The sequence below is a fragment of the Streptomyces sp. NPDC058307 genome, assembly GCF_042880295.1.
Taxonomy (GTDB): Bacteria; Actinomycetota; Actinomycetes; order Streptomycetales; family Streptomycetaceae; genus Streptomyces.
Map to the genome: position 1 here is coordinate 1 of NZ_JBHVYZ010000048.1, position 57671 is coordinate 57671.

At 69.7% G+C, this 57671-nt stretch carries 49 protein-coding genes and 3 pseudogenes (1 of these 52 running past the window's edge); 26 read left to right on the forward strand and 26 right to left on the reverse strand.

The genetic code is table 11. The features are described 5' to 3' along the window. Positions 1-107 precede the first annotated feature (107 nt). The 7 genes from ACFVYN_RS29080 to ACFVYN_RS29110 all read left to right on the forward strand — a co-directional run bounded on the left by ACFVYN_RS29080 (position 108) and on the right by ACFVYN_RS29110 (position 8622). Entirely contained in the window at positions 108-1058 is a 951-nt protein-coding gene (locus ACFVYN_RS29080; protein ID WP_390003586.1) for an alpha/beta hydrolase, read from the forward strand. 253 nt (positions 1059-1311) lie between these two features. Then, complete coding sequence (locus tag ACFVYN_RS29085; protein ID WP_390003588.1) at positions 1312-1812, forward strand: cupin domain-containing protein; 501 nt, start codon at positions 1312-1314, stop codon at positions 1810-1812. 345 nt (positions 1813-2157) lie between these two features. Beyond that, the gene (locus ACFVYN_RS29090) at positions 2158-3036 is read left to right on the forward strand and encodes an LLM class flavin-dependent oxidoreductase (RefSeq protein WP_390003591.1); all 879 of its coding nucleotides are present in this window, start codon (positions 2158-2160) and stop codon (positions 3034-3036) included. A 312-nt stretch (positions 3037-3348) separates the two neighbouring features. After that, a complete protein-coding gene (locus ACFVYN_RS29095) occupies positions 3349-4248 on the forward strand; it encodes an alpha/beta fold hydrolase (RefSeq protein WP_390003593.1) in 900 nt (299 codons plus the stop codon). Between the two features lie 551 nt (positions 4249-4799). Further along, positions 4800-5441: a (2Fe-2S)-binding protein gene (locus ACFVYN_RS29100; RefSeq protein ID WP_390003595.1), complete on the forward strand. Its 642-nt coding sequence runs from the start codon at positions 4800-4802 to the stop codon at positions 5439-5441. An 8-nt stretch (positions 5442-5449) separates the two neighbouring features. After that, a complete protein-coding gene (locus ACFVYN_RS29105; RefSeq protein WP_390003598.1) occupies positions 5450-6433 on the forward strand; it encodes an FAD binding domain-containing protein in 984 nt (327 codons plus the stop codon). Then, on the forward strand, positions 6430-8622 hold the full coding sequence (locus ACFVYN_RS29110) for a xanthine dehydrogenase family protein molybdopterin-binding subunit (RefSeq protein WP_390003600.1): 2193 nt from the start codon (positions 6430-6432) through the stop codon (positions 8620-8622). Before ACFVYN_RS29105 ends, ACFVYN_RS29110 begins: the two co-directional genes overlap by 4 nt. A 233-nt stretch (positions 8623-8855) precedes the next feature. Here the strand turns inward: ACFVYN_RS29110 and ACFVYN_RS29115 are convergent, their stop codons facing one another. Further along, entirely contained in the window at positions 8856-9464 is a 609-nt protein-coding gene (locus ACFVYN_RS29115) for a TetR/AcrR family transcriptional regulator (RefSeq protein ID WP_390003603.1), read from the reverse strand. Positions 9465-9643: 179 nt separating this feature from the next. Here ACFVYN_RS29115 and ACFVYN_RS29120 point away from each other — a divergent pair, with 179 nt between their 5' ends. Beyond that, the gene (locus tag ACFVYN_RS29120; protein WP_390003606.1) at positions 9644-10597 is read left to right on the forward strand and encodes an alpha/beta hydrolase family protein; all 954 of its coding nucleotides are present in this window, start codon (positions 9644-9646) and stop codon (positions 10595-10597) included. Here ACFVYN_RS29120 and ACFVYN_RS29125 read toward each other — a convergent pair. The 5 genes and pseudogenes from ACFVYN_RS29125 to ACFVYN_RS29145 all read right to left on the reverse strand — a co-directional run bounded on the left by ACFVYN_RS29125 (position 10485) and on the right by ACFVYN_RS29145 (position 13224). Continuing rightward, positions 10485-11213, reverse strand: coding sequence for a DUF5131 family protein (locus tag ACFVYN_RS29125; protein ID WP_390003712.1), 729 nt, complete (start codon positions 11211-11213; stop codon positions 10485-10487). The genes ACFVYN_RS29120 and ACFVYN_RS29125 overlap by 113 nt on opposite strands. Continuing rightward, a pseudogene (locus ACFVYN_RS29130) lies at positions 11171-11338 on the reverse strand (DUF5131 family protein); the annotation flags it as partial. The gene ACFVYN_RS29125 and the pseudogene ACFVYN_RS29130, both read right to left, overlap by 43 nt. A gap of 16 nt (positions 11339-11354) precedes the next feature. Then, positions 11355-12053 (reverse strand): SDR family oxidoreductase, encoded by a 699-nt coding sequence (locus ACFVYN_RS29135; RefSeq protein ID WP_390003609.1) that lies wholly within the window; start codon positions 12051-12053, stop codon positions 11355-11357. Between the two features lie 117 nt (positions 12054-12170). Further along, positions 12171-12374, reverse strand: coding sequence for a transposase (locus ACFVYN_RS29140; protein WP_390003612.1), 204 nt, complete (start codon positions 12372-12374; stop codon positions 12171-12173). A 340-nt stretch (positions 12375-12714) separates the two neighbouring features. Further along, a complete protein-coding gene (locus tag ACFVYN_RS29145; protein ID WP_390003714.1) occupies positions 12715-13224 on the reverse strand; it encodes an RHS repeat-associated core domain-containing protein in 510 nt (169 codons plus the stop codon). 662 nt (positions 13225-13886) lie between these two features. Between ACFVYN_RS29145 and ACFVYN_RS29150 the strand changes: the two genes are divergently transcribed. From ACFVYN_RS29150 to ACFVYN_RS29160, 3 genes are all read left to right on the forward strand, one after another. Continuing rightward, positions 13887-15563, forward strand: coding sequence for a hypothetical protein (locus tag ACFVYN_RS29150; RefSeq protein ID WP_390003614.1), 1677 nt, complete (start codon positions 13887-13889; stop codon positions 15561-15563). A gap of 736 nt (positions 15564-16299) precedes the next feature. After that, positions 16300-17028 (forward strand): DUF4232 domain-containing protein, encoded by a 729-nt coding sequence (locus tag ACFVYN_RS29155; protein ID WP_390003616.1) that lies wholly within the window; start codon positions 16300-16302, stop codon positions 17026-17028. A gap of 341 nt (positions 17029-17369) precedes the next feature. Beyond that, positions 17370-18479 (forward strand): DUF4037 domain-containing protein, encoded by a 1110-nt coding sequence (locus ACFVYN_RS29160; RefSeq protein WP_390003717.1) that lies wholly within the window; start codon positions 17370-17372, stop codon positions 18477-18479. 241 nt (positions 18480-18720) lie between these two features. Here ACFVYN_RS29160 and ACFVYN_RS29165 read toward each other — a convergent pair whose 3' ends face one another. From ACFVYN_RS29165 to ACFVYN_RS29185, 5 genes and pseudogenes are all read right to left on the reverse strand, one after another. Next, on the reverse strand, positions 18721-18855 hold the full coding sequence (locus tag ACFVYN_RS29165) for a hypothetical protein (RefSeq protein ID WP_390003618.1): 135 nt from the start codon (positions 18853-18855) through the stop codon (positions 18721-18723). A 197-nt stretch (positions 18856-19052) separates the two neighbouring features. Further along, positions 19053-19724 carry a class I SAM-dependent methyltransferase gene (locus tag ACFVYN_RS29170; protein ID WP_390003620.1) on the reverse strand — a complete coding sequence of 224 codons (672 nt, stop codon included), beginning with the start codon at positions 19722-19724 and terminating at the stop codon, positions 19053-19055. Between the two features lie 149 nt (positions 19725-19873). Beyond that, positions 19874-20424 (reverse strand): annotated as a pseudogene (locus ACFVYN_RS29175) (hypothetical protein); the annotation flags it as partial. A gap of 56 nt (positions 20425-20480) precedes the next feature. Beyond that, a complete protein-coding gene (locus ACFVYN_RS29180) occupies positions 20481-20639 on the reverse strand; it encodes a hypothetical protein (protein WP_390003622.1) in 159 nt (52 codons plus the stop codon). A gap of 374 nt (positions 20640-21013) precedes the next feature. After that, entirely contained in the window at positions 21014-21571 is a 558-nt protein-coding gene (locus tag ACFVYN_RS29185) for a TetR/AcrR family transcriptional regulator (protein WP_390003624.1), read from the reverse strand. 804 nt (positions 21572-22375) lie between these two features. Here ACFVYN_RS29185 and ACFVYN_RS29190 point away from each other — a divergent pair. From ACFVYN_RS29190 to ACFVYN_RS29205, 4 genes are all read left to right on the forward strand, one after another. Continuing rightward, positions 22376-23242: an alpha/beta fold hydrolase gene (locus ACFVYN_RS29190; protein ID WP_390003627.1), complete on the forward strand. Its 867-nt coding sequence runs from the start codon at positions 22376-22378 to the stop codon at positions 23240-23242. A gap of 46 nt (positions 23243-23288) precedes the next feature. After that, entirely contained in the window at positions 23289-24095 is an 807-nt protein-coding gene (locus ACFVYN_RS29195; RefSeq protein ID WP_390003630.1) for a strictosidine synthase, read from the forward strand. Between the two features lie 116 nt (positions 24096-24211). Continuing rightward, on the forward strand, positions 24212-25042 hold the full coding sequence (locus ACFVYN_RS29200) for an enoyl-CoA hydratase/isomerase family protein (protein WP_390003633.1): 831 nt from the start codon (positions 24212-24214) through the stop codon (positions 25040-25042). Between the two features lie 167 nt (positions 25043-25209). Next, on the forward strand, positions 25210-25734 hold the full coding sequence (locus ACFVYN_RS29205; RefSeq protein WP_390003635.1) for a hypothetical protein: 525 nt from the start codon (positions 25210-25212) through the stop codon (positions 25732-25734). Positions 25735-25861: 127 nt separating this feature from the next. Here ACFVYN_RS29205 and ACFVYN_RS29210 read toward each other — a convergent pair whose 3' ends face one another. After that, positions 25862-26575 (reverse strand): SDR family oxidoreductase, encoded by a 714-nt coding sequence (locus tag ACFVYN_RS29210; protein WP_390003639.1) that lies wholly within the window; start codon positions 26573-26575, stop codon positions 25862-25864. 174 nt (positions 26576-26749) lie between these two features. On the opposite strand from ACFVYN_RS29210, the gene ACFVYN_RS29215 reads away from it, so the two are divergent. The 5 genes from ACFVYN_RS29215 (at position 26750) to ACFVYN_RS29235 (ending at position 31372) form a co-directional block, all read left to right on the forward strand. Further along, complete coding sequence (locus tag ACFVYN_RS29215) at positions 26750-27352, forward strand: TetR/AcrR family transcriptional regulator (RefSeq protein ID WP_390003642.1); 603 nt, start codon at positions 26750-26752, stop codon at positions 27350-27352. 754 nt (positions 27353-28106) lie between these two features. After that, entirely contained in the window at positions 28107-28391 is a 285-nt protein-coding gene (locus tag ACFVYN_RS29220; protein WP_390003645.1) for a polyprenyl synthetase, read from the forward strand. Continuing rightward, the gene (locus ACFVYN_RS29225; protein ID WP_390003647.1) at positions 28381-29436 is read left to right on the forward strand and encodes a polyprenyl synthetase family protein; all 1056 of its coding nucleotides are present in this window, start codon (positions 28381-28383) and stop codon (positions 29434-29436) included. The genes ACFVYN_RS29220 and ACFVYN_RS29225 overlap by 11 nt, the downstream gene beginning before the upstream one ends. A gap of 94 nt (positions 29437-29530) precedes the next feature. Further along, positions 29531-30688 (forward strand): oxygenase MpaB family protein, encoded by a 1158-nt coding sequence (locus ACFVYN_RS29230; RefSeq protein ID WP_390003649.1) that lies wholly within the window; start codon positions 29531-29533, stop codon positions 30686-30688. Positions 30689-30943: 255 nt separating this feature from the next. Continuing rightward, on the forward strand, positions 30944-31372 hold the full coding sequence (locus tag ACFVYN_RS29235) for a hypothetical protein (RefSeq protein ID WP_390003651.1): 429 nt from the start codon (positions 30944-30946) through the stop codon (positions 31370-31372). A 133-nt stretch (positions 31373-31505) separates the two neighbouring features. On the opposite strand, the gene ACFVYN_RS29240 is transcribed toward ACFVYN_RS29235, so the two are convergent. Both ACFVYN_RS29240 and ACFVYN_RS29245 read right to left on the reverse strand, forming a co-directional pair. Then, entirely contained in the window at positions 31506-32636 is a 1131-nt protein-coding gene (locus ACFVYN_RS29240) for a methyltransferase (protein ID WP_390003653.1), read from the reverse strand. 539 nt (positions 32637-33175) lie between these two features. Further along, complete coding sequence (locus tag ACFVYN_RS29245) at positions 33176-33868, reverse strand: TetR/AcrR family transcriptional regulator (protein ID WP_390003656.1); 693 nt, start codon at positions 33866-33868, stop codon at positions 33176-33178. A 53-nt stretch (positions 33869-33921) separates the two neighbouring features. Between ACFVYN_RS29245 and ACFVYN_RS29250 the strand changes: the two genes are divergently transcribed. The 4 genes and pseudogenes from ACFVYN_RS29250 to ACFVYN_RS29265 all read left to right on the forward strand — a co-directional run bounded on the left by ACFVYN_RS29250 (position 33922) and on the right by ACFVYN_RS29265 (position 38009). Then, on the forward strand, positions 33922-35043 hold the full coding sequence (locus ACFVYN_RS29250) for an FAD-dependent oxidoreductase (protein WP_390003659.1): 1122 nt from the start codon (positions 33922-33924) through the stop codon (positions 35041-35043). Positions 35044-35412: 369 nt separating this feature from the next. Further along, positions 35413-36218 (forward strand): annotated as a pseudogene (locus tag ACFVYN_RS29255) (alpha/beta hydrolase fold domain-containing protein). Next, positions 36205-36744 (forward strand): ArsR/SmtB family transcription factor, encoded by a 540-nt coding sequence (locus tag ACFVYN_RS29260; RefSeq protein ID WP_390003661.1) that lies wholly within the window; start codon positions 36205-36207, stop codon positions 36742-36744. The pseudogene ACFVYN_RS29255 and the gene ACFVYN_RS29260 overlap by 14 nt, the downstream one beginning before the upstream one ends. After that, entirely contained in the window at positions 36741-38009 is a 1269-nt protein-coding gene (locus ACFVYN_RS29265) for an MFS transporter (RefSeq protein WP_390003663.1), read from the forward strand. Before ACFVYN_RS29260 ends, ACFVYN_RS29265 begins: the two co-directional genes overlap by 4 nt. Positions 38010-38102: 93 nt before the next feature. On the opposite strand, the gene ACFVYN_RS29270 is transcribed toward ACFVYN_RS29265, so the two are convergent. Genes ACFVYN_RS29270 through ACFVYN_RS29290 form a run of 5 tightly spaced genes read right to left on the reverse strand, consistent with a single transcriptional unit; the run spans position 38103 to position 45663 of the window. Further along, on the reverse strand, positions 38103-40760 hold the full coding sequence (locus tag ACFVYN_RS29270) for a discoidin domain-containing protein (protein WP_390003666.1): 2658 nt from the start codon (positions 40758-40760) through the stop codon (positions 38103-38105). After that, the gene (locus tag ACFVYN_RS29275) at positions 40757-42541 is read right to left on the reverse strand and encodes a DUF2264 domain-containing protein (RefSeq protein WP_390003668.1); all 1785 of its coding nucleotides are present in this window, start codon (positions 42539-42541) and stop codon (positions 40757-40759) included. Before ACFVYN_RS29275 ends, ACFVYN_RS29270 begins: the two co-directional genes overlap by 4 nt. Beyond that, complete coding sequence (locus ACFVYN_RS29280; RefSeq protein WP_390003671.1) at positions 42541-43407, reverse strand: carbohydrate ABC transporter permease; 867 nt, start codon at positions 43405-43407, stop codon at positions 42541-42543. The genes ACFVYN_RS29275 and ACFVYN_RS29280 overlap by 1 nt, the downstream gene beginning before the upstream one ends. Before the next feature lie 7 nt (positions 43408-43414). After that, positions 43415-44359 carry a carbohydrate ABC transporter permease gene (locus ACFVYN_RS29285; RefSeq protein WP_390003673.1) on the reverse strand — a complete coding sequence of 315 codons (945 nt, stop codon included), beginning with the start codon at positions 44357-44359 and terminating at the stop codon, positions 43415-43417. Continuing rightward, positions 44356-45663 carry an ABC transporter substrate-binding protein gene (locus ACFVYN_RS29290; protein ID WP_390003675.1) on the reverse strand — a complete coding sequence of 436 codons (1308 nt, stop codon included), beginning with the start codon at positions 45661-45663 and terminating at the stop codon, positions 44356-44358. The genes ACFVYN_RS29285 and ACFVYN_RS29290 overlap by 4 nt, the downstream gene beginning before the upstream one ends. Positions 45664-45763: 100 nt before the next feature. Here ACFVYN_RS29290 and ACFVYN_RS29295 point away from each other — a divergent pair, with 100 nt between their 5' ends. Continuing rightward, on the forward strand, positions 45764-46813 hold the full coding sequence (locus ACFVYN_RS29295; RefSeq protein WP_390003677.1) for a LacI family DNA-binding transcriptional regulator: 1050 nt from the start codon (positions 45764-45766) through the stop codon (positions 46811-46813). 546 nt (positions 46814-47359) lie between these two features. Here ACFVYN_RS29295 and ACFVYN_RS29300 read toward each other — a convergent pair. Genes ACFVYN_RS29300 through ACFVYN_RS29315 form a run of 4 tightly spaced genes read right to left on the reverse strand, consistent with a single transcriptional unit; the run spans position 47360 to position 52068 of the window. Continuing rightward, on the reverse strand, positions 47360-48736 hold the full coding sequence (locus ACFVYN_RS29300) for an acyl-CoA reductase (RefSeq protein WP_390003679.1): 1377 nt from the start codon (positions 48734-48736) through the stop codon (positions 47360-47362). After that, on the reverse strand, positions 48736-50076 hold the full coding sequence (locus tag ACFVYN_RS29305; protein WP_390003681.1) for a hypothetical protein: 1341 nt from the start codon (positions 50074-50076) through the stop codon (positions 48736-48738). The genes ACFVYN_RS29300 and ACFVYN_RS29305 overlap by 1 nt, the downstream gene beginning before the upstream one ends. A 10-nt stretch (positions 50077-50086) precedes the next feature. Continuing rightward, the gene (locus ACFVYN_RS29310) at positions 50087-50812 is read right to left on the reverse strand and encodes an ABC transporter ATP-binding protein (RefSeq protein ID WP_390003683.1); all 726 of its coding nucleotides are present in this window, start codon (positions 50810-50812) and stop codon (positions 50087-50089) included. A gap of 11 nt (positions 50813-50823) precedes the next feature. Beyond that, positions 50824-52068, reverse strand: a complete 1245-nt coding sequence (locus tag ACFVYN_RS29315; protein WP_390003686.1) for an ABC transporter substrate-binding protein — start codon at positions 52066-52068, stop codon at positions 50824-50826. 129 nt (positions 52069-52197) lie between these two features. Between ACFVYN_RS29315 and ACFVYN_RS29320 the strand changes: the two genes are divergently transcribed. Beyond that, a complete protein-coding gene (locus ACFVYN_RS29320) occupies positions 52198-54894 on the forward strand; it encodes an ATP-binding cassette domain-containing protein (RefSeq protein WP_390003689.1) in 2697 nt (898 codons plus the stop codon). 69 nt (positions 54895-54963) lie between these two features. Here ACFVYN_RS29320 and ACFVYN_RS29325 read toward each other — a convergent pair whose 3' ends face one another. The 3 genes in view from ACFVYN_RS29325 to ACFVYN_RS29335 are tightly spaced (at most 15 nt apart) and all read right to left on the reverse strand, a layout consistent with a single transcriptional unit that may run on beyond the window. Continuing rightward, the gene (locus ACFVYN_RS29325; RefSeq protein WP_390003692.1) at positions 54964-55758 is read right to left on the reverse strand and encodes an SDR family NAD(P)-dependent oxidoreductase; all 795 of its coding nucleotides are present in this window, start codon (positions 55756-55758) and stop codon (positions 54964-54966) included. Positions 55759-55773: 15 nt separating this feature from the next. Then, the gene (locus tag ACFVYN_RS29330; protein WP_390003694.1) at positions 55774-56994 is read right to left on the reverse strand and encodes an acetyl-CoA acetyltransferase; all 1221 of its coding nucleotides are present in this window, start codon (positions 56992-56994) and stop codon (positions 55774-55776) included. Beyond that, positions 56994-57671 carry the 3' end of an OB-fold domain-containing protein gene (locus ACFVYN_RS29335; RefSeq protein ID WP_390003695.1) on the reverse strand. It continues 759 nt past the right edge of the window, so the window shows 678 of its 1437 coding nt (coding positions 760-1437); its start codon lies beyond the right edge, outside the window; the stop codon is at positions 56994-56996. Before ACFVYN_RS29335 ends, ACFVYN_RS29330 begins: the two co-directional genes overlap by 1 nt.

Sequence of the window (57671 nt, forward strand, 5' to 3'; positions counted from 1 at the left end):
GCTCCACGCCCGGGCCACCGAAGGCACCGTGCACGGCAAGGTCATCGTCATCCCCGCCGCCTGACGTCTGACGCCTGACGCCGTTCCTCCACCCAAAGGAAAAGACCATGGCACTCAGCCTTGACCCCGAAATCGCCCAGGCACTGGCCCCGATGGCCGGCGCGATGGCGGACGCCACACCACCGGCCGTGGGCGACATCGCGGCGCGGCGCGCCATGTGGGAGCCGATCATCGGCGCCGCGGGAACGGCCCAGCCGGCCCCGGACGACGTGAAGACCAGCGAGCACCACGCGACCGCCGACGACGGCGCGCAGATCACCATGCGCTGGTACACCAAGGACGGCGCGGCGCCGGGTCCGGCCGTGCTGTTCTTCCACGGCGGCGGATACATCTTCGGCCACATCGACCTGTTCGACGGCCCGGTCTCCCGCTACGTCTCCGCCAGCGGCGTGCCGATGCTGTCGGTCGAGTACCGCCGCGCTCCCGAGCACCCCTTCCCGACCCCGCTCGAGGACGCCTACACCGCACTGCGCTGGCTGCACGCACACGCCGCCGAACTCGACGTCGACCCCGACCGGATCGGTGTGATGGGAGACAGCGCAGGCGGCGGCATGGCCGCCGCCCTGGCGATCCTCGCCCGCGAACGCGGCGGCCCGAAGATCGCCCGCCAGATCCTCATCATGCCCATGCTCGACGACCGCACCACCACCCCCGACGCGCACATCGCGCCCTACCTGCTGTGGTCCTACGACGACAGCCTCACCGCGTGGCCGGCCCTGCTCGGCGAGGCCGCCGGCGGGTCCGACGTCCCGGCCACGGCGGCCCCGGCCAGGCTCGAGGATGCCACCGGCCTGCCGCCGGCCTACATCGAGGTCGGACAGCTCGACGTCTTCCGCGACGAGGACACCGCCTACGCCACCAAACTCAGCCGCGCCGGCGTGCCGGTCGAATTCCATCTGCACCCCGGCGCCCCGCACGAGTTCGACTCCATCGCCTTCACCTCCGACGTCGCCCGCCGCGCCATCGCCGACCGCATCCGAGTCCTCAAATCCATCTGAGCCGCCACCGAGCGTGCCCACCCCGTGCCGCAGGAGGGGTATGCAGGCGCTCCACACAGCTGACCCCCCGCCCCGTTGCCCGCCGCGACGGAGCCCCTCTGACACCGGCACGAACACACTGAAGCACCGCGTGGCCGGGCCGGACTCCCACCTCGCGCAGCATGCGCATCGACGGCCGCGAGACTGCCGGACTCCATGAGACCTGCCCGGCACCCGATCCCCACCTGACCGACCTTTGAAGGAGACAACTGCGATGATCCCCGACGACGACCTGTCCCGCTCGCTGACCGTGGCGGACCCCGACGATCCCGGCACGACGTACATCTCTTTGGTGGGCAACACGTACGCCATGCTGGTCACCGGCGAGCAGACCGACGGCCGGTACTGCCTGATCGACATGCGCGTCCCCGACGGCGGCGGGCCGCCGCCGCACCGGCACGACTTCGAGGAGATGTTCACGATCCTCGAGGGCGAGATCGAGTTCACCTTCCGCGGTGAGAAGCACACCGTACGGGCCGGGTCCACGGTCAACATCCCGGCCAACGCCCCGCACAACTTCCGCAACGCCTCCGGTGCGCCGGCCCGCATGCTGTGCATGTGCACCCCCGCCGGCCAGGACGAGTACTTCACACGCATCGGCGATGTCGTCGCCGGCAAGGACGCACCGCCGCCCGAGCTGTCGCAGGACGAACTCATGGAACGCCGCCACCGCGCGGCCGAGCTGGCCTCGACCTACCGGAGCGAATTCCTGTGAGCGGCAGGGCCCGGCAAGCCCGGCACCCGTCGGCAGGGTGACGTTCCCCGCTGAGCCGACCAGCCAGGACCAGATCGCTCGGGTGCACCGCCTGCGGCAAACTCCTCCGCGCTCAACCGGATCGAGGCCCAGTTCACCGCCGAGCGCTACCTCGCACTCGACGGCACCGTCGCCTTGGCCGTGAACCGCTCACGGACCCGAGCGCCCCTGCCCGAACAGCCGCCGAACCTGGCTTCTGGCCGGTCTGGAAGGCGCTGCCTGCGAGGCGACGGCAGACCAGTTCCCTTTCCCGCTCCCGAGACGGCGGCCGACGTCGAGCACGCGCCGGTCGCTCAGGAGACTTCCATGCCCCTCCCTGTCCTGTTCGGCGCAAACGTAGAGCCACATGCCCTCCCCGTCGGCCGCTCCAGCGAGCAGGCACTACTCATCGACAGTCTCGGCCTTGACCTTCTCACCATCCAGGACCACCCGTACCAAGCGGCGTTCGACGACACCTGGACACTGCTCACCTTCCTGGCCGCGCGGACGCGCAATGTCACGCTCGTCCCGACGGTCAGCTCCCTGCCGTTGCGTCCGCCGGCCGTGCTGGCGAAGGCTGTGGCGACGTTGGACAGACTGACCGGGTCCCGGGTCCAGCTCGGACTGGGTGCCGGCGCCTTCTGGGAAGCCATCGAGGCCATGGGCGGCTCCCGTCGCACGCCGAGAGAGGCCGTCGACGCACTTGAAGAGGCGATCACCGTCGTCCGGGCCATGTGGAGTGGCGAGCGCAGTGTGCGGACGCACGGCGCGCACTACGAGCTCACCGGCGTCCACCCTGGCCCGGCGCCGAGCCCCGGTCTGGGACTGTGGCTGGGCTCGTACGGGCCCCGCATGCTGGCTCTGACCGGTGCGAAGGCGGACGGCTGGCTTCCCTCCCATGCCTACCTCGGACTCGACGCACTGCCCATGGCTGTCCGCCGCATCGAGGACGCAGCTCTGGCGGCGGGCCGCGATCCGGACACGATCCGCCGGGTCTACAACATCGCCGGTGTCATCCAACCGGAGTCGGCCGGCCCGTTCCAAGGGCCCGCCTCCCAGTGGGCCGAGCACCTGGTCGCGCTCGTGCGCACCGTCGGGATGAACGGTTTCGTCATCTGGCCCGAACGAGACCACACCCGACAGATCAGCGCGTTCGCCGCCGAAGTCGTACCCGCGGTCCGCGAAGCCCTGGCACGGAAGAGCTGACCACTCCGTGCCCGCCGTGCCCTCGGGCCGGTCAGCACCCCTGGCCCAACGGCACCGGCTGCTACCCGTCGGGTCCTCCTTGCCCAGAGCTGTGTCGTGCTTCTCACTGGCGACAAGGGCGGCACGCTGAACTGCCCCTGTCCACCCCGCGTTCAACAACGCCGACCATCCAACTCTGCCCCCGTCCGCCGCGTCGTCGAGCGCAGGCGGAGCCCGCGTCACCTCCACCGGCCAGGTACAGGTACAGGTACTGGCCGAGCTCGCCGCCCACTCCGCCGGCCCTCACTCTTCGACCCAGCCCCAGGTGATCCCATGAGCGACGAAACACACCTCCCCGACGGATTCGAGAGCATCACCGTCACGGCGAACGGAACCCGGCTGCATGCCGTGGTCGGCGGGTCCGGCGCACCCCTACTCCTGCTGCACGGCTGGCCCCAGACCTGGCGGGCCTGGCGGCACCTCATGCCGGCCCTCGCCGCACACGGGTACCGCGTCATCGCTCCCGACCTGCGCGGCACGGGTGCCTCCGACCGTCCCCCGAGCGGATACGACAAGGACACACAGGCAGAGGACATGCGCGAACTCCTCGCCCAGCTCGGCATCCACGGCGGCGTAAGCGTCGTCGGGCACGACATCGGTGGCATGGTCGCCTTCGCCTACGCCCGTCGCCACCCCGCGGAGGTCGACCACCTCGTCCTCGTCGAACTCGCCCTGCCCGGCTTCGGCCTGGAGCAGGCGATGGACGTGGCCTCCGGCGGTCTGTTCCACTTCGGCCTCTTCATGACCGAAGAACTGCCCGAGCTGCTCCTCGAAGGCCGGGAGACCGACTTCCTCACCTGGTGGTTCGACTGGTTGTCCGCGGTACCCGGAACCTTCCCGGCGGAAGAGGTCGCCACCGTCGCCTCCTCCTACCGCGGATACGAGGCCCTGCACGCCGGCTTCGCGCACTACCGCACCCTCCTCGAGGACGGCCACGTCAACCGGGCCTGGCGCGAAAGCGGAGCAACCCTTCCCATGCCCGTACTGGCTGTCGGCGGCGAGCACAGCTCAGGCGCCCGACTCGCCGACAGCCTCGACACGGCCGCGCCGCACCTGACCGGCGCGGTGATTGCGGGCAGTGGCCACTTCGTACCCGAGGAACGACCCGATACCTTCGCCCACGAGCTGCTCGCCTTCCTGACTGCCCCGCTCCAGCCCGCCGGGCGCATCTGACAGGTCTGGAAAACCGCGACCCGGTGAACCGCATACGGGCTCACATCGCGGCGCGATGAGCCTGCTGCGGTAAGCGGTGTTGAGTGTGAGGGGAACTGAGACAGGCCGACGGCAGCACGAGCCGATGCGCTGGTGTCCGGGAACCGGAGCGAGCCATGTTCGACGGGACGCAGTCGGCAGCCGCAGACGCTTCCCTTGTTGCGTGTTTGTACAACCGAGAGGCATCTGCACATCCACGTCGCTGCGGCGTGCGTGCAATCCGGCGATGCTTGATCGGTCGAGCACAGGACGTACGGCGAAACAGCCCTCCTCCCGCCGACGCGTGTCCAGTTGGCCGAGAACGGCGGCGCTTTCGGTGTGGGCAGTGCTGAGCACGAGTGAACACCGCAGGACGCAAAGACCGGGCAGTGGTGCAAGGCAGGGTGGGAGCCAGGCGGACGGCCGTCCACGGACCCCGATGGACCAGCCATGACCATCCTGCAGCCCCTCGAACCGAGGAACAGGTACGCCGCCCGCCGAACCCACAGCCCTCACCCTGAAGGAGTGTGAGCGTGTCCGTCGAAAATCCCGATCCCGATAGATCTCTCTCTGCCGAGGCCGCTCCGCCGCCGTCTCGGCGCACGTTCATCACCACAGCCACGGCCGTCTCGGGGACCGTCCTCGCCGGCGGACTGGTAACGGCGCCGACTGCCCTCGGCGGCCGGGAGGCGGTGGCCGCCGAAGGACCTCCTGGCGGCACTGTCCATCTGACGATCAACAGCGTCCAGCACACCGTCACCGTCGACAACCGCACCTCTCTGCTCGACCTGCTGCGCGAACACCTCGACCTGACCGGTGCAAAGAAGGGCTGCAATGCCGGAGCCTGTGGCGCCTGCACCGTCCTGGTCGACGGCCACCGCGTCAACTCGTGTCTGACCCTGGCCGTCCGGCTGGACGGCGTCGAGGTCACCACCATCGAGGGGCTGGCCGACGGCGACCAACTGCATCCGCTGCAGCAGGCGTTCATAGATCAGGACGCCTATCAGTGCGGCTTCTGCACCTCGGGCCAGATCGTGTCCGGTGTCGGCTGCATCAAGGAAGGCCACATCGGATCGGGTGACGAGATCCGGGAGTGGATGAGCGGGAACCTCTGCCGCTGTGGCTGTTACATCAAGATCGTTCGCGCGGTCGAGCAGGCCGCGGGCCAGAACTGAGGTGGACGATGCACCCCTTCACCATCACCAAAGCGTCCGACACCGAGGAAGCCCTCGAGGCCGGTGGGCGCGGCGGCCGGTACATAGCCGGCGGCACCACCCTCGTCGACTTGATGCGCGAAACCGTGGAGCGCCCTGATGTCCTGGTCGACATCACCGCTCTGCCGCTGCACGATGTGACCCGTACCGAGGACGGCGGCTTACGCATCGGTGCCCTGGTCCGCATGGCGGAAGCAGCAGCTCACCCCGCCGTACGTGACAGCTACCCGGTCATCTCCCAGGCGCTGGAGCTGAGCGCCTCCGCCCAGCTGCGCAACATGGCCACCATCGGCGGAAACGTGATGCAGCGCACCCGCTGCACGTACTTCCGGGACGTGACCGCCGACTGCAACAAACGCGAGCCGGGTTCCGGCTGCGCCGCACTGAACGGCTTCAACCGCAGCCATGCGATCCTCGGCACCTCCGACCAATGCGTGGCCACACATCCGTCCGATCTGGCTGTCGCGCTCACCGCATTGGAGGCGAGCGTCCACCTGACGGCTCCGGACAAGGGCAGGCGCACCCTCCCCATCGCGGACTTCCTGCTTCAGCCCGGCAGCACGCCAGAGCGCGAACAGGCGCTCCGGCCAGGTGAGTTGATCACCTCGGTGGAGATTCCCGCGCTACCACGCCCGCTGAAGTCCGGGTATCTGAAGGTCCGCGACCGCCAGTCCTACGAGTTCGCGCTGACCTCGGCCGCGGTGGCCCTCCACATCCGCGGCGGACTGATCCTCGATGCGAAGGTCGCCGCCGGCGGTGTGGGCACAGTGCCCTGGAAGCTCCCGGCCGTCGAACAAGCCCTCATCGGCGAGCGTCCCTCCGCCCGGCTGTGGCACAGGGCCGCCGACCACGCGGCCGAGGGCGCGCACCCCCTCAGGCACAACGGCTTCAAGGTCGAGCTGCTCAAACGTACCGTCGAGCAGCAACTGCGCACCGTCGGAGGCACCTCATGAGCCAGCCACAAGCCGCCGTCGGCGCGTCCGTGGCCCGGGTGGACGCACGCCTGCGGGTCACCGGGAAAGCGAAGTACGCCGGCGACAACAACCCCGACGGCGTCGTTCACGCGGTCATCGTCGACAGCAGCGTCGGCCGCGGCCGTATCACCGCCATCGAAACAGGTCATGCCCTGGCCCAGCCCGGTGTCCTCACCGTCATCAGCCACCTCAACGCGCCCAGGCTCCCGCCCGTCGAAAGCAACGGCTACCCACCAGGCAAGCCGCTGAGGGCCTTCCAGGACGACAAAGTGCGCTTCTTCGGACAGCCCGTCGCGGTCGTGGTGGCCACGACGCTCGAGGTCGCCCAGCACGCCGCGGGCCTGGTACAGGTCAGCTACGACGCCGAGCGTCCCTCGACGGACCTGAGCGCGGCGCCTCCCGCCGACGACCCCGAGACCTATGCACGGGGCGATGCGGACCAGGCACTGAAATCCGCCGACGTCCAGCTCGACCTCGCGTACCGGATGGCCCGCCAGCACCACAACGCGATGGAACCGGCCGGCATCGTCGCCCGCTGGGACGGGGACAGGCTCACCCTCTGGGAGAAGACCCAGGCGGTCCAGTTCGCCGCGTTCAACATGGCAGCCGAATTCGGGATACCGCCCGAGAACATTCATGTCATCTCGCCCGTACTCGGCGGTGCCTTCGGCAACGCCTTCCGTACCTGGGTGCACTCCGTCATCGCGGTCATGGCCGCCCGCCAGGTGGACCGTCCCGTCAAACTCGTCCTCACACGCAAGCAGTTGTACTTCGGGATCGGCTACCGGCCCGCGTACTCGTACAGGCTCCGGATCGGCAGCGACCGGCGGGGCCGTCTGACCGCTGCCGTGCACGACGCCGACTCCGAGACATCCAGCTATGAAACGCACCTGGAGGACACCCTCGTCCCCGGGCGGATGCTCTACAGCACGCCGAACGTCAAGCAGATCCACCGGTCCGTCCCCCTCGACGTCAACACACCGACGTGGATGCGCGGCCCGGGATACTCCAGCGGCGCCTACCCCCTGGAGTCGGCGATGGACGAACTCGCCCATGAACTGGGCATCGACCCGATCGACCTGCGACTGCGCAACGAGCCCGTGGACGACCAGTCCAACGGTCTGCAGTTCTCCACCCGCCGCCTGCGCGAGTGCTACACCAGCGGCGCCCGCGCATTCGGCTGGAAACGGCGGAGCGTGAAACCCGGCTCCACGCGCGACGGCGACTGGCGCCTCGGCATGGGCATGGCCGCCGGCGTATACGACACCCAGCGCGCCGCGGCCCAGGCTTCCGTGCGGCTGAATGCCGACGGCACCGCCCTCGTCCAGTCCGCGACCAGCGACATGGGGCCCGGCACCGCCACCTCCATGACACAGGTCGCCGCCGACGCCCTGGGCCTGACCATGCGCAGGGTGACCTTTCGGCTCGGCGACTCGACCCTGCCACCGGCCCCGGGACACTTCGGATCGCAGACCATGGCGAGCGTCGGATCCGCCGTACAGGACGGTTGCGACAAGCTGCGGAAAAATGCCATCGCGCTCGCCGTCACAGACGAAGGCTCTCCGCTGCACGGGGCCGACCCCGCCGAGGTCGAGGTGCGCGCCGGCCGGCTGTACGTAAAAGACGCCCCGGGGCGAGGGGAGACGTACCAGCGCCTGCTGGCCCGCAACAACTCCACCCACCTCGAAGTACTCGGCTCGTGGGCTCCGCCGGAAGGACCCGCACGGCACTCCCTGTACGCCTACGCGGCCACCTTCGCGGAGGTCGCCGTGCACTCCCGGCTCGGTCTGGTACGGGTCCGGCGCATGCTGGGCGTCTACGACGCCGGCCGTATCATCAGTCCCGCGCTCGCCGACAGCCAGGCACTCGGCGCCATGATCGGCGGACTGGGTGCGGCCCTGCTCGAACACACGATCACCGACCATCGCGACGGCCGAATCGTCAACGCAAATCTCGCCGACTACCTCGTTCCGTCGCATGCCGACATCCCCGACATCAAGGCGATCTACCTCGCGGACGGTGAGGACCGCATAGCCGACCCGATCGGCGTGAAGGGACTCGCCGAGATCGTCAGCATCGGTGTCACGCCGGCCATCTCCAACGCCGTCTTCAACGCCACGGGCCGGCGCATCCGCGAGTTGCCCATCACCCCCGAGCAACTGCTCTGACCCCTCTTGGAGTTGCGGCCGGCCGGCTCCACGAACCAGCTCTTGAACAGCCGGCCAGTCCATGGACCGGTGCATCAACCGCCTCGAACAAGGCCGCTCTGCACCTCGCCACCATCCTCATCCGGACACGAGGCCGACCAAGGAGACAGAACCTGGTGCCGCAACAACCAACGACTGCCCTGTCGGTGTGGCGGCCGAGCAATGGTGTCTGGTGGACCGGCCCGAGTAGGCACTCAGGTGGTCAGGGCGGCCGGTCGAGGTTGCCGCAGCCCCTGGAGGAGTAGTTCGATCAGGCGGCGGGGGTCGTAGCGAGGGTCGTCGTCGCGCCCGATGCAGAGGTTGCCGATGCCACGCATCAGTTCGTAGGGCTGGATGCCGGGCCGGATGTCGCCGGCCTCGACCGCGGCGTCGAGGAGTTGGGCGCTCACGGGCTCCAGGCGGTCGATGAGGTAGGCGTGCAGCGTGGCGAAGCGGTCGCTGTCGGACTGCAGGGCGTCGGCGAGTCCGTGCTTGGTGGCCAGAAAGTCGACGAAGAGGTCGATCCACTGACGCAGTGCGTCGAACGGGGATTCCGAAGTGGCAAGCAGTTCCGGGCCGGCCTCGACACATGCCTCGATCTGATGGCGGTAGACGGCGGTGACGAGGTCCGCCCGGGTCGGGAAGTGGCGGTAGATCGTGGCCATCCCGACGCCTGCCCGTGCGGCGATCTGACGAATCGGCGCGTCGACCCCGGAGGTGACGAACACCTCGGCGGCGGCGGTGAGCACGGTCTGCTGGTTGCGCAGGGCGTCGGTCCGCTTGCTCCGGGTCGGCATCTTCCTCGCGGGGCTCTCGCTGGGCATCACGCTCTTCCTTCCGGCATCGCTTGACAAAGCGGAGCGTTGTTCCGGATATTAAGTGGTGCGGCGCTCCACTTCAGGTTAGCCGAAAACGGCGGGTGCCCGCCCCTACCTCCCTTGTCCTGCCGCCTCCGAAACGGACCGGTGGCCGACAAGGCCCGCAGACAAGGAAACCGCGCATCATGAGCACATCCACCACCACCGCCGACACCCTGGGCTCGTCGGCTCCGGTCCTGTCCTACAGCCCGGTGGTGCTGTCCATCCCCGGACGTCCCGTGGACCTCCAGGTGCGGGTCACCGCGCCCGAGACGGGCAAGGACCTTCCCGTCATCCTTCTCTCCCACGGCCAGGGACCCTCGAACAACCTGTCCTCGCTCAACGGCTACGCACCGCTCGCCAACTTCTGGGCGGCCCACGGCTTCGTCGTCATCCAGCCCACCCACCTCACCTCCAGGACACTGAGCGACCATGTCGCCGACGCCCCCGGAGCCCCCTTCTTCTGGCGCTCGCGCTCCGAGGACATGAGCCACATCCTCGACCGGCTCGACGAGATCGAGAAGGCCGTACCGCTGCTCGCCGGACGGATCGACCACACCAAGATCGCCGTCGCCGGACACTCCTTCGGCGGCTTCACCTCCAGTCTCCTGCTCGGCGCCCGCGTCACGGACGACGGCGAGGAAGTGAGCCTGCTCGAACCCCGGATCAAGGCGGGCGTGCTGCTCGCCGCGCCCGGCAGGGGCGACGTCCTCAACGGGCCCATGGCCGACGCGCTGCCGGTCTTCCGGACCATCGACTTCTCCACGATGACCACACCCGCGCTGGTCGTCGCCGGCGACGAGGACGACTCCCGGCACTTCACGGACATGGGACCCGACTGGCACGCCGACCCCTACGTCCTCGCCCCGGGCCCCAAGGTCCTGATCACCCTGTTCGGCGCGGGGCACGCACTCGGCGGAATCCCCGGATATGACGTCGCCGAGACCACGGACGAGAGCCCCGAACGGGTCGCTGCCGTCGGCCGCCTCACCTCCGCCTACCTCCGCAGCCAGCTCCACCCCGGCGACAACGCCTGGCAGACCGCACGCGAGGCCCTGTCGTCCGGCCCCGACCCGGTCGGACGAGTCGAAGCCAAGTAGGCCGTCCGCGAGCCTCAGGGTCATGGTCACTCCCGCCGACCTGCATGATGCCGTGGGGCACGCGGACTGTCAGCGTTCCCGTACTCCGAGAGCCCCACGCACCCACCACGTCCGCCGTGGCGAAATACTCATCCCAGGTCCGCCCATCGAGCAGGCGGCCTGCAGCCTTCGGGGTCGGCCCGCCGACCTGCTTGAAGAACAGAGCCGCCTGAAGACCGACACACCGATCGCGAATGTCACGGACCCGGGCCAAGTCCAGCGGCCGGTGAGGCGGGCCACTCTCACCACCGACAAGCCGGTCCAGACATCGGGAAGCAGCCGGAAACTCAAGGCGCTCCAGTTGGCCCCACGCTTGCGCACGTCCTCGCGCACGGGCCTGGCCAGTGGAACAGCATCGTCCTCTGAGACTCCTTCCATCTCGGTCCAGACCGCGTCCACGAACTTCTGCGATGCCAGCAGACGACGCAGACGCGGGGCCTCTTGGTGAGTACCTGGAACTGGTGCTGCGGCGCCAGCGCCACCGTCGCGAAGGTCCTGGCAACAGACGCCGTGGGGACTCGGGTAATGACCGATGTCGCTCATGGAGTTCACGAACACTTTCCGCGGCCGACGCCACCGCAGCGGCTCGACCAAGGCGTTCTCGTGCACCGTGGCCCCACAACCGGGTCCGCTGGTCCGCGGATCACCGTCACACTGGTACTTCGCCTGCCCCATTGCCTTGAGCCGCTTCGCCAAAGTCAACCCTTGGGAGCTCTACTCAGCCAACCTGCCCCGTCGGCCGTACCGTGATGTGGTTGATGTCCACGCCCGCGGGCTGGTTGACGGCGAACACAATGGTGTTGGCGATCTGCTCGGCGGTCATCGTGGCGGCTGCCTCGGGGGCGCCACCGCGGGCGTGCCAGAAGGGGGTGTCCACGACGCCGGGGGCGACAACGGTGACGCCGACCCCGTCCTGGCCGACCAGGAGGCGGGTGTTCTCGGCGAGGGCGTGGGCGGCCCACTTGGTGACGGAGTAGAGGTTGCCGGGGGTGTGGCGGACGCCGGCGACCGAGCCGATGATCACGATTCGGCCCTTGGAGGTCCTCAGGTGCGGCAGGGTCTCCTGGATCAGCAGGGCGGGGCCCAGGACGTTGGTGAGGATCATGGCGCGCATGTCCTCAGGAGCGTGTGTCTCCAGGTTGCCGGGCAGGGAGAAACCAGCGTTGGCTATGACGTTGTCCAGCCGGCCCCAGATGTCCAGCACATGGCGGACGGCGGCGCCGACGTCATCCGCTTCGCCGGCGTCGCCGGTGATCGTCAGCAGCCGCTCGCCCGCCCCCGCGGTGGTGGCGAAGGCGGCCAGCTTGCCCGCGTCGCGTCCGGTGACGGCCACGCGGTGGCCCTGCTCGATCAGGGCGCGGGCGGTGGCGGCGCCGATTCCGGTCGAGCCACCGGTGATCAGCGTGACGGGTTCCATGGACGGCCTCCTCGGCAACGGGGTCATCGGGGCAAAACGCCTGCACTATACCCAGCGATCTTCAACGCTCACTCCCTGCTTTCCCCGACGGCACCGCTCCTGACTGTGGATCAGGAGTTACTGATCTCGCCGGATTGTTGTCGGGTGGTGGGTGAGGGTGAGTCCGGTGCCGGCGAGACAGCCGTCGAGGAGGTCGGGCCGGAGCTGAATATGGCGCAGGCCCCGGCGCAGGGTGCGTTCGCGATGCTCGTCGTCGGTGAAGGCGGTGTTGGCCGGCGGTCCGCGCCGTAACAGCGACCAAATGCCTTCCACGGGGTTCACGTCCGGTGCGCAGGAGGAGTCCCCGGCTGTGGAAGCCGCAGCAAACCGGGTTGACAGGGCAGGTTGACAGGGCAGAGGGGGCGGAGGCTAACGAGCCCCGGCCTTGCCTCTCGGCCTTCTCTCGTCGTGTCAGGATCGAGATTTCCTGTGTCCCAGGAAGGCGCAGACTGCGAGAATCACTCCGCTGACTGCGGCGATCGCTCCGAGCATGAGCGGCACAGCATCACCTGTAGCGGTTCCTGCAATGCACGCACATATCCCTCCTATCATCAGAACCGCAGAAAAGGTTCGCACTCCCCTTACTGCCTCGTCCATTGATGAGTCCTTCCGGCGCGTTCCATCACCGCCTACTGCGTATGTGCAGGAGAACCGCGGGCCTGGAAGAGCCCCGGCCCACGTGTCCGCCCCGTAGTGTCCTTCGGCGCCTCCAAGCACACAGCTGCCGACTATGGCGGCACCACCACCTATGACACTGCCGACTCCGGCGCCGACCAGGCCGTCGGCCGTGGCCGCCTATGTGATGACTCCGGTCTGAACTGACCGTTGGGTCACTGTCGTTGACGAAGTCACCGCCCGCGTACAGGTACGGGTTCTTCTCCTGCGCCGAGGGGTCGGGCTGGGTGAAGCGGCCGAGCTGGGGGTCGCAGTAGCGGGCGCCCATCTTGTACAGGCCCGTCGGGTCGAGGTAGGTGCCGGCGTAGCGGTACGGCTGCGGGACGGCCTCGGTGGTCGTGCCGCGGGGCAGGCCGGTGAGACCGTAGGCGTAGCGTGGGTGCGCTTGCCCACGTCGTCGACCAGGCCGAGGACGTTGCCGGTGGCGTCGGTGAGGCAGTAGTAGAACTTCCCCCAGTCGTCATGGAGTTCAACGTTCCCGGCGGTTCGCGGAAGAATGCGGCGTCCACGTCGGTGGTGGTCGTGGACCCGAGTCCCAGCGCGGTGTGATCCGTCGCCACCGCCGCCGGGCTCACACCCACCGACGAATCGCACGGACGAATCGCACGAAGGCGAGATCCGATGACACCGGAGCATTGGGCGATAACCCCACCGATCCACCCCTACAGAACACATTCCGTGGGCTTCGGCTGTACCCCATGGAGCCTCACCGGCCCACTCCATATCGGCCGCCGAATCGCCCAGGGTGTCTACGGCGAGTAGGCCGACAGCGAGACGAGCGACATCCTGATCGAGAGCGTGAGTTCGGGCGCTCGGCCGGGACGCCCTGCTGAGCGCCGGTCGAGCGCGCAAGATAAAAGTGCTTCGCGGGCCCGCGCCTCCGGATCCTCAAGAGCCGTCAGCCGTCAGCCGTCAGCCGTCAGCCGTCAGCCGTCAGCCGTCAGCACGATCGTGCGACATACCGCTGTACCTGCCTGTCAGGCGCGCTACTACAGTTCTCGATCACCTGACTTGCGTAGCGACTCATAAACGGCGGAACCCGCAGTCCTCGACCCGGCACATCCTTTCTGTTCGATCCCTCTTGCTCGCGCTTCGAGCACGGTTCTCTGGAGGACCATCGTGAGACGCAGCACCTTCTTGGCGGCAGCCACGGCAACCGCACTGTCCGCCACCCTGTTCACGAGCCTCTCCCCCGCCCTGGCGGACAGCACTACCGGCGGCCCCGTCCTCGTCGGCGCGGACGGCTGGTACAGCCAGCCCGGCACGCTCTTCGTGACCGCACACTCCGACCACCCTCTCACCCGCATCACGGCCCACTTCTTTCCTCTGGACGCACCGGACGGGGGACGGGAGGCCGGATCGACCGAGGACTTCACCCAGTACTCCGGACAGGACGCGACGTCAGGCACCTGGCGGGCGCCGGTCCACCTGGCCGATCTCGGCGACTACCGGGTGACCGTCGACCTGCAGGACGCCTCCGGCGCCACCGTCACCGGCGCCCTCTCCCCGTACGACCTGCAGTACCGGACCATCGTCACGATCCCCGACCTGACCGCCAACCCCGGTACGCCGGACTACCTCCACCAGCAGGTCTCCGTCAGCGGGACCGTTCTCGCCGAGGACCCCCGCCACCCCGACGCCACCACCCAGGCCGACGCGATACCCGTCGACATCGAGACCGGGCGCGGCCGGGTGACCGCGACCACCACGGCCGGCGGCCGCTTCACCGCCGCCTTCGTCCCCACCCAGACGTCCATCGAACTGTCCGCCGCGCCCGAGGCCTCCAGCGCCTATCCGGGAGCGATCGACCTGACGACGTCCAAGCAGTACCTGCACACCACTCAGGCGCCGGTCCGCTTCTCGGCAAGCACCCACGCCCTGAACCTGAAGCAGGGCGCCACCGGAACCATCACCGGCCACGCCGAGATCCAGACCGCCTCCGGCTGGCAGCCGCTGCCGCACACCGACGTCGCCCTCCACGGCCTCGACGCCCCCCACGGGAATGTCGTGGCCGGGCAGACCACCACCGACAGCCAGGGCGCATACACGCTGCACGTCTCCTCGGAGAACCCCGCGCCGAGCGCCGAACTCGTCGTCGGCACCGACTACATGCCCTTCCAGCTGGTCGCCACCCAGCCCTTCAGCCTGCACGTCGCCTACACCACCCACCTCGACATGAGCCCCTCCCTCAACGACGACGCGTCCTTGCATGTCTCCGGGTACGTCTACTACGAAGATCCGCGCGCGCAGTGGCCCGCCAAGCCGACCGTCACCCTGCAGTACTCCAAGGACGGAAAGAGCGGCTGGAAGAATGCCGCCACCCTCCCCGTCCCCGTCCGCCACAACAAACCGCTCTTCGACGAGACGTTCGCGCGTACCCTCACCACCCGGAACACCGACGCCTACTGGCGCGCCCGCTTCAACGGCCACCCCGACCTGGGCACCAGCACCACCAAGCCCGTCCACCTCTACCGCTACGCCACCCGCATCACCGGCTTCCGAGCCCATCCCGACCCGATCCGCAAGTCACAGCCGATCAGTTTCGGCGGCACCCTCCAGTACAAGAAGGGCACCACCTGGAAGCCGCTCAGCGGCGGCTCCCCCACCCTCTACTTCAAACCCCGCGGCTCCACCACCTACCACTACGTCTGCGAACTGGACAGCGACAGACATGGTCACCTCATCGGCATGGTGACCGCCGAAAAGGACGGCACCTGGGCCATCGCCCTCAGCCGCCAGACCGGAGACCACTACCTCAGAAGCGCCCGGGTCACCGACTACGTCGACGTTCGGTGAACCCCCTCGCAGAGGCTGTCGGGCAGCTGGACTTCACGGTCCGGTGATGTCCAAGGCGGCTGGGAGCGGCCCGGTCGCGGTGCGCGCTTGTGCGAAGGGCCTCCCTGGCGGCCGGGCGATGAGAGTCGACGGTGCCAGCGGCGGCCAGGCCGACGAAGCCGTCGCCGGGTCACGCAAGTTCTTGCGGTGCCGTCCGGGCGGGGTACCGGTCGTGGGGCCTCAACGCGGAGCCCGTCGGCCCACCTGCCGCGCCGGGCATCATGGTGGCGCCCCGGGCAGGCGGTCCACGTGACGGCAGGGCTTACTCGGCCGCAGCGTAGGCGGCCAGGTCGCGGGCGACGAGCCGACGGGTGGTGGTGGCGCGGACCCTCCTGGTGGCTGGCCATCCGCATTCGTCCTTCGGTGTGGGGTGATCGGTCCTCGACTCAGCGATCCGCGCGCTGCGTTCACTGCGCGCGACCGAGGTGCGCAAGCGGAGTGTCCAGTTTGTGACAGGTCGTGTTTGTGGGGCGGTCGAGGTGGGCGGCGTACTGCTCGGACCGCTGCCGGGTGCGGGCCTGCCGTCAGGGGCTCGGGCGCTCGGTCTGCCGGGGCGTTCCACGGTGATTGTGACCGGATTTCGTCACCGGAGAGTCACAGGTCGGAGTGCGGGTGAACTGCCGGCTCCACGGTGCTGTCTGGTTCGACGAGGGCGGCGAAAAGTCGTGCTCCGGACAACTGGGACTCGGGGGACAGCATGCGGTACGTGAACGGAATGCGCGGTTCGGTGATGGCGGTCGTCGTGGCTTCGGCGGCGCTGGTGGTGGCGGGATGTCAGCCCGGTGGGGGCGGTTCGGACACCGGAGACGGCGGCGTGACCCCGTCCGGGGCCGTCAGCTCAGCGGCCTCCTCCGCCACGCCCGGCGCCCCGAAGCCCGGCAGCTCCGCCTCCGGTTCCTCCACGCCCTCCGCCTCCCGGCCGGCGTCCTCCTCGCCCGCCGCCTCCGCACCCCCGACGTCCGCACCCGCACCGGGCGGTTCGGCGGCGACCTGTTCCGCGGGCAGTCTGAAGGCGACCGCCCGTCAGGCCGCCGTGCGGCCGTCCGGTACGGGGACCGGGGCGGCCGTCGTCGAGTTCACCAACGTGTCCGGACGGACGTGCGTCCTCAAGGGACACCCCACGGTGGCCGGCGCCGGGAACGGCTCTCCCGAGATGAACGTGCCGCTCACCGTCAAGCCGACCGGAGCCGCGGCGCGGGTGACGGTGGCCCCCGGCGGCAAGGCGTGGGTGAAGCTGACGTTCGTGCAGGTGCAGGGAGAGGCCGACGGGTACTGCGTGTCCGGTTCGGCACCCGTGGTGTATCCCACGATGGTCGTCGGGCTGTCGGGGTCGGGGGCGCATCAGGTGGCCCTGGACGACGGGCAGTTCGCCGAGTGCGACGACACCGTGACCGTCACCGCCGTATCCGCGGTCAGGCCTTCTTGACCGATTCCCGCTGCAGCACCAGCGCGCCCAGCAGGACGACGTCGAGCGGGGCGGCGCCAGTCCTCACCGACCGCCGACCGTGACGGGCCGTCCTCGATGACATGGACGCGGCCTGGCGCCCCGCACACAGGACGTGCGGCCAGGGCCGGAACAGCTTCTGTCAGCCATGGGCCGATCCGCCGAGTCCTGACCAGGTAGCAGCTGAGGATGCTTTTGGACCACTCGCCGTGCGAGCGCAGACGACACCGCGCGGGGACCACGCTCATGACGGCCGGTGTGCTGATCGCGCCGCTCGATTAACACCTGGCTGCCGTCCATGTGAATCTGCCACGGTGGCGGGCATGACGCGCCACTTTCTCCCCGGTCTCGAGCTGGCCCAGCTGTTCTACAGGCAGGTTGTCGCCCCGATCCTGGACACCGCGCTGCGGGGCGTGCCGTACTCGGCGGCGCTGATCGGCTACGGCTCGGAGGTGCAGGGTTTCGACACCGTCCGCTCCACCGACCACGCCTGGGGACCACGCCTGCAGGTATTCCTCGCCGACGAGGACTTCCAGGCTCTCGCGCAGCAACTGGAGGCAGATCTTGACCGGCAGCTGCCGGCGCGGTTCCACGGCTACCCGGTCCGGTTCTCCTTTCCCGACGACACACCGCCCCGGCACTGGCTACACGTCAACGCTCTGCGGGCCTTCTTCACCGAACAGCTCGGCGCCGACCCTGCCCGAGGGTTGTCGGCGCGCGCATGGCTGATGATCCCCACGCAGCTGCTGCGGGAACTGACCGGCGGTGCGGTCTTCCACGACGGCCTCGGCCTGCTCAATTCCTACCGCACCACTTTGACCTGGTACCCCGACGACGTGTGGCGCTACGCACTGGCCTGCCAGTGGATGCGCCTGTCGCAGGAAGAACCGTTCGTCGGGCGCTGCGGCGAGGTCGGTGACGACCTGGGTTCAGCGGTGGTCACCGCCCGGCAGGTGCGCGACCTGATGAAGCTGTGCCTGCTGATGCACCGGGTCTATCCGCCCTACAGCAAGTGGCTGGGCACCGCGTTCACCACACTGCCGTGCGCCCCGACGCTCAACCCGCTGCTCGCGAAAGCGTTATCGGCACGAAGCTGGCAGCAGCGCGAGCAGTACCTGTCGCCGGCCTATGAGTTCGCCGCCGCCCTGCACAACGACCTCGGGCTCACCGAGCCTCTTGACGTGCACGTGCGCCACTTCCACACCAGACCCTTTCTGGTCCTGGACGCCCACCGTTTCACCGATGCCCTCCTCGACACGATCAGCGATCCCGCCCTCCGGGCACTGCCACCAGTCGGCACGATCGACCAATACGTCGACAGCACCGACATCACCGACCGGAACCACACCGACCGCCGCATCCGCTACATCGCCGGGCCGGATCTGCCCGATTCATCCACCACCCCAAGAAGCCGGTCAGGTGATCGAGACTGAACGGCTCGTACAACGCCCCCTTCGAGTTGAGGATGTCGCAGCGTTCATCGCACTCGGCAGGCGTTGGACCTGCCGGCCTCGGCCTGCCGTCGGCGCGGCCTTGGTACTCCAAGACCCGGCCGGTCACGCCGCAGGCACAGGCGTGGTGGAAGAGGCGGCCGTGATCACCCACCCGGTGCCGGGTGAGGGGGCCTTCGAATTTCTGCGGGGTCAAGAAGTGGCTGATCGCCTGGAACCACAGTCAGGGGATCAGGCCGGGCGCGAGGGCGAGGAGCACCGGCCAGGCGGTGTCCACGATCTCGGGGTCTGGCCGAGGTGGGTCGTGGCCTTCGACCGGGACGGCGGAAGCGAGTTCACCGGCGGCAAACGAACACATCGGCATCGTACGGACGTTGCCCGGGTCGTCCCTCACCACCGTCGAGGGCAACACAGGCAAACCCAACGACGGCGGCGACGGCGTCCACGTCAACCCCGCACTACGAACAGCGGCTACGACGCGGTCTCCATCCGGATCCGCTGAACCGGACTGCCGGAAACCTCGGCCCTTTGTTTCTCCTCCGGGGCAGGGGATGCTCAGCGCTCCGCGCGGCGGGCCAGCAGGACCGAGTCCTCGGCCTCGACCGGCCCTGCCTCCCGTTCGAGCGTGCGGGTGCGCTGGTCCACGACGACGGGCTCGAAGTCGTCCGGCAGGCCGGGAAGGAGTTCCGCGGCCAGGAACATCGCCTTGCGGTGGCTCTCGGACAGGTGCGTGAACTCGTGCGACGGCGCATGCCCGACCACCAGGAGCAAGCCGCCGGGGGCGACGGCTGCGGCGAGGCGGCGGGTCACGTCGACCATGCCGCCGTCCGGTGCGTGCAGGTAGTGGGTGGTGACAAGGTCGTACGAGCGGCCGCCGGCATCGAAGGTCCTGGCGTCCACCTGCCACCAGTCGACCCGATCGGCCACGCCGGCCTGCTCGGCGTGGCGGGCGGCACGGGCCAGGCCCTCGGCCGAGAAGTCGGCGCCGGTCACCCGCCAGCCCTGTCCGGCCAGCCAGACCACGTCACCCCCCTCGCCGCAGCCGACGTCCAGCGCCGTGCCAGGGTTGATCTCACCGGCGGTGACGACGAGCTGCGGATTGGGCTCACCGCTCCAGAACCGCTCCTGTCCCGCGTACCGCTCGTCCCAGGCCGCCGACTCGAACATCTCGGCGGCCGCCTGCTCATCGGGCTCGCCGCTTCGACCGTGCTCGTGGTGTCCTGACACCGGATGCCTCCCGCTGCTCGTAATGCTGTGCCGCGCCGTCCCGCTCGGGCGCGTTGTCGATGGTGCGCGCGCCTGTGCCGATTCGCACGCGAAGTTGCCGGACCGGCAAACGGCGGCCCCGTCGGCGGCGTCACCCGCTCCGGTACAGGTCATGCGTCCGGGACCGTTCGACGGGATGACAGCGGACACACCGGCAGATAGAACGAGTCGAGTGCGCCGCGCAGTCGGTCAGGCGGTACGGCAAGGCGGATGCCGGGGAACCGAGTCACTACCGCTCGCAGGGCGATCTCCGCCTCGGCCTTGGCCAAGGGCGCGCCGACACAGAGGTGGATGTCGTGGCCGAGGCTGAGATGAGCAGCGGGGTCGCGGTTGACTGCGCCAGAGGGCGACCAGTACCGGCGTCCGGGGCGGGGTGTCGAGACCACCGAGTGTGACCGCCTCCGCCGTGAACCGCTAGGTGGCTGTACTGACGGGGGAATCGAATCGGAGCAACTCGTCCAGCGCGGTCGGAACGTCGCCCGGGCAGCCGTGCCAGTGCGGCGTGGGCGGGGAAGTTCCCCCTGACTCGGGCGCTCCGCCCGTCGCGAGCCGAGATGAACCGGTCGAGGAGACAGTCGCCGGGATCGGCGCTCGACGGCGACGAGGCCCGTCATGTGTCGGCCGTGACGTGCGAGGCCGCGTCGATACCGTCGGGCCGGCCCTTCTGCGGGACGGCGGCCGGCGTCGTGACCTCCGCCTTGAACTGGCCGGCTTCGATCACCCGCGGTTCTCGAAGCCCTCGGTGAGCTTCCCGTCGGCGAACTGCTTGTCGACGGCCGGGACATGGGCATGCACGCAGGGTGCGGCGGGATCCGTGTCCCGGCTGTCGCCGAGGACGTAGGTGTCCCATGCGCCGCTGCTGGCACGCGGGATCACCTCGACGCACTCGGCGCCGTCGGTTCCTCCCTCCCTGGCCTTCGCGCAGGGTGTTCTAGTCGACGGCCGCGGCCCGGAGAGGTCATGTGCAGCTTGTACGAGGTGAGGAGTAGGCGACGGTGCCGCTGAGGGACTGACTCAGGGTCAGGTCATCGCGGCCGCGAGCTCGGCAGGCCTGCTGCTCTGACGGTATGACTGCTGTGGGACACCGCCCCCGCCGCGACTCCGACTCCGTCCACAACTGCCTGCCCTCGTACCGTAGTTCAGGTTCCTGCTCGCACGGTGACGCTCTCCACCCGTGGATCCCGAGATCGTTTGCCATGGCGGCGACCGTGGCGCGTGGTCTTCGATGGTTCGCTCGGGGAACGAGTTGGTCATGCGGCGCGGCGGAGGGGTGGCAGCGTGGCGCGAATCTGGTCGCGGATGTCGGCGAGGACGGCTTCGTCACTGCTATGCAGGTACACGGTGGCAGTCGTGCTGATGTGGATGATCGCGGTGATCACGCGCGCCAGCGTCGCCGCGTCGGCGGCATCAATGGATTCGCCGCCAGTGAGCAGTCCGGTTATTCCGTCCTCGAGGCGGGCGGAAAGAGCGAGCCCCGCCCGCCGGTAGGGTTCGGCCGGATCGCCGAAGACCAGCTCGTGCAAGTACGTGCGGCCATTCTCGGCGTGCTCCCTTATGCACGCCACTACGGGTCGGATGAGAGCGACGACCGGCTCTGGCAGCGCCTGCCCCATCGCGGCGTTTGCGGCAGTAAGGCCCCTGTCGATGGCGTCGGCGAACTTCTCGTTCTGCACCATGATCAGCAGCTCCGCCTTCGTGGACGCGTAAAGGAAGAGGGTGCCGATCGCGACATCGGCGCGATCGGCGATCTGCTGGGTGGTGACCCCGCTGACCCCGTGTTCCGCGAACAGCTCGCCGGCTGCGGCCATGATGCGCTCGCGCTTGTCCCTCTTGGCCCGCTCTCGACGTCCGACCGGTTTGTGACCCCGCCCCATGAAGCCTCCACACCTTGACAAAAAATATGAGTGCACTCATAGTTGAGTGTACTCCGGTCAGCTCGATGGGGTGCGGCCTCCGGGCGGCGTTTTCATAGGCTCCGGTGCGCTCCATATGGGATTAAAAGTGATAATCGGCATGAAACGTAAGGAGCGTCGCCCCATGAGAGCGTCCATGGCCATCAAGCACAAGGAGCCGCTGCCGGAGGGAGAGGTCTCCAAGGCCGAACGTCCCTAGGCCGGCGCGATGGCAGTTCCAGTCCGCCCAGCATCTCGGCACCGCCCTGGCTGGGTACGACCTGGTGCCGGACAACCTCGGCGGAATGAATCTGGAGACATACCTGCGGGCGCTCAAACCCGACCGTAAAGGCACGGGGATCGCCGATCCCCCAGCCCCATTCGCCGACGAAGTCCGCCTGGACCCGCCGACACGCCTGGCCGTCGCAGGCTCACCGGCAAGATCCACAAGTAGATGAAGAAGCGCGGCGAAATGTACGGTTTCTTGTCCATACACGCCGACAGCGATCAGCTTCGCCAAGGCCTGATGCGTCCAGGCCGTGGAAAGAGTCCGTTTTTGACCCGGCCCCGGAGGCGATGCGGCCCCCATCCCAAGGTGGGCTCCCAGGGCAAGGCAAGTCATCACCGGCGACAGCCCACCCGCGGATCGCGACGGGCGCCGGAACGGCACCCGTGCACAACAAGCCCCGCACCGACACACAACAAGCAAGGACAGCTGCCATGAACACCAACATCACGCCGAACGAACCCGTCATCACCTCCTACGCGGCTGCCCCGGCTCGCACCGTCAACATCGGCGGTGTCACCTACGCCTACCGCGAGCTGGGACCCAAGGGCGGCATCCCCGTCGTCTTCTTCGTCCACCTCGCCGCGACCCTGGACAACTGGGACCCCCGCATCATCGACCCGGTCGCGAAGGGCCGTCACGTCATCGCCTTCGACAACCGCGGTGTCGGGGCGTCCACCGGCCAGGTGCCGGACAGCGTCGAGGCGATGGCCGACGACGCCTACACCTTCATCAAGGCGCTCGGGTTCGACAAGATCGACGTCTTCTCGTTCTCCCTCGGCGGCATGGTCGCCCAGGCCCTGGTGGTGAAGCACCCCGAGCTCATCCGCAAGCTTGTCCTCACCGGCACCGGGCCCAAGGGCGGCAAGGACATCGACAAGGTCGTCGGCATCACGTACTGGGACATCCTGCGCGCCACCTTGACCCGGTCGGACCCCAAGGAGTTCCTGTTCTTCAACCGCAACTCCACCGGGAAGGCCGCCGCGCGCGCGTTCGTCAACCGACTCAAGGAGCGCACCGTCGACCGCGACGCGAAGATCAGGACCAAGTCGTTCCAGACGCAGCTGAAGGCGATCCAGAAGTGGGGGCGCTCCACCCCCGACGACCTGTCGAAGATCACTCATCCCACGCTGATCGCCAACGGCGACAACGACCGCATGGTTCCCACGGTCCTCTCCGAGGATCTGCACCGGCGCATCAAGGGCAGCGAGCTGATCATCTACCCCGACTCCGGTCACGGCGGCATCTTCCAGTACCACGACGAGTTCGCCCCGGTCGCGGTCGAGTTCCTCGCGCGATGACCACCGCCTGGCAGGAAGAGCCGGCCAGGGAGAGAAAGGCAACACCATGAGCATGCCATCGGTCGCCGTGCAACCGGACGTGAAGAAGCACCTCACCTCCTCGATCCTGCTGTGGGTGCGCACCGATCAGCCCCGCCAGACCGGCATGGACCACTGGAGGGGCCCGCACTCGGGGATCATCTCCGCCACCCCGGGCCTGGAGGAGTACCGCCAGATCCACCTCGCCGAGCACAACCCGGGCCGGTGGCCGGCGACCGCCGGAGTGGAGACCTCGATCTCCGCCGACCGCAAGATCGACGGCGTCGCGGAAGTCACCTTCCGATCGGCGCTCGGACCCTCGCAGGGGCGCAAGCAGACGAAGCTGGCCTACGCGGACGAGATCAACGTGTTCCGCCGCACCCTGCTCTACGCCGGTCCGCCGAACTCGTCCCGCTGGTACGACGTCGCAGGCGCGGACGAGAAGGTCGGCGCCCGCGTCCTGGTCTATCTGCGCCGCAGGGACGGGGCCGGCGCAGCTGAGCTCCGGAAGTTCGTCAAGAAGCAGCTCGTCCCCGCACTCGCCGGCACCGGAGTGCTCAAGGAGCTGCGCACACAGACGTTCCTGCCCTGGATCCAAAAGCTCTGGGACACCCCGAACGTCGCCCACGACAACCCTCACGACCAGCGCTTCCACGCCTCCCTCGTCCTCGGGTTCACCGACACCACAGCACGGGACGCCTTCTTCAGGGGCAACGTGATCCAGAGCCTGTCCGAGCAGCTGGCACCACTGGTCTCCGCGATCCACGCCTACGACGTCGACGCCGCCCTCACCTACGTCAAGAACGGCGACATCCTCCCGCACTACCAGGAGTGAGCCGCAACGGCCAGGAGCAGGACCGCAGCCGGACCTGCTGGCCAGCTCCCCCATGCCTGCATCCCACTGACGCCCCGTCGCCGACCGACATCCATCACAACCTCTGGAGCCAGACCATGAGCGAGCAGAGCACCATCCACTACGAGCGCACCTCACCCCAGGTCGCGAAGATCACCTTCGCCAACCCTCCCGTCAACCTCATCGTCGGTGAGACCGTCCTTCGCCTCACCGAGATCGTCGAGAAGCTGGCCACCGATCCGGACATCCAGGTCGTGGTGTTCGACAGCGGCACCCCCGACTTCTTCTACAACCACTTCGACCTGGCCGCCGCCGCCGACTTCCCCGCCCCCGAGGACAAGAACGAGGTGCCGGCCTGGACGAACCTGGTCCTGCAACTCTCCAAAGCGCCCTACGTCACCATCGCGGCCATCCGCGGACGCACCCGCGGTGGCGGGAACGAGCTCGCCCTCGCCCTCGATCTGCGGTATGCCAGCCGGGAGAAGGCGATCTTCGGGCAGCCCGAGGTCGGCAGCGGACTGCTCCCCGGTGGTGGCGGCACCGAACGCCTCCCCCGCGCCATCGGACGCGACCGCGCCCTGGAAGCCATCCTCAGCAGCGACGACTACGACGCCGACACCGCCGAACGCTGGGGCTGGGTCACCCGTGCCCTCCCCGACAGCGAACTCGACGCCTTCGTCGACACGATCGTCGGCCGGCTCGCCTCCTTCGACCGCACCTCACTCGCCTCCGCCAAAGCCCAGATCAACCGGGCGTCCCTGCCCCCGGACGAGGATCTGGTCGCCGCCTACGGCGAGTTCGCCCACTCCCTCGGCCTCCCCGGGTTCCTCGTCCGCGCCGCGGGCACACAGGCCGTCGTCGAGCAGGCCGGCATCGACTTCGAGTACCGCCTGGGGCACTACATCGGCGTCGCCAACCAGCAACTCTGACATCCCGTCACGACGACAGCCGACACAGCAGTCGGACAGTGCGGCGATGCTCGTTGCCGTCGGGGTCCCACCTGGTTCGGCATTGCACCCGTGCGGGTGAGGAGAGGAGGAGAGCAATGGCGCGACCACCCGTCACTACCGCAAATCGCTGATGGATCGGCGCTGCCGTGGGCGCGGTGGTCTTCGACGTCTTCGGCACCGTGGTCGACTGGCGCACCGGCATCGCGAGGGAATTCGAGCGTGTCGGTACCCGGGTCGGGGTGCAGGCCGATTGGCTGGGACTCACCACCGCGTGGCGCAGCCGGTATCCGCCGACACTGCTACGGGTGGTGTCGGGGGAAGTGCCCTGGCAGGCGCTGGACAGAATGCACCGGATGATGCTCGACGAAGTGGTCACCGAGCACGGCCTGACCGGGTTCACCGACACCGACCGGGACGAACTCGTCAACGCCTGGCACCGCCTGAGCCCCTGGCCCGGCAGCCGCGACGGTCTGTCCGAGCTGCGCGAGACCCACATCGCCGCCACCCTGTCCAATGGCAGCACCGCCCTGCTCATCCTCCTTGTCCGCGTCGGCAGATCGCCCTTCCGCTGGAACGGGGCCCCGGTCATCCGGCCCGGCCGGCGCCTGACCCGGTCGACCCCACCGCCACCGACATCCCCGACCTGGCCCGGCAACTCGCTCCATAGTTGATCAGCACGGTTCCGCTACCACTGGGGTGATCCATACATACCGTCGGGGCAAGCGGTGACGCCGCCCGGCCACTAAGGGACAGCGCGGCCCCGGCGTGAAGAGACCACGTCGGGGCCGAAGGGCAAGCTCAGGCGTTCGTGCCGCGCAGGTCCGGGTAGAGCGCCTCTACCGGACCACTCAGGGCCGACTTGACCTGTACGGTCAACTCGTCGGCCAGCACCTCGTACTCGCCGGCCTCGACGGCGTCGTAGACCGTGGTCACCAGCTCTGCCGGCAGCAACTTGGGGCCGTCGGCGTTCGCGGCCATGGGGGTGTCGACGTAGCCCATGTGCACCCCCGTCACGTGGACGCCCTTGGGCGCGAGCTCGATGCGCAAGGAGTTGGTGGCCGACCACAGAGCGGCCTTGGACGCGCTGTAGGCGCCGCCGAAGGCGTACCAGCTGGCGACGGAGTGCACGTCGACGAGGGCCGACTCCGGCTTGGCGGCCAGGATCGGTGCGAAGGCGCGGGCGAGGAAGACGGGGCCGAAGAAGTTCGTCTCCATGTTCGCCCGGATGTCCGCCTCGGTGATGTCGAACAGGCTCGCGCTCGGCGGGATCGCGCCCGCGTTGTTGATGAGCATGGTGACATCCGGCGCGGCGGCGACGGCTGCGTCGATCGAGGTGGGAGCGGTGACATCGAGCGCCAGGGGGACGATACGTTCGTCGTCCCAGGTGCGGGGGGAACGGGCGGTGGCGTAGACCTTGGCGGCCCCGCGAGCCAGGGCCTCGTGGACGAAGTGGGTTCCGAGGCCGCCGTTCGCTCCGGTGATCAGGACGACTGCTCCGTTGAGGGAGGGCATTGGGGTTCCTTTCCAGGGGGTAGGAGTGGCGGCCGGCGCCGCCGCTTCGCAGGGATGGAGCCATGGCTCCGCTCCTGGCTGTGGGAGCATGAGCGAAGCCACTTTCGAGCCGACACGTTAGTGACTGCAGTCAAAACTGAGTATGGTCAGAATCTATTCCCGGAGGACACCGCCATGTCTCCCGCCTCCCAGCCAGCAGGACGGCGCGAGCGGAACAAGCAGGAGAAACTGGACCGCATCATTGCCGCCGCCAGCGAACTGTTCGCCGAACGCGGTGTCGATGAGGTGACGACCCAGCAGATCGCCGACAAGGCTGATATCGGCACCGGGACGCTGTTCCTGTATGCAAAGTCCAAGGGCGAACTTCTCCTGCTTGTGCAGAACGTCAAGTACGCCGCATCTCTCGACCGGGGCCGGGCGGCTGCCGAGACCGTCCCAGGCGTGCTGGACGCGGTGCTGGCGATCGTCCGCCCGATCGTTGAATGCAACCGCGCCCAGATCGACAACGGACGCACCTACATGCGCGAGGTGGTCTTCGGCGACCCCGCGGAGCCACGGCACGGGGAAGCGCTCGCCATCGTCGGACAGACCGAGGAGGCCATCGCCGCCGTGCTGCGCCGAGACGAGCAGGTCACAGAGGGCGATGCCGCGACGCTGGCGCACATCGTGTCCGCCGTGACGTTCCTCAGCCTGGCGGTGAGCGCGAACATCGGCTTGAGCGTCGATGAGATCGTGCAGGACATTCGGGGCCAGATCGGCCTCCTGTTGCCTCGCTGACGCCCGGCTTCCACAAGCGGGCGCATGCCCAGGGCGCCATGCGCCCGCACAGCTCTCCAGGACCGCTCCAGGGGGCTTCGCGAGGTATTTCCCCGTGCGCCCGTGGAGCGGTGGGAGAGAAGTCCGGCTCGGCGTGTCGGCGAGCAACGGGGAAGCGCCAGGTGCGTGGAGCGGCGATTCCGACCGGCAGATACCCAGCAGGCGGGCTCCTCTCGGCTGCGCTGTGCACCGGACGCCGCTGTCCCTCCGGTGGCCGGGTGGAGGCCGACGTGCGGCATCGGCCATTCGGCCGCATCCTGAAGTCCGGTCACTCCCCCGGCCCCGGGCCGACAGCCCAAGGGAGGTCCTGTGATCGTGCTCGCGCTCGCACTGCCTCTCCTGATGATGGCCGTCCTCTTCGCCCTGGACGCCTTCGAAAGCTGGCTCTTTCCTCCCTCCGAGACTGCCGGGAACGCATCCCCTGCGGACGCCGGCAGCACGACACCGGCCGGTGCGGCCCCCGCGTCCCCGCCGCAAGACCTCGGACCCTGACGACGGATTCAGGGCAGGACACCGGTCGGTGGCTCTGCCGCATCAGGTGACGGCGTCGCGGACCCCCCAGCCTTCCCTGCTGACGCCCCCCGGCCCGGATCCGCACTGCAGAGCGGGCGGATCACTCGATCGTGAGTTCTTCCGCGGTCGCAGCGTGTGGGACGCGATCCTCGGAAAGGCGGGGTGGTGCGCCCAGGGGCTGCACGGCGGATGAGGGGGAGACGTGACGCGAGAAGCGGGACGGCGCGGAGGCTCGAACAGCGACAGTCAGGCACTGTTGCTGGCTGCCGGACTGGCCGATCTGGCGGTGAGCACCGTGGGTTCGGCCCTGGGGACGGTGCGAGGGCTGTTGCGCCGGTCGGACGCCACCGAGCTGGCCGCGGCGGCGGAAGACGAGCTCAAGGCGCGTGGCCGTCTGGTGCTGGACCGGTACGCGACTGTGCCGCCGGCCCATTTGGAGATCCTCGCCCGGCGCGCCCTGGCCCGGAGGGCCACCGGTGGCGTATGAGCGGTGGGACCCGGCCTCGTTCAAGGCCCGCGTGGACGAGGTGCTGCGGCGGTTCGTCGCCCAGGAAGCCGATGAGTTCGCGGCCGTCGACCCGATGCTCGGCGTCGTCGCCCAGGGGCTGGAGGCGGCGGTCTCGGACGGCAAACGGCTGCGGGCGGCGTTCTGCTACTGGGGGTGGCGGGCGGTGGGACAGCCGGACAGCGACGCGCTCGTGCGGGCGGCAGCCTCGATGGAACTGGTGCATGCCGCCGCGGTCGTGCATGACGACCTCATCGACGACAGCCCGCTGCGGCACGGGCGGCCCACCGCGCACGTCGCCCTGCGCGGAGCCGTAGGGGCTCGTCCGGACGCCGATGACGCCGCACGGTCGCTGGCGATGCTGGTGGGAGACCTGCTGATGGCGCTGGCCGGGCAGCTGTTCGCCACCAGCGGTGTGCCCGCCGCGTATCTCGTCCGGGCCCGCCCGTTGTGGGCGGTGATGGCGCGTGAGCTGATCGCGGGCGAGTGCCTGGAGATCCTGCGCACCGGTGCCGGTCCTGACACCGAGGCGTCGCTGAAGGTGATCCGGTACAAGACCGCCAAGTACACCGTCGAACAGCCGCTGTTGATCGGTGGTGCGCTGGCTGGCGCGGGTGTGCGGCTGCGCGAGGGCTACTCCCTGTACGGGCTGCCGCTGGGCGAGGCGTTCCAGCTCCGGGACGACCTCCTCGGGCTGTTCGGAGACCCCGAGCTCACCGGCAAGGCCAATGCCGACGATGTGCGCGGCCGGCGGCCCACGGCGCTGCTGGCGGAGACATGGCGGCTCGCCGACGACGCGGAACGCGGGGTGCTGCACTCGCTGCTGGGCCGTCACGACCTGGACGGGGAGGGGCTGGAGGCGGTGCGCGAGGTGATGCGCCGACTCAAAGCGCCCGACCGCATCGAGCACATGATCAGGGCACGGGTCGAGGAGGCTCTCGGCGCCCTCCACGAGCTGGATCTACCGGCGCACGCCGCCGACGGACTGTCCGCGCTGGCCCGTTCCGCGGCGGTACGCCTTTCCTGACCCTCTCACCGGGGTGGCTCGGGCCTGTGCCACCCCGGGCAGCCGCCCCTCCCGCCTGTCGTGGACCCTCCAGAGGAAGACGAGAAACCCTGCCATGGCCTACACCGACGCATCACTGGACGCCCTGCGGCCGGCCGGGGACGAGCTTGCCGACGCCACCGTCGCCGAGCTCTTCGCACGCGGGGAGGTGGGCAAGTTCAACACCCTGATGCGTTATGTCTCCACCGCCGGTGCTCCGCTGCCGGACGGTCTGCCCGACGTCGCACGCGAGTACCTCGAAGTCACCCGCACCCCGCCGTCCTGGGTGGACTGGGCGCAGATGGAGAAGGCCCGGCTCTTCTTCATCGACAACAACGTGCACATCTCCACCGCGCTGTCCTTCGCCGCCATGCCCGCCTGCTACCTCGTCCCGCACGTGGCGAAGCTGCTGTCGGCCAGCCACGGTCTGAAGTACCCGTCGAAACGGATGGCGGAGACCGGGCAGTTCACCGTCCATCTGATGCAGCCCGACGCCTTCGAGGCCGGCAGCCGCTTCATCCCCGCCGCCCAGAAGGTCCGCCTCCTGCACGCCGCCATCCGCCACCACCTCACCCGCGAGAACCACTGGGACAGCGCGGCCCACGGAACGCCGATCTGCCAGGAGGACATGATCGGCGGGCAGATGTTCTTCTCCCTGCTCGTCCTGGACAGCCTGCACCGCCTCGGGATCCACATGTCCACCGAGGGCGCGGAAGCGTACTACTACGCGTGGCGCGTCGTCGGCGCCATGCTGGGCGTCGACCAGGAGGCCGTACCCCGAACCCTCGAAGACGCCCGCCGGTTCCTCGACCTGTACATGGTGCGGCACATGGGGCCCTCCGAGGAGGGTGCCCAGCTGACCCGGCAGTTGATCGACCTCTACGAGGAGGTGGTACCCGGCACCTTCTTCGACCCCATCGTCTCCGCCCTCATCCGCCACCTCATCGGCGACACCTGCGCCGACTGGCTCCACGTGCCGCACACCTCGTGGGACACCGCCGTCAAGGCCGTACCCCACCTCCTCGGCGTCCTGGAGACCATCGAGGACCGCTCGCCGCTCGGCGCCTGGGCCCTGGACCGCCTCGGCCACCTCACCACGGTCTTCGAACTGTCCTCCCTCACGCGTGGACGCGTCATGCACTACGCGATCCCCGAAACACTCAAGAAGGACTACGGCATCACCGGCACGGTGCCCCGCACCCGCCGGTGGGCCCCTCCGACCAGCACCGTCTGACGGCCGGCAAGACCATTCGGCACTGCGGGTCCACCGCGGGCGCCCGCGCTCTCGCTGATCACGGGATGGGTCCCGGCTCACCGGCTTCCGTGGGGTGGTGACGGATCCGACAACGGCAAGGGAGACATCGAGCAGCACGCTCCCTCTGGCCCCTCACAAGCTGGCTGACATGCACCTGTAAAGCAAAGGGAGAGTCAAGCACGATTGGCCCGTCCGGTTGCGGTGGAGGTGCCACCGGCCGGAACGGGGGATCCCATGAGAATCAACTCCGCCCTGGTCGCGGCCGCCCTGACTGCCGGGCTCGGCCTGGTCGCCACAGCTCCTGCCGGGGCCGCCGCCACCGAACCGTCTGGCTCCCGGCCCGCGGTCACGGGAAAAAGCGACAGTGATGTCTCCATCAAACGCGCCTTCACCACGTGGGCCACGAACGTGAACGTGCGCCACAACAACGGCAACTTCGCCGCCTGCAACAACTCGCCGTCCGTGGCCAACTGTCCGAACGTCCGAGGACAGGTGAACCCGGGCGACTCGTTCGAGGCGTGGTGTCAGAAGGTCGGCAGCCAGACCGTGGGCGGGAACCCGTACTGGGTGTATGTCGTCCTGCCCAACTTCAGCGGCTGGATGGCCAGTTACTACGTCGATTACCCGGACAACGTCCTTCCGGACACTCCGTTCTGCGCCTGAGGCACACATGATCAGGTGAGTTGGGATTCCGTACAGCCCAGCTCAACGGCTTGTCGCTTCGGGCGGCTTCCGCCCGAAGCGACGGCTGGACGGAAGCCGCTGCGGGTCGCCGTTGCCGTGATCGGGGTGCCGGTCATGCTGTCAGACGCCAGAGGGACGTGACTTCGGCGCTTCGTGCCGCGTGGAGTGGGTCGGTGGCATCCCTGGAGCGTCGGTGCCGGGGCTTGGCGTCGATCTTGTCCACAAGGCGGAGGCCTGCTTCCTGGACAGCGTCGAGCAGTTGCTGACGTGTCCGCAGACCTAGGTGCTCCGCCAGGTCGGAGAGGATGAGCCAGCCCTCGCCACCTGGCCGGAGGTGCGCAGACAGTCCGGCGAGGAAGCCGTGGAGCATGGTGCTGTCCGGGTCGTAGACGCCTTGCTCGATGGGGTTGGTCGGACGGGCCGGGAGCCAGGGCGGGTTGCATACGACGAGGTCGGCGTGGCCTTCGGGGAACAGGCCGGGCCCCGACACCTCGATACGGTCGGTCAGCGCGAGCCGGTGGGCGTTCTCCCTGGCGCAGGCCAGGGCGCGTGGGCTGACGTCGGTGGCCACTACACGGTTGATTCCACGGCGGGCGAGGACCGCAGCGAGGACACCGGTTCCCGTGCCGAGATCGAACGCCGTACTGGTGCCGGCATTGTGCAGGGCCGCCGGTGGCAGAGGCGTACGGGCGACCAGGTCGACGTACTCCCCTCTGACCGGGGCGAACACGCCGTAATGGGGGTGGATACGGGTGCCGAGCGCAGGCACGTCGACCCCGTTCAAGCGCCACTGGTGAGCGCCGATCACTCCCAGCAGTTCCCGCAGAGACACCGCCGTGTGTCCCTTCGCGGGGCCGTAGGCTTCCAGACACGCCTGGCGGACGTCGGGAGCCCGGCGCAGCGCCAGAGCGTAGTTGTCGTCCAGCAGCACCAGGAGCTTTCCGAGGACACGGGCACGGTGACTGCTGCTGCGTCGGTGCAGGTGGAAGGACTCGCTCAGACAAGTGCTGGGGCTGGGCGTTTTGCGGTCGATGCGGCGGCCCATCGCCTGCAGCAGTTGCCGGGCGTTGTGGAAGTCGCCTTGCCAGAGCAGGGCCGTTCCCTCACACGCCTGGCGGTAGGCGTCGTTGGCCTTCATCCGGTCGTCGGCGACGACGGTCCGCCGCGGAAGGGGGGCGGCGTTCTCAGAATGCCAGCGGGCGGACTGTCGAGTTCCGCATGTGGTCCAGTGGATGGTGGACACCACGTACTCCTCGTGGTCGAACGTGCAGGGGCACGAAGAGCACTTCGAGGAGGAGCAGGCTGAACCGCACGCCCGTCCATCGGACAGGCGTGTGCGTGGGGGCGGGTGGCCGTTACCGCTCTCGCGTCGAAGTGCGAGAGCGGACGTCCCAGACAACCATGCCGAGCATCGGGGTCAGTCCTTCCGGAGGAGTGGCAGAAGGCTCGCACAGGTGCTGCCCGGCTTCCAAACGGGCCAGCCCCGGGGCCAGGCACACGTGGCGGCCACAAGGGCGGTGCCAGCCTGCGTATGAGCATGCGCGGGGAGGTCGTTGGCCTCTTGGAGATCTGTGAGCTCGGCTATTCCTGACGTGCTGACTGTCGGAGCACTGCCGGGCCGCTGCGGGCGTCACCCTCACGTCCGTGCCGTACTTCTGGTCCTCATGGCCGTATACGCACCGGCGACCGTGCCACCGGTGTTTTCACGGTCGGCATGGGACGTCCTCGGGTGGTGCCAGAGGGTTGGCAGCAGCCGGTTTCATCTCGGGCAACAGCGAAGCGTCACGCCGGCGGCGTGGTGAGTTTGGTGGCCACGGCGTCGAGGACCCAGTCCAGGCCGGTTGCGAAGGATGTCTCGGCGTCCACGTCCGTGCCGTCGTACACAGCCTTGGCCAGTGCCGGAAAGCGGCCCGTGGCCAACATGCTCGCCACACGCGGGCCGTGGGCGCGCTGCCAGTCACGCTTGGACAGGCCCGTGGTGCGCTCGGCCCGCAGGTTCGCGATCTCGCGTCTGATCGCGCCGATGAAGTAGGCGCTGACCGTCTCCACGGCACGCATGACGGTGTCGACATCGGTGAGGCCGTCGAGGGCGGACAGCGTGGCCTCGGTCACGGCGAGGCCGTTCGGACCCAGGGCCGGGCGGCCGCCGAGCAGGTCGGCCAGCCATTCATGACGGAGAGCGGCCTGCCTGGTGCGATGGGCGAGGGTGCGCAGCGCCTCCCGCCAGTCGCCCGGCTGCTCCTCGGGGAGGATCTCGGCCTGCACCTCGTCAACCATGAGGTCGAACAGCTCCTCCTTGGTGGAGATGTATCTGTACAGCCGCATCGGACCGGCATCCAGGCGGGCCGCGACCTTGCGCAAGGACACCGCCTCCAGCCCGCCCTCGTCGGCCAGCGCGACGGCGGCGGCGACGATCCGCTCCCGGTCGAGGGGCACGGGGCGAGGCAGCGGCTCCGGCCGGTCCCACACAGTCATACTCACACCGTACCGTTGCGATGCGGTGTACCCGAGCAATACAGTGTATCGACATGAGACACCGCATTGCAGTGGTCGGGAGCGGCCCTGCCGGCCTTGCCTTCGCCCGCGTCCTGCACCGCCGCGACCACCCCGTCACCGTCCTCGAACGCGACCCCGGCCCCGCCGCCCGCCCCCTGGGCGGCACGCTGGACCTGCATGAAGGGCTGGGGCAGCTCGCGATGGACAAGGCGGGGCTGCTGACGGAGTTCCAGGCGTTGTCTCGTCCCGAGGGGCAGGCCATGCGCATCCTGGACACGGACGGAACGGTCCTGCGTGACTGGCGGCCCCGTCCCTATGACCGGGCCAATCCCGAGATCGACCGCGGCCAACTCCGTGACCTGCTGCTCGGCCCTCTCGACGTCCAGTGGGGCCGGGGTGTGACGCAGGTGGTGCCGGGGGCCGGGGATGGCGTAGTGATCCACTTCGCGGACGGGCGGCAGGAGGCGTTCGACCTTGTCGTCGGCGCGGACGGTGCCTGGTCCCGGGTCCGCCCGGCGGTCTCGCCGGTGACGCCGCACTACACCGGTGTCACCTCGATCGAGACCTCCCTCGACGACGTCGACACCCGCCACCCCGACCTCGCCCGGCTGATCGGCGACGGTTCCGTGGCTGCGTACGGCGTGAACCGAAGTCTCACCGCCCAGCGCAACAGCGGTGGCCACGTGAAGGTGTACGCCAAATTCCGCGCGCCGGTGGACTGGCACACGAACCTGGACCTGGACGACGTCGAAGCGGTGCGATCGAGCCTGCTGGCGTTGTTCGACGGCTGGGCCGCTCCCGTCCTCGACCTCCTTGGCCATGGCACCGCCTTCATCCACCGCCCCATCTACGCGCTGCCCGTGTCCCACACCTGGACGCACGTCCCCGGGGTGACGCTACTGGGCGACGCCGCCCACCTCATGCCTCCCTTGGGGGCCGGCGCCAACCTGGCGATGCTCGAAGGCGCCGAACTCGCCGAGTCCATCGCCGCCGCCTCCGGTCCTGGAGATCTGGACCAGGCCGTCCGCGCCTTCGAGGAACAGATGTGGGCGCGGGCCGGCAGGTGGGCGAAGATCACGACTGCCGGCCTGGAACGCCTCGTGAGCCCGGACCCCACCGAAGCCCTCGCCCTCTTCGACCAGGTCCAGCATTGAGTGACCTGTACGGACATCCCGGACCCAAGATGTCGCAGGCGGCGCACCCTCCGTAGGCCAGACGCGTTCGCCGCCGAAGGTTCGGGGGGCCGAAGAAGGACACAGGCCGCGCGCCGCCGCCGTCGTCGGCACGGCACGGCACGGATAGCCTGCGCGCCGCTCCGCGCACCGAAGGACGTCGGCTTGCAGCCCAAGAGCGTCTGCCCAACGGCATGCACACTGCAGCCCTCCCGCGCCCTGACCGACCGACCGCTGGCCGACCAACTCCTCGAACAGGGCATCCGCAACGCCCTCGCATTCCTGGACGCCGAGCAGCGCAACTGCCGACCCCCGCCCGGTGGCCAGGCGATTCCACTTGCGCCGCGTGAAGTGGCGCGCGACCGATCCGGGCCGGACGTCACGGTCCAGGAGATCGCCGGGCCCGGGCCGAAGGACGCACCGCCCGTCTCGCTGCGCGTCTTCCGCCCGGCCGGCCTGAAGACAGCGGCTCCGGCACTGCTCCGGACACACGGAGGCGCGCTGATCTTCGGCGCGCCCGCGCAGGACGACCGTACGAACATCGCCTTCGTCCGCGAGCTCGGCATCACCGTTGCCGCGGTCCGTTGTCGACCGGCGCCGGACCGTCCCGTGCCCGCCGCGGCCGAGGGCGCCTACGCCGCGCTCCGTGGCCCGGGCGAGCGCGCGGGCGACCTGCACATCGACATCGACCGCATCGCGATCTGCGGTGCCGGCGCGGGCGGCGGAATCGCCGCGGCCCTCAAGCTGCTCGCCCATGCCGGGCCGAGATCCGCGCGGCGTTCCAGCTGCTCCTGTACCCCCTGCTGGACGACCGCACTACGCCGAGAACCGACCTGGACGCCCTCAAGGTGCTCGTCTGGACGCCCAAGAGCAACCGGTGCGGCTGGTCGTCCTACCTCGGCGATGCCAGCGCGGGCCCCGCTGTCTCCCCGTACGCGGCCGCCGCCCGCCGCGAGGGTCTCACCGGTCTCCCTCCGGGCTGGATCGGCGTCGGCGCCCTCGGCCTCTTCCACGATGAAGACATCGCGTACGCGCGCCGGCAGGCACGGGACGGAAAGGCGCACTGTGCGCCCACGCGGCCGGCCGACGCTGCCCGGCCAAAACCTCTTGCCCAATGGTCAAGAATCGTTGACCATTGCTCGTATGCCTACCGATGATCTTCCCGAGACGTTTCACGTCACCACCGACGACCAGCTCCGCGCCGTTTCCAGTCTCACGCGTCACCGGATCATGGCCGTGCTCCGCTTCGAGCCCGCGACGATCACGCAGATCGCCGAGCGAGTGGGCCTCGCGAAGGGGAGTTCCAGCTATCACGTGCGGCTGCTGGAGCGGGCCGGTCTGGTCAAGGTGGTGCGGACGCGGAAGGTCCGGGGGGTCACCGAGCGGTACTACGCCATGGCCGCGCGGGCGATCGTGCTGCCGGATCCGGGCCAGGGAGGGCCGGATGTGCTGATGCGGCATGCGGTGGCGGACCTGGAGGCGGCGCCGGTGGAGGGCGAGCGGCACGTACGGATGGCGCATCTGCGGCTCACCGAGGACCAGTTCACGCAGCTGGGGGCACGACTGCAGGCGCTGGCGGACGAGTACCTGGAGCTGTCGGATCCGTCGCTGCCGGATGCGTCATTGGTGTTCGCCCTGTTCCACCCGGCACCGCGCGAGCAGGCCGAAGGGGAGGTCAAGTGACCTCAGACGTGCGGAAGTTGCCGACCGGGTTCGGGCGGCTGTGGACTGCGCAGACCGTGTCCTCGCTCGGCGACGGGGTGTCGCATGCCGCGCTGCCGCTGCTCGCCTTGACGTTGACGCGGGACCCGATGGCGCTCGCCGTCGTCACGGCGACCGGGACGCTGCCGTGGCTGCTGTTCGGGGTGCTCGGCGGTGCGCTGGTGGACCGCTGGGACCGGCGGCGCACGATGTGGGTCGCGGATACGGCGCGTGCGGTGCTGCTTGCGATACCGGCGGGGGCGGCCGCGCTCGACGTGCTGAGCATTCCGCTGCTCGCGTGCGTCGCCTTCCTGCTCGGCCTCGGCGCACTCTTCTTCGACACGGCCGCCACCGCCTATCTGCCGGATCTGCTCGGCCGTGATTCCGCGCTGCTGGAGCGCGCCAACTCTCGCCTGCGCGGCACCCAGACCGCCGCGTCCGGCTTCGCGGGGCCGCCTGCGGGCAGCGCTCTGCTCGCGCTCGGGCGGGCGGTACCGCTGCTCGCCGACGCGGTGTCGTTCGCTGTCTCCGCGGTGCTCGTACGGTCGCTGCCCTCGACGCCCCGGCCCACCGGAGGCACCCGTGAGTCGCTGCTGCGGCAGGCGCGGGCCGGCGCCTCGTACGTGTTCCGGGACCAGTTGCTGCTCGGGCTCGCGCTGCGTCCGGCGATCGGGAACATCGCCTTCCTCGCCGTGGAGACGGTACTCGCCCTGTTCGCGCACGAGCGTCTCGGCATCGGCTCGTTCGGCTTCGGCCTGCTCCTCACCGCGGAGGCCGCCGGTGGTCTGCTCGGCGCGGGCATCGCCTCCTTCCTCGGCCGACGACTCGGCACCGGCACCGCACTGACCTGCACGGCCGCCGTAGAGGGACTCGCCGTCCTGTGTCTTGCCGCCGCCCCGAACCCGTACGTGGCCGGGCCGGCGCTCGCCGTCTGCGGAGCGGGCATGGGCGCCACCATGGTGCTCGGCCTGTCCCTGCGGCAGTCGATCGTCCCCGCCCATCTGATGGGCCGGGTCGCCTCCACCTCCCGCATGCTGGCCATGTGCGCCGCCCCGTTCGGCGCCTTCCTCGGCGGTTGGCTGGCCACCACCTACGACATCCGCACCCCGCTCTACACCGCCGCCGGCCTCCTGCTCACCATGACCGCCGTAACGTCGACCATGACCAGCAACCGACGGGTCCAGGCCGCAGTGCGTGCCGCCACACCGACCGATGACGCAGAAGACCGCACGCCCTTCATGGGGTGACCGACTGTCAGGGCGGCGGAGAGGGCGGCGCGGCGATGGGCCGGGCGGCGGGATTCCGTGTCCCGTCGCCCGGCCCTGCTCTGCCCTCGCGTGTCAGGGTCTGATCGTCAGCCAGTCGAGCGCGGCGATCCGGCCCGTGCCCTTCGCCACGAGGTAGAGGTCGTGCGCGCCGGTGACCTCGCGCTTCAGGGTCACGGTCTGCTCCTGCCAGTCACCCGTGCCTGTGGCGGGCACCGATGCGGCCAGTGGGCCGTCGGGCGCGTCCAGGCGCAGTTGGAGCGAGCAGCCCTTCGCGCAGGTGGAGTTGAGTCGTGCGGTGAGCTGCATTCCGCTGATGTTGGCCTTGCGGAAGGCCACCCAGTCGCCGGAGCCGAGGACTCCGGTAGCCGCCGTGCCGCGGCCCACCCCGTGTACGGTCGTGGCCTTTTCGGCCTGGAGCGTCGAGGCGGCGTCGGGCCCGTCGCCGTACAGCCGGATGTCGTTGACGACCCAGGGCATGGGTCCGCTCGCGGTGAGGGTGATCCGTACATAGCGGGCGGTGGTCTGTCGGGAGAACACCGCGTCCTGGGTGAAGGAGCGGCCGGAGACCCGGGCGAGCGGCTCGCCCCAGTGCGTGCCGTCACCGCTGACGGAGACCGTGAAGCCGTACGGCTGCTGGCCGCCGGTGTCGCGGCCCGCGTCGAGGGAGAGCCTGCCGAAGGTCTTGCTCTCGCCGAGGTCGACGGTCAGGGACTGGCCGGCGGCCTGCGGGGCGGTGCCCGTCCAGCGGGTGTTGATGTCGCCGTCCACGGTGACGGAGGCGTTGCTTCCGTCGCTCGCGGTGGCACTCCAGTTGCCGTGCCGTACTCGCTGCTGGCAGCCGGGCAGGTCGCAGCCCGTCGACCAGATGGGTGCGCCGTACTCGTAGGCGCCCTTGTCGGGGGCCATGCCCAGGGTGTCCGTGGTGATGCCGTCGACCACCTCGCCGGCGTCGATGGCGGGTGAGCCGGGGGTCAGCCACAGCTCACCGTTGACGGCGTTCGTGTAGCCGGGGGTGGCGCTGATCAGGTTGGAGCGGACGATCGGCAGCGGGTTGCCGGTCTGTGTCGCGGTGACCGGCTTGGGTCCGATGATGTTGCTGAAGTACGAGCCGGACGCGTCCGTCGCGCCGCCGAGGGAGGACGAGGCGGTACCGATGCCCACGCCGTAGCTGGAGTTGTGGTCCTCGTTGGCGATGCTGGGGCCGGTGTGGCCGTTGAAGTAGACGCCGCGGGCGCCGGTGTTCCAGGCCACGTTGTGGTGGAGACGGAAGTGGCCGGAGTAGTTGTCGACGTAGTAGCCGTTCTGGCCGCTGGAGTCGTGCGCGGTGTTGTGGTCGATGGAGCTTCCGGTGCCGTTCAGGTAGCAGCACACGTAGAAGGGTGAACCGTCGCGGGAGGTGCGCATCGCTTCGGAGATGTCGTTGTAGGCGATGCGGTTGTCGTGGTATTCGGTGCCGTTGATCTGGTAGGCGGTGTCGATGGCCGCGCGTCCGGTGCGCCGGATCGTGTTGTGGGTGATTGTCTGGCCGTTGCCGTTGACCTCGATACCCGGGGTGTAGCTGCCCATCCAGCCGACGTCGTGGATGTAGTTGTTGGTGACCGTGTTGCCGTTGCCGCGCACCAGGACGCCGTCACCGGCCGACTGGGCGATCTCGCTGTTCTTGAGGGTGTTGCCGGTGCCGAGGATCTGGACGCCGGAGTCGAGGATGCGGGAGGCGACGATGTGCCCCTCGGCCGGCTCGATCGCGAGGTCGCTGTCCGGCGGCATGGGCAGGGTGGAGTACTCGGAGATGTACGTGGCGTGCAGTCGGTCGACCACGACTCCCGTACTGGACTTGCCCGTTCGCAACGAGGTGCCCCACAGGTTCAGGCCGCGCACGGTGACGTACGAGCTGTCGCTCAGGTCGACGCCCCACAGCCGGTGCTTGGCGGTCACCGTGTGTCCGGCGATGCCGCCCTTCGGGGGCACCAGGTAGAGACGGTGCGCGGTCCTGTCGTAGAACCACTCCCCCGGCTGGTCCAGGGCGGCCTTCGACCCGACGAGGTAGTAGTTGCGGTAGGGCTGGTTGCCCATGCACAGCGGGGTGCAGCGGTAGTTGCCGCCCTTGAAGTCCAGCTTGCCGGGTGCCGAGGCCGTGGCCGTGCCGGTCTGCTGCGCCCACGGGTTGGAGCCCGCCCACAGGTGCACGGTGGCACCGGTCCAGTCGGCGTCGGGCAGGTCGGTGTCGTCGATGTGCTGGTCGGTGGAGGTGGTGTCGGCCTCAGCCCAGGTCGCGTTCAGCGGATCGGCCCCGGAGTTGGGCCAACGGCCTTCCGCCGCACGGGTGTTGTCCAGGAACACCGCGTTGAAGTCGGGGTCGGGCGGCAGGTCGGTGTCGGCGGCGATCAGTCCGCCGCCCGCGTCTTTCCAGCCGGTCACCTTCTCGGTCCCGTCGACGGTCACCGGGCCGTCGCCGTACGCGGCGATCGTGACCGGGGCGCCCTCGGTGCCGGAGGGAGGGTTCAACTGTTCGCGGTAGGTGCCCTTGTGGATCAGGCAGGTGTCGCCGGGGCGGACGAGGTCGAGGCAGGCGCTGATGGTACGCAGAGGGCCTGCCTGCGTGCCGTGGGCGTGGTCGTTGCCCCGGGGGGCGACGTAGTAGGTGTGGCCGGACTGTGCCGCCTGCGCCTGCACCGGGGTGGTCAGCAGCGCGGCCGCGGCGGCCAGTACGGACAGATGTCTGAGTCTCAAGTCCCGTCTCCAGTCGTCGGATGTGCGGTGGTCGGGGTGTGTGTGGTGGTCGTCGGGTGGGTGAGGAGCGGGGGTTCTCGCCATGCCGTCTCGGCCTCGCTTCCGGTAGTGGCACCGAGCACGGCACACCTCAACCAGTGCTCGCCGGGCGGGAGTCGGCCGACGAGTACGGGCAGGGCGGTGCGTCGTGCGAGGACGTTCGTGCCGGGCAGGCAGTCGATGACCTCGCCCTCACGTCGGCCGTCGAGGTCTCGCAGTCCGGTGAGTCCGGCGGGGGCCGTCACCCGTGCGTGTCCCGGCCCGGTCTCGCGGTCCGTGCCCGCGTCCCGGTCGACGGCGAAGCCGCCCTCGGCGGTGTGCAGGGCGCGAGCGGTGCGGACGCGGTGGGTGCGCACGTGCCAGGGCGCGGCGGCCGTCAGCCAGGTGGTGATCTCCACGTCGGGCCACAGGTGCCAGGTGCTGAGGACCGTGTCGCCGCTGACGTAGTGCGCGGCCGGCTCCTCGCGGACCCGGTAGTGCGCCCCGCCGTCGTCGCTCAGCGCCAGCATCGAGTCGTACGCGCCCTGTTCGAGTCCGAGCGTGCCGTTCGGCAGGCTGAAGCCGAAGCGGGTCGAGTACGCGAACTTGGCGTACTTCTCGGCGCCATGGCGTACCCACGGGTGGTGCTGGCGCCCGGCGAGAAGGGTGACGTCGCCGTGCGTGCGCATCAGTACGGCCCCGGCGTGCGGCTGGGCGCTGACGGCGGGCAGGGCGGCGGGTGCCGGATCCTCCTTCGCGGTCCAGAACGCGTGCTGTTCGGGCAGCGCGAGCGGCAGATACGCCTTGAGCGACCAGTAGGGCGAGCCCGGCGCGTTGTACTGCTCGGCCAGCGCGGGCTGCGGATAGCCGTACCCGACGGACAGCAGCCCGTCGGGCCCGGTCACCGGTCGCCCCTGCCACCAGCGCAGATGCCGCAGCAGGTACCCCTTCACCTCGCCCCACGGCAGTACGTCGACGCCCGCGAAGGGCAGCGCGCCCCAGAAGGCGGCCTGCGCCCAGCGGTAGGTGAGGCTGCGGCCGTACGGGACGGCGGCGCCGTCGTCGGCGAACCAGTGCCGGAAGTCGCCGGCGAACCGGGCCGCCCGGTGCCTGAAGCGGTCGCCGCCGGTCAGCGTGTCGTGGAGCAGGCCGTAGAAGTGCATGGCCCACGGGACGTAGTAGTCGCGGCGTTCGGTGGGGCCGTCCGCGTACCAGCCGTCCCCGAGCCAGAAGGTCTGCAGGCGGTCGAGGCGTGCGGTGATCAGCGAGCGGTCGTAGGGCACCCCCACCCGGTCGAGGCCGAGGCTGATCAGCACCGGGAAGAAGAGCCAGTTGTTGTCGGTGGTCTCCCGGGGCAGCGCGCTGAGCAGCCAGCGGGCGAGCCGGTCACGTTCAGGGCCGGTCAGCGGGTCCCACCACTGCTCGGGGGCGAGGGCGAGGGCAAAGCCGATGGCGGCCATCTCGACGATGCGCTGGTCGTGGTCGACGGGCTCGCCCCAGTACTCGGGGTGCGCGGGATCGCTGCCGTGGGCGAGCCCCCGGACCCACAACTCGGCGTGCGGTACGGCCTGTCCGCCCGCCGCGAGGGGCGCCAGTCCCCACAGCGGCCGGGCGAACGCCTCCAGTTCGGCGGCCGTGTCGTCGTGGATCGCGGTGTTCACACCGAGCCGTACGCGCGCCCGGCCCGCGCTGAAGCGGGGCACCAGGGGATTCATCAAGTTGCTTAACTGCGAGGTGAGTTCTGCGCGTGCGTCGTCTTCCATCAGCCCTTCTCCGCCCCGGCCAGCAGCCCGGTGCGCAGGAAGCGCTGGGCGAGGACGAAACCGATCAGCAGTGGCGCGCAGGCCACGAGTCCGGCAAGGGCCGCCTCCGGCTGGTGGATGTCGAGGTCCGCGAAGCCGCTGGAGTTGTTGACCGCGCCGGTGGACTGCAGCAGGGACATCAGGCCGAGCTGGAGGGTGAAGGTGCGGTCGTCGGAGAGCATCACGAAGGGCAGGAAGAAGTCGGTCCAGCAGCGCACGAAGCCGAAGAAGGCGATCAGCGCGATGGCGGGGCGGGCCAGCGGCACCGCCACCGACCAGAACAGCCGCAGCTCACTCGCCCCGTCGACGCGCCCGGCGTCCAGCAGGCTGTCGGGCAGGTTCGCCTGGAAGTGGAGGAAGGCGAGGTAGACGCCGAAGGGGTAGAAGGACAGGGGAAGGATCACCGACCAGACCGTGCCGGTGAGGTCGAGTGCCGACATCTCCAGGTACAGCGGGAGCACCAGCGCGGCCGGGGGCAGGATCATCGTCACGATCGACAGGGTGAGCAGGGCCCGGCGGCCGGCGAAGTCGTGCTTGGCGAGGGCGTAGCCCGCGGGGACGCACAGCAACAGCGAGAGGGCCACGCTGGCCGCCGCATAGATGATCGAGTTGCCGATCCACAGGGTGATCTGGCCGTCGTTGTACGACGTCAGGTGTGACCAGGCGTCACCCACGTTGCCCAGCGAGCCGAAGCCGAGGGGTGAGCCGGTGGTCAGGTCGTCGGCCGTGCGGGTGGGTGCGAGGAGCAGCCAGAGCAGGGGCAGTCCGAAGAAGACGGCCGCGCCGAGCAGGAACAGGGCGCGGGCGCCGCGTGACAGTGCGGTCATGCCTCACTCACCGGGAGTCGGAGGAGTCGGTGGCGTACATACGGGTGCGGGTGATCACGATCCAGGCGGCCAGTACGCCGACCGCGAGCATGGCCAGGGACAGCGCGGCTGCCTTGCCGAAGTCGCCGTCCTGGGTGGCGTAGGTGTAGGCGAGCTGGTTGACGGACCAGGTGGGGCTGATCTGGCCGGGGGCGCCGGTGGACAGCACGGTCGGCTCGACGAACACCTGGCTGCCGGAGGCGAAACTGGAGATCAGTACAAAGGCGACGTAGGTGCGGACCATCGGCAGTTTGATGTGCCACATGGTGCGCCAGGCCGAGGCGCCGTCGACCTGCGCGGCCTCCAGGACGTCCTTGGGGAGTGCGTTGAGTGCCCCGTACAGGACCACGATCCAGCCGCCGGCGTGCACCGCGACGCCCATCACGGTGAGGACGGCGATGACGCTGCCGCCGGACAGCGCTTCCGTGGCGCTGTGGACGTCCAGCAGTTTGAGCAGGGGTGAGAACGGGCTGCTGTCCGGGCTGACCATGAACAGCCACAGCAGGGCGGCGGCCGAGCCGGTCACCGCGCCCGGCAGGTAGTAGACGAGTTGGAGCGCGCTCGTCGTGCGGCCGGGGCGGGCGTGCAGGGTGAAGGCCAGGGACAGGACGGTCAGCAGGAGGATCGGCAGCCAGAGCAGCAGATAGGTCGCCACGTTGGTGGCCGCGTCGTCGAGCCGGTAGTCCTCGAACACGGTCACCCAGTCGTGCCCGCCGGTGAAGGAGCCGTTGTCGACGAACGAGGTCCACAGGGCGTATCCGGCGGGTGCGAGCCCGAAGACCACGAGGAACACGGTGTACGGGCCGACGAGGATCCAGACGGCGGCACGGCGGGCGGGGCGGCGCCGGCGGCGGGGTGTCACCGGCGCCGGGGCCGCGGCGGCGGGCGGGCGGGGTGTCGTGAGCGTTTTCATCCGACCGTGTACCCGCTGGTCTTGGCCGCCGCCTCCAGCTTGTCCTGCCAACTCGCCAGTGCGTTGCGGAGGTTGCCGCCCGAGTCGACCGCCTTGACGAGCGTGTCGTTGAAGCTGCTCTGCCAGTCGGCCTCGAAGCGGACCGCGCCGAAGCCGGGACGCAGTGCGTTCGCGGCCGCGGTGAGGGCGGGCATCGGGTCGGAGGCGTAGTACGGGTCCTTCGACTTGGCCTCGCCCCACTTCGTCGCGGCTGCCGTGAAGGCGGGGTACGTCGGCTGCTTCGCCTGGAGGCCGACGTCGGTGGTCATCCAGCGCACGAGATCCGCGGCGTCCTTGGTGCGCTCGCCGGCGTGCGCGGAGACGAGGAAGGCGCCGCCGCCGACCTGTCCGGCGTAGGGCTTGTTCTCGCCGGGCCAGGTGGGCATGGGGGCGGCGGCGATACGCCCCTTGGGCACCTTGAAGGCGGGGCCGAACATGAAGTCGCCGAACCAGGCCGGGGCCGGCAGCATCAGGATCTTGTCGCCCTCGCCGAACTTGGCGAAGCCCGGGTCGATGGGCACGACGGTGGTGACGGCCTTCTTCCGGGTGAGCGGCTGCAGCAGATCGGCGACCCGGGTGCAGTTCGCCTGGCCCAGGTCGATGTGGACCTTGGTGAGGCTGAGTGTGTCGCGGGTGGCGCAGCCGCTGCTGCCGAAGTAGATACCGGCGCCGTACTTGCCGTTGACGGCTCCGACGATGGTGCCGGGGTGCTCGTCGGCCGCCTTGAGACCGGTCCGCTGGTACTCGGCCCAGGTCCTGGGGACCTGGTAGCCGTAGCGCTTCATCAGCGTCGCGTCGTACCACAGGACGGTGGGGGCGATGTCGTTGCGCAGGCAGTATGTCCTGCCGCCGAAGGTGCAGGTGTCCAGGGCACCGGGGGTGAAGCCGTCGCGGACGGACTGGGGGACGAGGTCGTCGAGCGGGGCCGCGTAGCCGAACTTCTCGCTCGCGAGGGTCGCCGCCTCGGCCGGGTTGGCCAGGAAGACGACGTCGGGCCAGCCGCTCCTGGTGCGGTTGGCGAGGGAGATCTTCGTGGGCACGTAGCCCGCGTCGGGCGGGATGGTGACGATGCGCAGCTTCACGTCGGGGTGGGCCTTCTTGTACTGCTGGGCCGCGGGCATCCGGGTGTTGTCCACCCAGACCAGTAACTCGCCCTTGCCGCCGCCCGAACCGTCGCCGGCACCGCCACCGGTGCCGCCGCAGCCGGAGAGCACCAGAGCCGCAGCCGCGGTCGTGGCCAGGGAAGCCACGCGCCATCTCTTCATCGAGGACCACCTTTTTCGCCGAGGAGCCTTACTCCGGGACCGAGGATTGCGATAGTTTTCGCAAAGCTCGATCGCCCCGGCAACGTAGGAGATTCATCCGATGACGTCAACGGTTCGGACAGGATCCGGTGAGGCAAGACGGCGCACCCTTGCCGAAATCGCCGACCAGGCAGGCGTTTCGGTGTCCACGGTCTCCAAGGTGCTGCACGACAGGTCCGATGTATCTGCGGAGACGCGGGCCAAGGTGCAGCGCCTGCTCGGGCAGCACGGCTATCTGGCGAAACACCGCCCGGCGGCGACCGCGGCCCCGCCCGGAGGGCTGATCGACTTCGTGATCAACGAACTCGACAGCCCCTGGGCGGTCGAGCTGATCCGGGGCGCGGAGGATGTCCTGCACGACGCGGGCATGGGGCTGGTCGTCTCCTCCACCCACGGCCGGACCAAACGCGCCCGTCAGTGGCTGGACTCGCTGGCCACCCGCTCCACGCGCGGCGCGATCCTCGTGGTGCCTGAACTGACGCCCGAGCAGCACGAGGAGCTGAGCCGGCTCGGCATCCCCTTCGCGCTGGTGATGCCGATCGACGAGCCCGCGCCGGGCACGCCGTGGGTGGGTGCGACCAACTGGCCCGGCGGACTGGCCGCGACCCGCCACCTCATCGAGCTGGGCCACCGGCGCATCGCGATCATCAGCGGTCCGGAACGCCGGCTCACCTCCCGGGCGCGGGTCGACGGCTACCGCTCCGCGCTGGCGGAGGCCGGTCTCCCCTTCGACGCCGAGCTGGTGCGCTACGGCGACTTCACCCACAACCTCGCGCACCAACACGCCCTGGAGCTCCTGGCCTTGCCCGACCGTCCGACGGCGATCTTCGCCGGCAGTGACCACCAGGCGCTGGGCACCTACCGGGCCGCCGCCGAACTGGGCCTGCGCATCCCGGCCGACGTCAGCGTGGTCGGCTTCGACGACCTGCCGTTCGCGGACTGGGTGACCCCACGCCTGACGACGGTCCGCACTCCCCTGGCCGACATGACGGCGCTCGCGGCCCGGATGGTGCTGCGACTGCTGTCCGGGGAGCAGCCGGAGACGACGCGGGTGGAGGTGGCGACGGAACTGGTGGTACGGGAGAGCAGCGGACGCCGGCCGTCGCAGTGAGCCGGTTGTGTGGGCGCCGGTCCAGTCGGCGGGGTGTCGGTCGATCCGGTCAGTGACGGCTCGGCGGCAACAGGTCGCGGGCCGACCAGGACCCTGCCAACGAGGTCCCTCGCTACCGGACGCCGACGCGCAGGTCGCATCGGCGCCCTGACGGGTCAGGCGGCCTGCGGCAGGTAGTCGGGATGGCGCTCGATTCGGTCGGCGGGGCGGTCCTGCGGCGGGTCATGAGCGTCGTGGCCACCCAGGTGACGGGCGATTCGGCCCCCGACTGGGGCTCGACCCCGAACTCCGGACCGAGGCCCGGCGGTGGGCTGACGGGCGGAAAGCCCACTGCCGGGGCAGGGGTGGCCGGCGTGAGCGTTTGGGGCGCGTCATCGCCACCGGATCGACGCCTGACGGTGTCCGTCCCCCTGTCATCCGCAGCTCTTCGCCCCGCGCAAGGTCAGACCGGCGCCGGTGACCGCGTTCTTTCGGCTGTCCGGGGACGTCCGGCCAGCCGGTCTCACGGCCCAGGCAGGACGCGGGGTGCCGCCGCGCCGCAAGCCGTCACTCGTCGTTCACCCACCGCATGAGCCGTTGCAGCGGGTAGAAACCGTCGTGGGAAAGGCCCGGCGGCATGCCGCCCGCCCTGCCGAGGGAGACCACGCGCTGCACCCCGGCGCAGGCGAGGGCGTCACGCAGTTCCGCCTTGCGGGTGTCGGGGTAGACGCCGACCGTCTGCGTGGCGACGCCGGCGTGGGCGACGGCGTCGGACAGGGCGGCGACCGGGACCACGTTCACGATCTTCCCGTCGGGGTGGAAGTCCACCGGTTCCGGTGAGCGGATGACCACGCCCCGGCCGTCGTAGCCGCCCCACACCCGGTACTCGGGGTCCATGGAGCGCAGGACGTCGATCTCCTCGCGGAGTTCCCCGGTGACCCTCGGACCACCTGCCGAGCTGAACTCCCTTGCCACGCCCAGGCGTTCGCACAGCAGGGCGGCGTAGCGGTCGGCGTCGTCCCAGGAGCCCTCGACGAACTGGAAGCGGCTGGCCACGCACGCCTGCTGGTTGAAGAACGTGGCGTCGGCGGCACCCGCGTCGGCCGCCCGGGCCAGGCTCTCCTCGGACTCGAACGCCTCGCGGCCGATCATGGAGATGGAGGTCTTGGGGTCGAAGGAGACGAGCTCGAAGCCCGGGCCGACGTACTTCACCGCGCTGCGGATGGTGGCCTCGCCGCCCCAGGCGACCAGCTTGTCGAAGAACTGCGGGCGGAACAGCACGCTCTCCACCGTCTCGTCGCCGCCGCGCCAGTACACCGCGGAGAACGACCGCACCACCGGGTGCCCTGGGGCGACCGCGGCCATGGTGCGCAGGATCGCCGTCGCGGTGAACAGGTCGTTCGAGGGCAGCTTCAGCAGGTTGACGCCCTTGGTGAGCGCGCCGCGCACGACGGACATCGCCGCGACTCCGGGTGCGTTGCCGGCGATGATGTGCACCAGGCGGGGCGGGAAGGCCCGGGTGGCCGCGATCCGGTCGTCGGGCAGGCGTACCTCGCGCCAGCCGTCGAGCACGTCCGCGCCGCCGAGTTCGTGGTCGATCTGGGCGTACAGGCCAGGGGGTTGGAAGCTGCGCCACAGCACGGCGTAGGCGCGTTCCAGCACCTCCGCGGGCAGCGGGCTCACGGGGGCCATCCGCTCCAGGGCCTCGGCGAGCAGGCCCGCACGGTCCGCCTTGAGGGCCTCACCGGTCTCCACCAGCAGGTCCACGATCTCCGCGACGGGCACATCGAATGCCGGCCCCGGTTCGGAGCGCGGCCACACGAGGCGGTCCAGGTCGAGGGCCGGCGCGGTGAACCGGCCGAGGTCGACAGGGGCGCTGTTGTCGACCTCGCCCCTGACCATGTGGACGACGGCCGTGGTGTCGTCGAGTGCCGTACTGCTCATCAGTGGATCATCCCCCGCACATAGGAGTCGAGTGTCGCCGCGCAGGTGATCTTGTCGTCACCGCCGAGGTCGCCGTAGCGCCGGATGTCGGGCAGGACCGCCGGTCCCGGACGGCCGCAGGCGCACGGCGAGAAGTCCACGGAGACCCGGTCGCCGCTGATCAGCCCGCCCCAGCGGCCCTCCAGGGAGATGTCGAGGAACGCGAACCGTCCCTCCACCACGCCCTGTTCGGGGTTCAGGAGCCTCTCGCCGGGCTCGTCGAGCACCAGGGGGATCACCCAGGGCGGCACGTGGTAGTTGCCCTGCTCGCAGGCGAGGCAGGAGCCCTGGAGTTCGGTCATGCCGTAGCTGCGGACGCGGCGGACACCGTCGTAGAAGGCGGTGAGTTGCTGCTGGTAGTCGTCGGGCAGGGCCCGGCCCTTGTTGCCGCCGCCGCTGAGCACCAGCGTGTCCGGGTGCAGGCTGCCGTCGGGGACGCCGCGGGCGCGCAGGGCCTGGATGAGGGTGAACTGCTGGTTGTTCATGCCAGCGATCAGCAGCGGCTCGTCGCGGTGGGCGGCGATGTCGTCGACGATCGCGGTCATCGCCGCGCCGAGTTCCTGCTCGCGAGACTCGGAGACGGTCTCGAAGGAGCTGATCTCCTGCGGGGTCGCGACGCCCTCCGCGATCCGGCGGCGCAGCAGAGCGCTGCTCATCAGCTCGGACACCCGCATCGCGTCCTCGGTGAGCAGCCGGGTCTCGCCGGGCTGTGCGAAGACGTCCGCGTGCCAGCGGAAGCCGTCGATGGAGCGCATCGGGCCGTTCGCGGGGGCCAGCAGATAGCCGCGGCGGGTGGGTTTCGGAGGCAGGGGGTCGGGCCAGCAGGTGAGGTTCTCCAGGATGTCGTGCAGGAAACTCAGGTCACTGGCGTCGCAGTTGAGGAAGGAGACCTTTCCGGAGGTGCCGCTGGTGATGTACGGGCGGTGGCCGGCGGCGGTGATGCGGTCGGTCCACTCGTCGATGTTGCGGACGCCGTCCATGTCGACGTCGCCGGGTTCGACCGCGGACACGGTCGTGTACCAGCGCAGGAGCCGGTCCCAGCGGCCCGCGCTGATGAGGGAGACGGGGTACGACTTGTAGCTGGTGTGCGAGAACAGCAGCGGCACGAGGTCGTCGAGGCCGGTGACCTCCTCCACGCCGGTCTCCGCCGCCCGGGTGCGCAGCAGCGGAACGCGCTCCCGGTGGGCGGTGAAGGTCTCCCGGGCGGCCTCCAGCTGCAACTCCCTCAGCTGGTCGGCGGGTTGGTCGAAGGTGTCGCCGGAAAGGACGAGGGATCGGATCTGCTCGCGTGCGCCTGGCACAGCGTTCACCTCAATCGGTTGCGTACGTGGTCTTTTCCGCCGTGGTCTGCGCGAGGTACGACGACTCGATCGCGTCGAGGTTGCCGCGCAGTTCCTTCGGGGTGCCGGTCATGGTGACCCGGCCGCGGTGCAGGACGTACACGCGGTCGGCGATGTCCAGCACCTTGCGCACGTGCTGTTCGACCAGCAGCGCGCCGAGGCCGCGGTCGGCCGCCTCGCGCACCGCGCGCAGGAGACGGTCGACCACCAACGGGGCGAGGCCTAGGGAGAGTTCATCCGCGAGGAGCAGCTTCGGCGCGCGGCACAGGGCGCGGGCCAGCGAGAGCATCTGCTGCTCGCCGCCCGACAGCATGCCCGCGCCGGTGGTGAGGCGCTTTTCGAGTTCGGGGAAGAGTTCCAGCGCCTGCTGGGACCTCACCCTGCCCACGCGCAGGTTGTCCGCGGTGTCGAGCCGGGTGAAGACCGCCCGCTCACCGACGTACGCCAGCCCCTGGCGGGCGCGGCGGTGCAGTGGTGACCGGCCGGGCTCGCCCAGCCAGCGCACCTCGCCCCCCATGGGGGCGAGGCTGCCGGAGAGCGCCCGGAGGGTCGTCGTCTTGCCCGCGCCGTTGGGGCCGAGCAGGGCGACGACCTCGCCGGGCCGGACCTCCAGGTGGAGGTCGCGGACGACGGGCTGGCTGCCGTATCCGGCGGACAGGGATCGTGCTTCGATCAGGGGGGCGTCGGTGTCGGGCACGGGCCTGCTCCTCAGCTGGACGGCAGGGCCGTCAGGACCTTGCGGACGTCGACGAAGGTCGATCCGGGCTTGGCCCACTCGATCTTCCCGTCGCGGATGGTCAGTTCGGTGGCGGTGGTGTTGTGGATGCGGTTCAGCCCCTTGATCGGCAGGGCCGTGGACGCCTTCCAGCTCAGCGGCGGGGTCAGTCCGCCCGTGTCGATGCCCGGGGCGGTGTCGAGCTCCTGCACCAGGGCCTTCGCCGTGATCGTCGGGAGCGTCTTGGTGGCCTCGGTGAAGACCTTGAAGGCCACCCAGGTCGTCTCGTTGGCACCGTTGGTGGTGTCGATGTCCTTGTCGCCCTTGGTCGCGGCGACGAAGTCCTTCCAGGCGGCGTCGGAGGTCGGCGGGAAGTAGCCGGTGATCGCCGCGCCCTCCAGAGGACTGCCGGCTCCGCCGGTGCTCTCGGCGAGCTGCGGGGTCAGGTTGCCGACGACGCTGCCGAGCTTCGTCTTGGCGCCCGACTGCACGTACGACTTCACGAACAGCCCCGAGGCGGTGCCCATGATGACGCTCACGCAGTCGCTGCCCTTGGTCGCGGCGGCGACCTGCGGGGCGAGGTCGGTGGCGGTGAGCGGCACCTTGATGTCCTTGGGCGCCGGCGCTCCGGCGGAGACCGCGCCGACGGTGAGGAACTGGGAGACGACGGCGGCGGCGGCCACGTCGTAGCGCACGCCGGAGATCTTCTTGCAGCCGTTCTGCACCAGCTGCCGGCCGTGGGCCGCGAACACGACCGGGGTGCCGCCGTTGACGGGGAACGACAGCGGGTTGGAGAACTCGGCCGCCGAGACGCCGGTGCCGCCGAGGTACGGGATGCCGGCCTTCTGCAGGATGGGCATGTAGCGATCACCGGCGAGGCTGTACGAGCCCACCACCGCGACCACCTTCTCGGCGACCGCCTGCTGGGCGCACTTCTCGGCCTCGTCGGGGTTGTTCTTCTCGTTGCAGGTGAGCACCTTCAGCGGGGCACCCTTGATGCCGCCGTTGGCGTTGATCCACTTCTCGTAGGCCTGGGCGGTGAGCCGGACCCCGGGCTGGGCGCTGCCCTGGGTGTCCTCCGGCGTCCAGACCATCACCTTGACCGGTGTGCCCTTCAGGGTGGAGGTCTGTTCCTTCGAACTGCCGGACGCCTCTCCCCCGCAGCCGGCGGCGAGCAGGACTCCGGTGACCGCGAGGCAGCTCGCTGCGGCGGTTCTGCGTCGGCGTGAGTGGTTCATGGTTCCTCCGCTGTGCTCGTCGTCGAGATGGCGAACAGCATGGGGTCTGTTTTGTGGTTAGTGAAGTACTCTCGGCACAATTATTTAAATGAATACACTGTCTCGCCCCTGCCCTCGGGAGGTTCCTCGATGGACGACGTCCTGCGTTTCGCGCTGCTCGGCCTCGGGCTCGGCGCCCTCTACGCACTCACCGCGCACGGCATCGTGCTGGTCTACCGGGGCTCCGGCGTCCTGAACTTCGCGCACGGCGCGATCGGTATGGCCGGGGCCTATGTCCAGTGGGAGCTCGCCGCCCAGCACGGCGTGTCGTACTGGCCCGCCACCGCGTGCGGCGTGCTCACCTCGGCCGTGCTGGGCGTGCTCACCCACCTGCTGGTGCTCCGCCCGCTGCGCAGAGCGTCCTCACTGGCCCGCCTGGTCGGCACCCTGGCGGTCTTCATCGTGCTCACCGCGATCGCCGTCAAACGCTACGGCGACGGCCTGGAGCTGGTGCCGGGCAAGCTGCCCACCAAGCTGCTCACGATCGCCGGGGCGACGGTCTCCGAGGACCGCATGTGGCTGATCGGTATCGCCCTCGCCGCAACCGTGCTCCTGCATCTCCTCTACAAGCGCACCCTGTTCGGCCTGGGCACCAGCGCGGTCGCGGAGAACGAGGCCGCGGCCGCCTCGCTGGGCTGGTCCCCGGACGTGATCGCCACCGGCAACTGGGCGTTGGGATCGGCGCTCGCAGGACTGACGGCCATCCTGATCGTGCCGGTCATCGGCCTGTCGGTGACCGGACTGACCACCCTCCTGCTCAGCGCCCTGGCCGCCGCCCTGGTCGGCAAATTCTCCTCGTTCCCCGTCACGCTGGCGGGCGGCCTGATCATCGGCGTCGTGCAGTCCGAGCTGACCCGCTTCGGCTCCGACGTCACCGGGCTCGCCGCCTCGGTCCCCTTCCTGTTCATCGCCCTGGTACTGGTCGCACGCGGCCGGGCGCTGCCCCTGCGCGGCACGTTCCTGGACCGGCTGCCGGGTCTCGGCACCGGGAAGGTCCGCCCGCTGCCGTTGGCGATCGCCGTCGTGGCCGGACTGTCGCTGGTGAGCCTGGCGACGCCGCTGTGGGCCGACGCGATCACCACCACCCTGGTGCTGTCCCTGATCATCCTGTCGATCGTCGTGGTCACCGGATACGCGGGACAGGTCTCCCTCGCGGCCTACGCCCTGGCCGGGACCGGTGCCTTCCTCGCCGGACACGCGGCGGCCGACTGGGGATGGCCCTTCGAACTCGCCCTGCTGGCCGGGGTGTTGGGCACAGTGCCGATCGGCCTGCTGTTCGCGCTCCCCGCGGTCCGCACCCGCGGCGTCAATCTCGCGATCATCACGCTCGGCCTCGGCACCACCCTGGAGGCGATGGTCTTCCAGAACACCGACCTGTCGACCACCCCCGGCAGCGACGGCATCGCGGTGGGCAAGCAGACCCTCTTCGGCATCAGCATCTCCGGCGTCGACCATCCGCAGCGGTACGCCGCCGTGGTGCTCGTGCTGTTCGTCGCCGCCACGCTCGTGGTCGCCAACGTGCGGCGCAGCCGGACCGGCCGCCGGCTGATCGCCGTACGGGCGAACGAGCGGGCCGCCGCCGCCCTCGGCATCGACGTCCGCGCCGCCAAGCTCTACGCCTTCGGTCTCTCCGCGGCCATCGCCGCGCTCGCGGGAGTGCTCACCGGCTTCCGCTCGACCTCGGTCGTCCTGTCCGACTTCGCGAGCTTCAACTCCATCACCGCGCTCGGCCTCGCGGTCATCGGCGGTGTCGGTTTCCTCGTCGGTCCGCTGTTCGGCGCGACCTTCGCCGCGGGCACGGTGGGCGCCCGGTTCGGGGACCTCGTGCTGCCCGGCCTCAGCGACTGGATGCCGCTGATCGGCGGAGTCATCCTGGTGCTGACGCTGGTGGGCAACCAGGACGGCATCGGCAAGGAGCTCGGCAAACAGGTGGCGGGGAAGGGGCGCACGCTGCCCCCGCAGCGGCCGGCGACCGTCCCGACGGACGAGCCGTCAGCCACCGCGACCGTGACCCGTGCCGCCCCCCTCCCCCTCCAGGTACGGGACCTCACCGTCCGCTACGGCGGTGTCGTCGCCGTCGACGGGCTCTCACTGGACGTCGGGCCGGGCCAGGTCGTGGGGCTCATCGGTCCCAACGGCGCCGGCAAGACCTCCGCCATCGACGCGGTCACCGGCTTCACCCGGGCCGCGTCGGGCAGTGTGCGCCTCGGTGACCGGGACGCGACCCGGCTGCCGGTCCACCGGCGGGCCGCCGCCGGTCTGAGCCGGTCCTTCCAGTCCCTGGAGCTCTTCGAGGACATGACCGTCCTGGACAACCTGTACGCGGCCTGCGACCGGCCCGAACGGTGGGCGTACCTCACCGACCTGATCCGTCCCGGCAGCCGTCCACTGCCTGCCCACGTGCTCGTCGCGGTACGGGAGTTCGGCCTCCAGGACAGCCTGGACCGGCCGGTGGGCGACCTGTCGTACGGCGAGCGCCGGCTGCTGGCCATCGCCCGCGCGGTGGCCGCCTCACCGTCCGTGCTGCTCCTCGACGAACCGGCGGCGGGCCTGTCGGACGACGAGACCCGGGAACTGGCCCACCTGGTACGGCGGCTCGCCGAGGACTGGGGCATGGGCGTGCTGCTCGTCGAGCACGACGTCGACATGGTGATGAGCGTCTGCGACCAGGTCGTCGTCCTGGACTTCGGCCGCCGGATCTGCGCCGGTACGCCCGAGGAGGTCCGGCGCGATCCGGCGGTACGGGCGGCCTACCTGGGCGACCTGGAGCCGGAGACGCTGGCCTGAGCGTGACGGGGACGCCAAAAGCCGGAGGCGCTGGTATCAGCGCCTCCGGTGGCAGGACCAGGGGTCGTGTCAGGCGTCGCGCAGATCCGCCACATACGGCTGATGGGACAGCAGGCCGCCGTCCACTCGCAGCGTGTGCCCGGTGATGAAGGCCGACTCGTCCGAGGCGAGGAAGACGACCGCCGACGCGACGTCCTCCGGGCGCCCCAGGCGCGGGGTGAGGTGATGGCGCAGCATCGCCTCCCGGATCGCCCCGTGCGCCGAACCCGAGCTGGCCGGCGTGACGATGAACCCCGGCGCGATGGCGTTGCAGCGCACACCCTGCTTGCCGTACTGCGTGGCGACGTACTGCGTGAGGTTGATGAGCGCGGCCTTGGAAGCGCCGTACGCGGGGTTGCGCAGGTCGCCCGAAAGCCCTGCCCCGGACGAGGTGTTGATGATGGAGCCGCCACCGCGCTCGATCATGTGCGGGACGGCGGCCTGGATGGCGACCATGGTCCCGCGCAGGTTGATGCGCATCGTGTCGTCCCAGACCGCCGGGTCGGCCTCCACGACGGCGAGGTCCTGACGGGCGGCTAGATGGGTGGCCGCCGCGTTGTTGTGCAGGACGTCGAGACCGCCGTACGTCTCCACCGCCGCGGCCACCATGGCCCGTACGCTCTCCACGTCACCGAGGTCGACCGCGACCGCCGTCGCGGAACCCCCGGCAGTACGGATCTCCTCCGTCACCGCCTTGGCGCCGTCGAGGTTGAGGTCGGCGACCACCGTGTGGGCGCCCTCGGCCGCCAGGCGGCGTGCGGTGGCCGCACCGATGCCGGACGCGGCCCCGGTGACGACGGCGATCTTGTCCTGGAGTCGCGTCATGGCGAACCGCCTTTTCTACTCGGTGAGTTGTGCGGTGAGTTGGCTGCCGACGACCGACACGAACGAGACGCACTCGCCGGGTCCGCCGCCGAGGTTGTGGGTCAGGGCGAGTGAGCGTCCCTCGGCCACGGACTTCAGGGCCCGCTCGGCCGGTGCCTCGCCGCGCAGTTGCAGCCAGGCCTCGAACATCATGCGCAGGCCGGAGGCGCCGATGGGGTGGCCGAAGGCCTTCAGGCCGCCGTCCGGGTTGACCGGCAGCGAGCCGTCCAGGTCGAACGCCCCGCTGGTGACGTCCTTCCAGCCCTGACCGCGCTCCGAGAAGCCCAGGTCCTCCATCAGCACCAGTTCGGTGGGCGTGAAGCAGTCGTGGACCTCGGCCAGCGCGAGCTCGGTGCGCGGGTCGGTGATGCCCGCCTGCCGGTAGGCCTCCCGTGCGGAGGCGACGACCTCGGGGAAGGTGGTGAAGTCGTACTCCGGGTCGAGGAGCCCGTCCGCCGGGCCGGCGACGAAGGACAGCGCCTTCACGAAGATCGGCTTGTCGGTGTACTTGTAGGCGTCCTCGGCGCGCACGACGATCGCCGCCGCCGAGCCGTCCGAGACGCCGGAGCAGTCGAACACGCCGAGCATGCCCGCGACGATCGGGGCGGCCTTGATGCGCTCCGGCGGTACCTCCTTGCGGAACTGGGCGCGGGGGTTGCGGGCCCCGTTGTAGTGGTTCTTCCAGGCGATGCGGGTGATGACGTCCTTCATCTCCTCCTCCCCCAGGCCGTACTTGTCGGCGTAGGCGGGAGCGAGGAGGGAGAAGTTGGCGGGGGCGGTGATCTCACCGCGGCTGTCGTCGCCCGCGCCGGGGATGGCGGTGCCGGAGAGCCCCGACATGCCGGAGTCCTTGAGCTTCTCCACTCCGACGGCCATCGCCACGTCGTACGCCCCGGAGGCGACGGCGTAGCAGGCGTTGCGCAGGGCCTCGGAGCCGGTGGCGCACATGTTCTCGACGCGGGTGACCGGCTTGTTGGGCAGGTGGAGCGCCCGGCTCAGGGTCAGTCCGGACACGCCGGACGCCTGGGTGCCGAACCAGTACGCGTCGATGTCGTCGAGGGTGATGCCGGCCGAGGTGACCGCCTCGCCGACGGCGTCGATCAGCAGGTCGTCCGCCGAGCGGGTCCAGTGCTCGCCGAAGGGCGTGCAGCCCATGCCGACGATCGCGACCCGGTCCCTGATTCCGTGCGAGCCCATCAGCGTGTCTCCTCAGCCTCGCCCGTCCGTACCGGCCGGGCCTTCCAGAAGTAGTTGTGGACGCCGGACGCCGTGACTGTGCGCCGGAAGGTCATCTCGACCCGGGCGCCTATGACGGCGTCGGCCTCGGTGGCGTCGGTCAGCTGGCAGCGGAACCGGCCGCCGCCGTCGTAGTCGACGACCACGACGAGCATCGGCGGGCTCGGCGTGGCGGCCAGCCGGTCGACGGTGAACGTGGCGACCGTGCCCTGCACGTGTGCCATGGGCTCGTCGGTCATGGCGTCGACGCTGTGGCAGGAGGTGCACACCCGGTCCGGCGGCAGATGCCGGGTGGCGCACTTCTCGCAACGGGAGGCAACGAAGCCGTACTTCCAGGCGGTGCGGCGGTGTGCGGGCGGCGCGTACGGCGGCTCGGGGTCCGGCCGGCGGGGCGGTTCGCGGTCGAGGAAACCGCGCCAGGACAGATACGTGGCGTACGGCATCGGGGCGCTGCCCTGGGCGATCTGCTCGGCGACCGGGCGGGCCGCTCGGTGTGCGGGGAGTGCGTCGGTGGTGCGCAGCAGGAGGACCCCGGCGCCGTCGCCGAGCACCAGCAGGGCGATGAGCTCGCCCGGTCGGGCCCGGTCCAGAACGTCGGCGAGGAGCAGACCCGGCTGGGCGGTACCGGCGTTGCCGAT

Coding starts and splice junctions, on each gene's coding strand:
- ACFVYN_RS29080 (WP_390003586.1), top strand. CDS start 108: ATGGCACTCAGCCTTGACCCCGAAATCGCCCAGGCACTGGCCCCGATG.
- ACFVYN_RS29085 (WP_390003588.1), top strand. CDS start 1,312: ATGATCCCCGACGACGACCTGTCCCGCTCGCTGACCGTGGCGGACCCC.
- ACFVYN_RS29090 (WP_390003591.1), top strand. CDS start 2,158: ATGCCCCTCCCTGTCCTGTTCGGCGCAAACGTAGAGCCACATGCCCTC.
- ACFVYN_RS29095 (WP_390003593.1), top strand. CDS start 3,349: ATGAGCGACGAAACACACCTCCCCGACGGATTCGAGAGCATCACCGTC.
- ACFVYN_RS29105 (WP_390003598.1), top strand. CDS start 5,450: ATGCACCCCTTCACCATCACCAAAGCGTCCGACACCGAGGAAGCCCTC.
- ACFVYN_RS29110 (WP_390003600.1), top strand. CDS start 6,430: ATGAGCCAGCCACAAGCCGCCGTCGGCGCGTCCGTGGCCCGGGTGGAC.
- ACFVYN_RS29115 (WP_390003603.1), bottom strand. CDS start 9,464: ATGCCCAGCGAGAGCCCCGCGAGGAAGATGCCGACCCGGAGCAAGCGG.
- ACFVYN_RS29120 (WP_390003606.1), top strand. CDS start 9,644: ATGAGCACATCCACCACCACCGCCGACACCCTGGGCTCGTCGGCTCCG.
- ACFVYN_RS29135 (WP_390003609.1), bottom strand. CDS start 12,053: ATGGAACCCGTCACGCTGATCACCGGTGGCTCGACCGGAATCGGCGCC.
- ACFVYN_RS29155 (WP_390003616.1), top strand. CDS start 16,300: ATGCGGTACGTGAACGGAATGCGCGGTTCGGTGATGGCGGTCGTCGTG.
- ACFVYN_RS29160 (WP_390003717.1), top strand. CDS start 17,370: ATGACGCGCCACTTTCTCCCCGGTCTCGAGCTGGCCCAGCTGTTCTAC.
- ACFVYN_RS29165 (WP_390003618.1), bottom strand. CDS start 18,855: ATGTGTTCGTTTGCCGCCGGTGAACTCGCTTCCGCCGTCCCGGTCGAA.
- ACFVYN_RS29185 (WP_390003624.1), bottom strand. CDS start 21,571: ATGGCCGCAGCCGGCGAGCTGTTCGCGGAACACGGGGTCAGCGGGGTC.
- ACFVYN_RS29190 (WP_390003627.1), top strand. CDS start 22,376: ATGAACACCAACATCACGCCGAACGAACCCGTCATCACCTCCTACGCG.
- ACFVYN_RS29195 (WP_390003630.1), top strand. CDS start 23,289: ATGAGCATGCCATCGGTCGCCGTGCAACCGGACGTGAAGAAGCACCTC.
- ACFVYN_RS29200 (WP_390003633.1), top strand. CDS start 24,212: ATGAGCGAGCAGAGCACCATCCACTACGAGCGCACCTCACCCCAGGTC.
- ACFVYN_RS29210 (WP_390003639.1), bottom strand. CDS start 26,575: ATGCCCTCCCTCAACGGAGCAGTCGTCCTGATCACCGGAGCGAACGGC.
- ACFVYN_RS29215 (WP_390003642.1), top strand. CDS start 26,750: ATGTCTCCCGCCTCCCAGCCAGCAGGACGGCGCGAGCGGAACAAGCAG.
- ACFVYN_RS29230 (WP_390003649.1), top strand. CDS start 29,531: ATGGCCTACACCGACGCATCACTGGACGCCCTGCGGCCGGCCGGGGAC.
- ACFVYN_RS29235 (WP_390003651.1), top strand. CDS start 30,944: ATGAGAATCAACTCCGCCCTGGTCGCGGCCGCCCTGACTGCCGGGCTC.
- ACFVYN_RS29245 (WP_390003656.1), bottom strand. CDS start 33,868: ATGACTGTGTGGGACCGGCCGGAGCCGCTGCCTCGCCCCGTGCCCCTC.
- ACFVYN_RS29250 (WP_390003659.1), top strand. CDS start 33,922: ATGAGACACCGCATTGCAGTGGTCGGGAGCGGCCCTGCCGGCCTTGCC.
- ACFVYN_RS29260 (WP_390003661.1), top strand. CDS start 36,205: ATGCCTACCGATGATCTTCCCGAGACGTTTCACGTCACCACCGACGAC.
- ACFVYN_RS29275 (WP_390003668.1), bottom strand. CDS start 42,541: ATGGAAGACGACGCACGCGCAGAACTCACCTCGCAGTTAAGCAACTTG.
- ACFVYN_RS29280 (WP_390003671.1), bottom strand. CDS start 43,407: ATGACCGCACTGTCACGCGGCGCCCGCGCCCTGTTCCTGCTCGGCGCG.
- ACFVYN_RS29285 (WP_390003673.1), bottom strand. CDS start 44,359: ATGAAAACGCTCACGACACCCCGCCCGCCCGCCGCCGCGGCCCCGGCG.
- ACFVYN_RS29290 (WP_390003675.1), bottom strand. CDS start 45,663: ATGAAGAGATGGCGCGTGGCTTCCCTGGCCACGACCGCGGCTGCGGCT.
- ACFVYN_RS29295 (WP_390003677.1), top strand. CDS start 45,764: ATGACGTCAACGGTTCGGACAGGATCCGGTGAGGCAAGACGGCGCACC.
- ACFVYN_RS29300 (WP_390003679.1), bottom strand. CDS start 48,736: ATGAGCAGTACGGCACTCGACGACACCACGGCCGTCGTCCACATGGTC.
- ACFVYN_RS29315 (WP_390003686.1), bottom strand. CDS start 52,068: ATGAACCACTCACGCCGACGCAGAACCGCCGCAGCGAGCTGCCTCGCG.
- ACFVYN_RS29320 (WP_390003689.1), top strand. CDS start 52,198: ATGGACGACGTCCTGCGTTTCGCGCTGCTCGGCCTCGGGCTCGGCGCC.
- ACFVYN_RS29325 (WP_390003692.1), bottom strand. CDS start 55,758: ATGACGCGACTCCAGGACAAGATCGCCGTCGTCACCGGGGCCGCGTCC.
- ACFVYN_RS29330 (WP_390003694.1), bottom strand. CDS start 56,994: ATGGGCTCGCACGGAATCAGGGACCGGGTCGCGATCGTCGGCATGGGC.